A 55355-nucleotide genomic window follows, 5' to 3' on the forward strand; every position below is an offset into this window, starting at 1 on the left:
CGTCGGCCGGCCCGGCTCAGCTGCGCGTCGACCCAGGATCGGGCCCGCACCTGCCACTGCTCGCTGGACCAGTCGGGGGCGCGCTCACCGGCGATCGTCGTCACGCTGGGCACCTTAGGCGGCCGTTCCGCGTCGAGGCGAGGCGTTTTCCGCCCCGCGTCAGACCAGCTCGACGATTGTGGCGTTGGCCATGCCGCCGCCCTCGCACATGGTCTGCAGGCCGTAGCGGATGCCGTTGTCCCGCATGTGCTGGAGCATGGTGGTCATGATCCGGGCGCCGGAGCCACCGAGCGGGTGGCCGAGGGCGATCGCCCCGCCGCGCGGGTTGAGCCGCTCCGGGTCCGCCTCGGTCTCGGCCAGCCAGGCCAGCGGCACCGGGGCGAAAGCCTCGTTCACCTCGTACACCCCGATCTCCTCGATGCCCAGCCCCGCGCGGCGCAGCGCCTTCGCGGTGGCCGGGATGGGCGCTGTGAGCATGGCGACCGGGTCGTCGGCGGCGACCACGGCGGTGTGGATCCGAGCCAACGGGCGCAGGCCGTGTCGGCTGGCCCAGTCGGACGTGGTCACCGCGAGGGCCGCGGCGCCGTCGGAGATCTGGGACGCGGAACCGGCGGTCACCACGCCGTCGGCGCGGAACGGGGTGGCCAGCTCACCCAGCTTCTCCAGGGAGGTCTCCCGGCGGATGCCCTCGTCTGCGGCGAACTTCCCACCGTCGGCGAGCGGCACCGCTGCCAGCTCCGGGTCGAACGCGCCAGCGTCCTGCGCGGCTGCCGCCTTCTCGTGGCTGGCCAGCGCGAACTCGTCCAGTTGGGTGCGCGAGAGGCGCCACCGTTGGGCGATCAGCTCGGCCCCGACCCCCTGGTTGAACGGCAGCGGCGCGTCGTCGGCGAAGCCCTCGACGCCCCGGTAACGGGCGCGAAGCTGGTCACTGAAGGGCATGCCGCCGGCCACGCTGGAACCCATCGGCACCCGGGTCATCGACTCCACGCCGCCGGCGACCACCAGGTCGGCCTGACCGGAGAGCACAGTCGCGGCGGCGAAGTGCAGGGCCTGCTGGCTGGAGCCGCACTGGCGATCCAGTGTGGTGCCGGGCACCGTCTCGGGCCACCCGGCGGCGAGCACGCCGTTGCGGGCGATGTTCCACGACTGCTCACCGACCTGGGACACGCAGCCCCAGAAGACGTCGTCGACCTGGGCCGGGTCGAGCCCGGTGCGCTCGGCGAGGGCGCGCAGCACGTGCGCCGAGAGGTCGACCGGGTGGACGCTGGCGAGGCTGCCCTTGCGCCGCCCGACCGGGGTACGTACCGCGCCGACGATGACCGCGTCACTCATGTTTACTCCCCGGTAACTTGGGCTGCCCCGATCCTACGTCGTCCGGCGCCCACGGCACCGCCCCCAGGCCCTCCCGCGTCGATCATGGAGTAGTGGCGGGTAGAAGTTTCCACTTCGCACGATATGGGGGGCACCACAACTCCATGATCGACCCGCGCGAGGCTACGATCCGGCGGACCGCTGGCATGCTGGGCGGGTGGATGAGATCTCCCCGAACCGGCAGTGGCGGGTCCCGGCAAGCCTGCCGGCGGCAAAACTCGCCGGTGCGGTTCTGCTGATCGCGCTCGGGTTGCTCCTCGCCGACGGCGACGCGGTCCGGCTGGTGCTGGCCATTCTGGCCGCCGCCGTCCTGGTCGGCTGGGCGGTACGCGACCTGGTCGCACCGGTCCGGTTGGCGGTGGATCCGACCGGACTCACCGTCATCCACGGGTTCGCCGGCCGCCGGCTGCTGCCCTGGACGACCATCGAGGCGATCACGGTGGATCGTCGACCGCGGTTGGGGCTGACGTCCGAGGTTCTGGAGATCGACGCTGGCGAGTCGCTGCACCTCTTCGGCCGATTTGAGCTGGACACCACCCCGGAGGAGGTCGCCGCCGCGCTGCGGGCCGCCCGCCCGGTTACGTGAGCAACTGGGCAGTCCGGAAGAGCACCAGCGCGAGCAGAATCAGCAGGATCAGCGCCCCACCGGTGACCTGCACGAGCGTGCGCCGACCACGCGGCGCGTACGCGAGCACCAACGCCATCAACGCGCCGACCACAAGGCCGCCCAGGTGCCCGGGGATCGAGATGCCCGGCACGGCCAGCGTGAACACCAGGTTGATCACCAGGATCGGAATGATCCGGGAGATGTCCCGGCCCAACTTGCGCTCGATGATGATCAGCGCGGCGAACAGACCGAACACGGCCGTCGACGCGCCGACGGTGGCCGCCCGCGGGCTGCTGAACAGGTAGGCGGCCACGTTGCCGCCGAGGCCCGCGATCAGGTAGAGCGCGGCGAACCGCACCCGCCCGAGGTTGGCCTCCAACGACCGGCCGAGCACCCACAGCGCCCACATGTTGAGCAGCAGGTGGAGCACGCCGTAGTGCAGGAACATCGCCGTGACCAGCCGGTACCACTGGCCCTCGGCGATCCCGCCGAGCGTGTAGTCGGAGAGGTAGGCCCGGCCGAGCACCGCACCCCACTCGGTCAGCGGCGTGCTGCCACCCATCAGGCCGCCGAAGCCGGAGCCACCCACAGCCGCGTCCCCACCCCGCGCGGAGGCGATGGACACCAGCAGGAACAGCACGTTCACGGCGATCAGCGCCTTGGTGACATAGCCGTGCCGGCCGGCCGTACCGCCGCCGAAGGCGGTACGCGCCGGCCGGACACTGCGACGTCCCTCGTTGACGCATTCCGGGCACTGGTGCCCGACCGCGGCATCCCGCATGCAGTCCGGGCAGATCGGCCGGTCACAGCGGGAGCACCGGACGTAGGTCTCCCGGCCGGGGTGCCGGTAGCAGACCGGGGTGGTCGGCGGAGACTCGCTCACCGGGCCGACCCTCCGTCCAACACCACACGGTCTGCTGGCACCGGCCGTGCTCCGGAGCGCTCAATCATGCGAGCAAAGGTACCTCGCCAGTCGCTCAGGAAGCGGACCGCTCGATCTCGACCCGCTCGATGACGACGTCCTGGAGCGGACGGTCGCTCGGACCGGTCGGGGTGCTCGCGATCGAATCCACGATCTTCACCGACTGCTCGTCGGCGACCTGGCCGAAGATGGTGTGCCGGTTGTTGAGGTGCGGCGTCTGGGACACCGTGATGAAGAACTGCGAACCGTTGGTGCCCGGTCCGGCGTTCGCCATCGCCAGCAGGTACGGACGGTCGAACCGCAGCTCCGGGTGGAACTCGTCGGCGAACTTGTAGCCCGGTCCGCCCCGGCCGGTGCCGGTCGGGTCGCCCATCTGGACCATGAAACCGCTGATCACCCGGTGCGAGATGGTGCCGTCGTAGTACGGACCACTGCCCGGCTGACCGGTGCGCGGGTCGGTGTACTCACGGTTGCCCTCGGCCAGGTCGACGAAGTTGCGGACGGTCTTCGGCGCGTGGTTGGGGAAGAGCTCCAGCCGGATCGGGCCAGCGTTGGTGTGCAGGGTGGCGTAGATAGCCTCGGCCACGGGTACTCCTCACTCGTTGGTCAGTTCCATGCGGATCCTCCCATGTGCCCGATCTGGCATCGCGGAGGCATCCGAAGGTGGAGGATGACGAAGGAACAACTCCCAGGAGGTAGGACCGTGTTTGGATTCGGGCGGCGTAAGTCCCAGGGGCAGCTGGCAAAGGCCGAGCTGAACCAGAGCATCAGCCACCTGATGCTGGCAGCCAACCACGCCGCGAAGGGCGCCGGCGCGACCGTCGGCCCGCGGGTCCAGGTGGCCCGGGGTTACGTCGCACCGACCGCCGCGAAGGTACGCGACCGCGCGTCGACCGGCTGGGGGACGACTCTCACCACGCTGGCACCGCTGGCGGCGGCTGCTCGTGACGGCGCCGCGCAGGCAGGGCCGCTGACCAGGAAGGCCAAGTCGAAGACCATGCGGATCACCGGTAAGAAGAAGCAGCCGCGTCGTCGCGGCTCGATGATGACCGGCCTGTTGGCGGCGGGTGCCATCGCCGGCGTGGCCGGCGCTGTCGCGCTGCGTCGCCGCCGGGAGCAGCAGGAGTGGGCCGAGTACGACCCGACCCGCAGCACCCTGGAGCCGATGCGCGACGAGGTCGACTCGATCGAGGTACGTACGCCGTCCGCCGCCCGAGGGTCCGACGGGTCCGCCATGTCCGGCGCGGCGATGACCGGCGCGGGCAGCTCGGCGGTGGCCGGCGGCTCCAGCGCCAGCACCACCGCCCCGGCCAAGCAGACCGGTGTCCGCCCGACCGACAAGGTCCCGTCGGTCGCCGAGGGCGCCACCGACGTCTCCGGTCGGCCGACCGACGACCTCACCAAGGCGCTGGGCAAGGACACCGCCCGCACCAACGGCCGCCGCTGACGTCAACAGCAGCGCATCGGGCGCCGGCGAGTGGGTCCACCCACTCGTCGGCGCTTTCGCGTGCGCGGCGCTATCGCAGGATCAGAGCCAGCCGTTGCGGCGGAACCAGCGGTAGAGGGCCAGCGAGACGCCGAGCATGAGGGCCAACACCACCGGATAGCCGTAGGTCATCTTCAGCTCGGGCATGTTGTCGAAGTTCATCCCGTAGATGCCGGCGATGGCGGTCCAGACCGCGGCGATACCGGCCCAGGCAGCGATCTTGCGCATGTCGTTGTTCTGGTCGACCGTGACCTGGGCCAGCCGCGCCTGGAGGATCGAGTTCAGCAGGTCGTCGTAGGAGTTCACCTGCTCCACGGTGCGGCTCAGGTGGTCCTGTACGTCCCGGAAGTACTTGCGGATCTCCTTGGGCACGTCCCGGTTGACCTGGGAGGTCAGCGTCATCAGCGGCCGCTGCAACGGCACCACCGCCCGCTTGAACTCCACCAGCTCCCGCTTCATCTGGTAGATCCGCTGGATCCGCCCGTGGCCGTGCCGGTCGAAGACCTCGGCCTCCAGCATGTCCAGGTCGTCCTCGATCTGGTCGGCCACCTCCAGATAGAGGTCGACCACCCGGTCGGTCACCCCGTACGCCACAGCCCACGGGCCGTGCAGCAGCAACTCCTGCTTGGTCTCCAGGTCGGCGCGGATCGGGGCGAGCCGGCAGGCATCGCCGTGCCGGACGCTGATCACGAAGTTCGGGCCGATGAAGAGCATCACCTGCCCGGTCTCCACCACCTCGGAGTTCTCGGTCAGCTCGGTGTGCTCGCAGTAGCGGGCGGTGCGCAGCACCAGGAAGACGACGTCGCCGAACCGCTCCAGCTTGGGGCGCTGCTCGGCCTTGACCGCGTCCTCGACCGCCAGCTCGTGCAGGCCGTACGTCTCCGCGATGGCGGTCATCTCGGCCAGCTCCGGCTGGTGCAGACCGATCCAGACGAAGCCGTGCTCCTCGCGGCGGGCAGCGGCCAACGCCTCCGCGTAGGTCCAGTCGCCGGGCTGCCGCTTGCCGTCGACGTAGAGCGCGCAGTCGACCACAGCGCTGCGACCGGTGCCCGTGCCCGTCGGGGCCGGCACGGGCGGCGAGCCGTCGGCGTTGAGGATCCGGGTCATCGCCCGGACCGGGGAGGGCCACGCCCGAGGTCGTAACACCCGACCGGTGGTCGACGGTGCCGTCCGGTCCCGCTCTGTCCGATCCGTCATCGCGTCACCTCCCGCGCTCGGCTGCGGCTTGCAGGCTACGCCGATCGCGGTCGAGGACCGGTGTGACGGCGGTCGCGTGGGGGCGGCGCCGGGCGGGCCGGGCCGCATCGGGGGGTGTGCGGGGGACGACACGGCCCACCCGGCACCTGTGGGGGCGGGAGGTTGTGCTGCCGCGTCAACCCGGCGGGGCCGGCCCGGAGGCCGGGCGGTGTGTCTCCGCAGCTGGCGGGGTGACGCTCGCAGCATTGTGGGCCAGCCGGCCGCCCGGAGGGGAGCCCCGGGACGGCCGGCATCGTCGTTCTGTCAGGAACCCGACAGTTACGTCAGCTGCGGACGGCCTCGACGGCCGAGGCGAGCCGCCGGACACCCTCGTCGATCTTGTCGGCGGTCACCGCCGAGAAGGCCAGTCGGAGAGCGTGCCGCCCGCCGTCCAGCACGAAGTCACTGCCCTTGACCACGGCGACCCCACGCTCGGCCGCCGCCGGGGCGAGCCGGTCGACAAGCACGTCCTCCGGGAACTCCACCCAGAGGAAGTAGCCTCCGTCGGGCTCCACGAACCGAGCCTGCGGCAGGTGCCGGCGCAACGACTCGGCGAGCACCTGGGCCCGCTCGCCCAGCGCCGCCCGGACCGTCTCGATCGAGCGGTCGATGTCACCGGAGACGCAGAACTGGTGCACGATCGCCTGGGACACCATCCCGGGGGAGATGTAGAGGCTCGTCGCGTTCTTCGCGATGGAGGCGATCAGGTCGGCCGGGCCGACCAGGTAACCGACCCGCACACCCGGGCAGACCGTCTTGGTGAAGCTCGACGCGTGCACCACCACGTTGCGGGTGTCCAGCGAGAGCATCGACGGCAGCGCCTCACCACGGAAGCGGATGTCCGCGTACGGGTCGTCCTCGAAGATCGTGAACTCGTACTCGGCGGCCAGGTCGAGGAGCTCCCGGCGCTTCTCCAGGGACAGCGTCATGCCGGCCGGGTTCTGGTAGTTGGGGATGACGTGCGCGAGCCGGGGGCGGACCCCGGACTCCAGCAGCTTGCGCAGCTCGGCAGTGTCCAGGCCATCCGGCTGGACGGCGATGCCGTGCAGCTCACTGCCCATCCGCTGGAGGTTCAGCAGCGTCCGGTCGTACGTCGGGCGCTCCACCACCACCGCGTCGCCGGGGCGGACCAGGTGGTCGAAGAGGAATGCGTCGGCCTGAAGCGACCCATTGGTGACCAGCACCTGGTCGGCCTCGACCCCGTGCTTCTCGGCGATCCACTTTCGCAGCGGAAGGTACCCGACGGAGGTGCCGTACGCCGTCACCCCAGCGGGGTCGGCGTCGAAGGCGCGGACGGCGGCGGCCTTGAGCCCCTCGACATCGACGATGTCCAGCGAGGGAGCCCCACGGGCAAAGGAGATCAACTGCTCGGCGGTCATGGATGTTGAGCGTACGGGCGGCGGCGGGGGACGCGCGGTCGGCACGGCGATGTCCGCATCCTGAGCCACCGGGTCGGGTGACCCCACTGGGCCGGTCGGCGGCAGATCAGACCGGAAGGGCGAGCGCGTCGTGCTGCGCGGCCCGGGAAAGTCCCTCCAGCTGCACGCCGAGCGCGTCGAGGAGCTGACTCCAGTCGAAGTAGGAGCGCCAGGCGGTGATCCGACCCTTGCGGGCCCGGACCACGTCGGCCACCTCCCAGCTCACCAGCCGGCCGGTGGGCGCGACGGTGCCGTACGGCGAATGCAGGGTGCCGGTGTGGGTGCCGGTCAGCCGCAGCTCGACGGCGGCGCCACCGCCCGTGCGGACCGCGCCCATCGGGTCGACCCGCAGATCCGGAAAGGCGCCGGTCCAGGTACGCAGCAGCGCGGGCAGCTCGATCGGACGGACCGTCACGCCCGGCATGGCGTAGAACGCCTCCGGGGCGTAGAGATCCGGCAACCGGGCCACGTCCCGACGCAGGAGCATGGCGTACTGCTGCTCGACCAGCCGCTCCGCGTCGCGCATCGGGACCTCCCCCACGGGCCACGGCATCTCCGCGCCCGCAAGGGATGTCTACCCATCGCTCCGGCCCCGCACACCACAGTCGGTCAGGTAGTGGCGACCGCCTGGCTCTCCGACCAGACCCGCATGATGTCCCGCACGGAGATCACGCCGGCCACCTCCCGGCCGTCCAGCACCACCAGGTGCCGGAATCCGCCCCGGGCCATCGCGGCGGCGGCCTCGGCCACCGTCCACTCCGGCCCCGCGTAGACCACGTCCCAGGTCAGGTGGGCGCCGGTGCGTTCCACGTCGCAGTCGAGGCCGGCGCCGATGGCCTTCAACACGTCACGTTCGGTCATGATCCCCACGCCCTCGGAATCCGGGTCGATCACGACCGCCGACCCGACACCGCGGGCCGACATCATCCGGGCCGCCTGGCGGAGCGTGTGCTCCGGACCGACGACGAGGACCTGGCTGGACATCGCATCCCGTACCTGCATCACACATCACCCCTTTGGGACGGTGGCATTCGGTACGGACATGGTGGTCGGTGGATGTTTCCGGGACAAGAGCGGCATCGCACAAGCTGCGGACGCTGGCTACTGTCGGATGGTGTCCACCGAGCCCCTGCGCTGCGCCGGCGCGCTGATCGTCGACCATGACGGCCGCATCTTCTTTCAGCGCCGCTCACCACACCGACGCCTGTTTCCCAACTGTTGGGACATCGTCGGTGGCCACGTGGAGCCGGGCGAGGACATCGACGAGGCACTGCGCCGGGAGATCACCGAGGAGACCGGCTGGGTCCTCTCCCACGTCCTGGGGCAGGTGGGCGAGTACAGCTACGTCGGCGACGACGGCCTGACCCGGACCGAGTACGACTTCCTGGTCCGCGTCGACGGTGACCTCGACCGCCCGATGCTCGAGGCCGGCAAGCACACCGAGTACCGCTGGCTGGCCGAGCACGAGGTGACAGTGCTCGACGAGCACCGCGACGTCAACGACGGGCTGATCCGGCGGATCGCGGAGGAGGGCTTCGCCGTCCTGCGGTCGATCGGTCTGTGAACGCCGTCGAACTCGCGCCCCACCGGATCGCCGGGCTGCTCGCACCGGCAGTGGACCGGACCTTCCGCGCCGGCATCCTGGCCGGCCGCGACGGTGGTGGCGCCGAGTTGTCCCAGCGCTACGGCGGAGTCACCGCCACTGGCTTCCTGGTCGACCTGCGCACCCGGCTGGCCGCACCCGGTGGCACCGTCGACGGGCCCGGCTTCGCGGCGATCACCCGCTACCAGGACCCGGTCGCCTGCCGGCGGACTGTGGACAAGCAGGTGGCCCACGGGATGATCTACCGCGGCACGGACGGCGCCCTGTCCGCCACCGAGCGGGGCGCCGCCTTCCTCGCCGAGCTGTACCAGGTGCACGCCGAGGTCACCGAGGAGTTGTGGGCCGGCCACGACGACCGGGTGGCACGGCTGGTGGCCATGCTCGGCCGACTGCTGTCGTACGCCCTGGTGCTGGCCGACGAGGAGGCGAACCCGGTCGCCTCCTCCTTCGCCGCGCTGGCGCCCCCCTACGAGCCGGACGGCACCCCGTCGGGCGTGCTGCTGCTCAACCGGCTCAGCACCCTGCGACACCACCGGGCCGACGCGCACGCCGCCGCCTGGACCGCCGCCGGGCACACCGCGTCGAGCATCGCCGCCCTGCCAGCCGGTCCCGAGCGGCTCGCCATCGAGTTGGAGACCGACCGGCGGGCCGCCGGCCCGTACGCCGTGCTCAGCGCGGAGGAGCGCCTGATGATGCTCGCCGACCTGGCGGCCTTGCCCGGCTGACCCGGTTGGCCGGAGCGGCGCACCCGGCCGGCGCTATCCTCCACCGGTGACGGGAGCAGGACTAGGGAGGATGTCGCGATGATCGGAATGGTGCTCGCGGCCGGAGCGGGACGACGGCTGCGCCCGTACACCGACACCCTGCCCAAGGCGTTGGTGCCGGTGGACGGCGAGACGACGATCCTGGACATCGCGCTGGGCAACCTCGCCGAGGTCGGGCTCACCGACATCGTGATCGTCGTCGGCTACGCGGCGGACGCGGTCCGCGAGCGGCAGGCCGACCTGGAGAAGCGGTACGGGGTCACGCTCACCCTTGTGCACAACGACAAGGCCGAGGAGTGGAACAACGCCTACTCGCTCTGGCTCGCGCGGGAGTACTTCGCGCGCGGGGTGCTGCTTGTCAACGGGGACACAGTGCACCCGGTGAGCGTGGAGAAGACCCTGCTCGCCGAGCGTGGCCCGGGCATCCTGCTGGCCGTGGACACCCTCAAGCCGCTGGCCGAGGAGGAGATGAAGACCACCTTCGACGCCGCCGGCCAGCTCACCCGGATCACCAAGATCATGGACCCGGGCGAGGCGTACGGGGAGTACATCGGCGCGACGCTGATCGAGCCGCAGGTCGCCGACGCGCTCGCCGACGCGCTGGAGGCGACCTGGCGACGGGACCCGAACCTCTACTACGAGGACGGCTACCAGGAGTTCTCCGACCGGGGCGGGGAGGTGCGGGCGGCGCCGATCGGTGACGTCCCGTGGGTCGAGGTCGACAACCACGCCGACCTGGCCCGCGCGCGGGAGATCGCGTGCCTCTACTAGCTCGGAGCGTCCTCACCCCGCTGCACATCGACGTGCGACGCGGGGCGGTCGCCGACCTGGGCGCGATCCTGGCCGACGGGCGGATCTCCTCCGGGGGCGACGTCGCTGTGGTTGTCGGCCCGGGTCAGGGTGCCCAGATCGCTGAGCTGATCCGACCGTCGCTGCGTTCGGCGGACGTGTTCACCGTCTCCGGCGGGACGCTGGACGCCGCCGACGACCTGGGCGGCAAACTCCGCGCCCGGTCCTACGACGCGGTGGTCGGCATCGGCGGCGGCAAGACCATCGACGTGGCCAAGTACGCGGCGACCCGCCGAGGGCTGCCGATGGTGTCGGTGGCGACCAGCCTCGCCAACGACGGGATCGCCTCCCCGGTGGCCAGCCTGATCACCGACGGGATCAAGGGCTCCTACGGCGTACACATTCCGATCGGTGTGATCGTCGACCTGGACTTCGTGGAGAGCGGCCCGGACCGGCACAACCGGGCCGGCATCGGCGACGTGATCAGCAACATCAGCGCGCTTGCCGACTGGGAGCTGTCCCGACAGGTACGCGGTGAGCCGGTCGACGGGCTGGCCGCCTCGCTCTCGCGGGCCGGCGCCGAAGCGGTGCTCAACCACCCCGGCGACATGAGCGACGACGCCTTCGTGATCGTCCTCGCCGAAGCGTTGATCTCCAGCGGCCTGGCGATGGCTGTCGACGGCACCAGCCGTCCGTGCAGCGGCGGCTGCCACGAGATCATGCACGCTGTCGACTCGCTCTTTCCGGGGACCGCCTCGCACGGCGAGCTGGCCGGGCTGGGTGCGCTGTTCTGCACCTGGCTACGCGGAGATCTCCGCCGCTTCGGGGAGATGTCGGCCTGCCTCGCCCGGCACGGTCTGCCCCGGCTCCCCGCCGAGGTGGCGCTCACCGACGACCAGTTCATCGAGGCGGTGCAGTTCGCGCCGCGTACCCGGCCGGACCGGTACACCATCCTCGAACACCTGGCACTGTCGCCTACCGAGACCCGGGAGCGGCTGGCAGACTACGCCGGTGCAATCCGCGACCAGCTTGGCTGACCCCCGTCCCACCGTCGCCGACTTCCACCGGGTGAACCGGGGCGGCGGCCTGTTCAGCGAGTCGATCAGCCAGTGGCTGGGGGCCGTGTTCGCGCTCGTCGCCCAGCGGCTCGGGCTGCGACCGACAGCGTTGACTATCACCAACCTGGTGCTCGGGCTGGCCACCTCGGTCACCGTGGTGGCGCTCGCCGGCCCGGTCGCCGCCGGGGACGTACCGGCCTGGGTGGTCGGCCTGCTCGCCCTGGTCGGCTGGCAGGTGGCGTACTCCCTGGACTGCGCGGACGGGCAGCTGGCCCGGGTGACCGGCCAGGGCAGCGCGGCCGGCGCGCGCGTCGACGTGCTCTGCGACGTGGCCGCGCAGATCGCCCTGGTGGCAGCGCTGGGCGCCACCGCCGTGGCGCAGGAGCCGGGCACGCCGACCTGGCTCGTGGCGACCTTCGCGGGCACCTGGATGGTCAACCTGGTGACGTCGGTGATGCAGGCCGGCCCGAACGCGGCCAGCATGGTCACCTCGACCTCGCTGCCGGTGCGCCTGGTGAAGCTGGTCCGCGACTACGGCGCGGTGATCTTCGTGGCCGCCGTGGTGCTCGCCGTGGCCCCCGCGCTGGTCCTCTGGGTGATGGTCGCCTTCACCATCGTCAACGGGGGCTTCCTGCTGGCCAGCATCGCCTTCTCCGCCCGCGCCTCCCTCCGCTGACCCCCGCCCCCGCGCGACCTTCAGGCTCGCCGATCATGGAGTAGGGGTCCGGGCCAGGCCCGCGTAGATGTCGATGAGTCGCTTGGTGACCACGTCGGGGTGGAAGGTGCGCTCGTAGCGGGCGCGGGCTCCCAGGGTGAGCCCGGACGCACCGGCGCGGGCGACCGGCAGGGCGGCCGCGAGCGCGGCCGGTTCCGGGGCGACCACCCAACCGGCCTCGCCCAGACCGATCCCCGCCGGCATGGCTGACCCGCCGCCGCCCCCGGCGACAGCGGAGGCGATCTCGGCGGGCCCGGTGCCGGCGGGCTCGTGCGGAGCGTCGGCACCGACCAGGTACGGAATGCCGCCCAACGCCGTCCCGAGCACGGGTCGGCCGTTCGCCAACGCCTCGATGATCACGGTGGGCAGCACGTCGTGCCACATCGCGGCGGCGATCACCACAGCGCTCGCCTCGACCGCGGCCTGCACGCCGGCCCGGTCGAGCTGACCGAGGTAGACCACGTCGGGTCGCTCGGCGGCGGCTGCCTCCACGAGCGGGCGCAGCTCGCCGTCACCGGCCACCCGCAGCGTGCCCAGCGAACCCACCGGGTGCCGACGCCAGGCGTCCAGCAGCAGGTCGACGCCCTTCTCCGGGGAGAGCCGGGCCATGTAGAGGAACCCGTCACCCAGCGGCGCCGGCCGACCGGGATCGGGGACGGAGTTCGGCTTCACCACGATGCGTTCGTCGGGAATGCCGTAGTCGCGGAGGTGATCGGCGATGGCCGAGGTGAGCGCGATGTACCGGTCCACCGAGCGCCAGGTGCCCCGGTGCACGGCCAGGGTGGTCGCCATCAGCGCGCTCTGCACCGCCGAGTCGCGGTAGCAGCGGTGCTTGATCGCGGGCACACCCAACGCCCGACCCTTGCAGTCCTGACAGATCACGCCGTCGCGGAAGTAGATCCCCGACGAGCAGACCTGACGGTAGTTGTGCACCGTCTGCACCACCGGCACGCCGTGCCGGTGCGCGGTCCGCACCACCCAGGGCGAAATCAGGGGGTACGGGTTGTGCAGGTGCAGAACGTCCGGTCGGTGCTCGGTGAGCAGCCGGCTCAGGTCGTGCTGGGCGCGCGGTGCCCAGATCGGCGAGATCGGCAGCAGCGCCTTCGCCGACTTCGACATCGACGGGATCTCGTCCGAACTGCGGATGAAGGGCAGCACTTCGACGCCAGCGGCGGTGAGCTGGGCGATCTCCGAGTCGACGATCGTGTTCTCACCGGAGGGCTGGGCTTCCCGGTACCGGTTGTGTGCCACCACGATTCTCACGGAGCTTGCCTCTCGTTCGCGATTGCGGGACTCGCAAGCTCATTCCTCACGCTCACGGGAAAGAAGGCTACCGTTGTGTCGTGCCCGAACTACCGGAGGTTGAGGCGCTCGCGGGTTACCTGCGTCAGCGCGCGGTGGGGCGGCGCGTCGATCGGCTGGAGATCGCCGCGATCAGCGCCCTAAAGACGTACGAGCCGGCGCCGACCGAGGTCGCCGGCCGGGCGGTTGTCGACGCCAGTCGGCACGGAAAGTTCCTCGACGTCCTCTTCGAGGGCAGCCTGCACCTGGTGGTGCATTTGGCGCGAGCGGGCTGGCTGCACTACCGGGAGGCGTTCCCCGCCACCACCCCGCTGCGTCCGGGCAAGGGCCCGATCGCGGTGCGGGTACGCCTGGACGACGGTTCCGGCTTCGATCTCACCGAGGCCGGCACCCAGAAGAAGCTGGCCGCGTATCTGGTCACCGACCTCGCGACGGTCCCCGGTGTGGCCAAGCTGGGCCCGGACGCGCTCGCCGCGGATCTGCCTCTCTTCGCCGAGCGGCTGCGGAGCAGGCGGGGGCAGGTCAAGGGGGTGCTGACCGACCAGTCGGTGCTGTCCGGGGTGGGCAACGCGTACTCCGACGAGATCCTGCACGCCGCGAAGCTGTCCCCGTTCGCGATCACCGATCGGCTCACCGACGCCCAGATCGCCACTTTGCACGCCGCCACCCGACAGGTCCTCGGCGACGCGGTCGAGCGGTCCCTCGGTCAGCGGGCCGCGGAGCTGAAGGGCGAGAAGCGCTCCGGGCTGAAGGTGCACGCCCGCACCGGGCTGCCCTGCCCGGTCTGCGGTGACACTGTGCGCGAGGTGTCGTTCGCCGACTCCAGCCTCCAGTACTGCCCCACCTGCCAGACCGGCGGCAAGCCGCTCGCTGACCGTCGGTTGTCTCGCCTCGTACGGTGAGTAATGGCACTTCAGGGCTACGGAGCGGAATCTCCCTCAGTGAGCGGAAGCTCCGGTCCGCCCTTCTCGCCACGCGCGCATCCATCGGTATAGTGGCCCGGTCCCCGGCTTCTGAAATGGTGCGGAGCCGGCCAGATCCCGCCAGCACCGTCGGTCGCCAATCTCCTTCGGGGCGACGACCGGTCGGAGCCAGCGTGGGAGACTGGGACGGTGGGCGACCCGGGCCTTCACGCCGAGTGAGCGGCCCGTGTCATGCGGGAGGACATGGGTGAGGTGACGGCAAGCCTCCAGCGCCCGGTAACCAACGAAGGCCGGAGCAGACTCGTGCGGCACGTCGACAGCTTCGAGATCCAGCCGCCGACGCCGCCGTCCCACAACGGCGTCCCTCGGTCGGCTTGGACGAGGGCGCGACGCCGTGTCTCCCGCTGGCACCGCCCCTACATCGCGATCCTGCTGCTGCTCGACTTCGGCGCCGCGGCGTTCGCCAGCTGGATCGCGATCCAGCTCTTCGACCAGGCTGCCTCCGGGTTCTCCGGCACCCAGCAGGACCCGACGTGGTTCCACACCGTCTCCTACCTGCTGCTCCCGCTCGGCTGGGTGGTGATCCTCTGGAGCAACCGGGCCTACGACCGGCGCTACCTGGGGCTCGGCCCGGACGAGTTCAAGCGGGTGATCCGGGCATCGGTGACGGTGGCCGCGAGCGTCTCCTTCCTCGCCTTCTCTACTGTCACCCAGCTCTCCCGGTTCACAGTCGGCACGGCGCTGGTCGGCGCGACGCTGTTGATCCTGTGGGGCCGTTTCGTGGCCCGGTGGGCGCTGCACTACATCCGGCGGCGGGCCGGCCAGGCCGCTCACCGGATGGTGCTGGTCGGCACCCTGCCCGAATGCCTGGAGGTCTACGCGGCGGTCACCCGCAGCCCGGCCGCCGGGCTGATGCCCGTCGCCATCCACATCACCGACGGGTACGCGGCGGCCCGAGGCATGCCGACCCCGGTTCCGGTGTACGCCGGACGCGACGTCCTGGCCCTGGTCCGTGAGGTCGGTGGGGACACGATCGCCGTCTGCGGGTCGGCCAGCGCGGAGCCGGGCGAGTTGCGCCGTCTGGCCTGGCAGTTGGAGGGCTCCGGCGTCGATTTGGTGGTCGCCCCGCAGCTCACCGACATCGCCGGCCCTCGGGTGCACATCCGGCCGATCGAGGGTCTGCCGCTGCTGCACGTCGAGGAGCCGACCCTCTCCGGGCCGGCGCTGCTGGCGAAGAACCTGATGGACCGGGTCGCCGCTGGTCTCGGCCTGCTGCTGCTGGTTCCGCTCTTCCTGGCCATCGCCGTGGCGATCCGGATCTCCGACCCCGGGCCGGTCTTCTTCCGCCAGCCCCGGGTGGGGCACGAGGGGCGCACGTTCCGGGTGTGGAAGTTCCGGACAATGTACGTCAACGCCGAGGACCGGCTGGCCAGCCTTGTCGATCGGAACGAGACCGACGGCATGCTGTTCAAGATGAAGGAGGACCCGCGGGTCTTCCCGGTCGGTCGCTTCCTGCGGGCCACGTCGCTGGACGAGCTGCCGCAGCTGATCAACGTGCTGTGGGGCGAGATGTCGCTGGTCGGGCCCCGCCCGCTACCGGCCGACGACGGCGACTTCCTGGGTGACGTGCGGCGCCGACTGTTGGTCCGCCCCGGCATGACCGGGCTGTGGCAGGTCTCCGGCCGCTCCGATTTGTCCTGGGACGAGTCGGTCCGACTGGACCTCTACTACGTCGACAACTGGTCGCTCGCGTACGACCTGAGCATCCTGTGGCGCACCGTCGGGGTGGTGCTCGCCCGCAAGGGCGCGTACTAGAGGGTTGGCGCGCCGGCTCGCAGGGGCGAGGATCGCTGCGTGGCTGCCAACCTCTCCGCCGTGGTCGGCGTCGTCTCACTCGTCACCGCGCTGACCGCAGCCCTGCTGGCGGTGCTGCGGCTACGAGCCCGCCGTGGCATCGCCACGGCCACCCAGCGGGCCACCTACGAGGTGCTGCACACCGCCGGCCTGGCGGCCGAGCCGCTGCGTGCGGGGTTGAGTGAAGCGGGCGCGGCGAAGGCCGTACGGCATCTGCGGGCGCTGGTGGGCGCGGTCGGGCTGGCGCTCACCGACGCCGACCGGTTGCTGGCCCTCGACGGGCGCGGCACCCACCACGGAGAGCAACTGCTAGCGGCGGCCCAGCGGACGGTGGACAGCGGCCGCTCGACGGTGCTTGGTGAGCAGGAACTGCACTGCGATCGGGTCGACTGCCCGGTCCGCGGGGCGGTGGTCGCGCCGTTGCTGGCGGCGGACGGCCGGGTGGTGGGCGCGCTGGTGGCGGTCGCCGACAGCCCGCCACCTCCGGGGTTGGTGCAGGCCACCCTCGAGACGGCGCACTGGGCTGGTAACCAGCTCGCCCTGGCCGAGCTGGACTCGTCGCGGGAGCGGCTGGCCCGCGCAGAAATCCGCGCGTTGCGGGCGCAGATCAGCCCACACTTCATCTACAACGCGCTGACCGCGATCGGCTCGTTCGTACGCACCGACCCGGAGCGGGCCCGGGAGCTGATCCTGGAGTTCGCTGAGTTCACCCGGTACTCGTTCCGGGCGCACGGGGAGTTCACCACGCTGGCCGAGGAGCTGCGGTCGATCGACCGCTACCTGACCATCGAGCGGGCCCGGTTCGGCGACCGGTTGCAGGTGCGGTTGCAGATCGCACCGGAGGTCCTGCCGGTGACGCTGCCGTTCCTCTGCCTCCAGCCGCTCGTGGAGAACGCGGTTCGCCACGGGTTGTCCCGCAAGCCGGGCACGGGCATGGTGAGCATCGAGGCCCGGGACGCGGGAGCCGAATGCCACATCACGGTGGAGGACGACGGAGTGGGAATGGATCCGACCACGCTGACCGCCGGCATCGCCGAGCTGGCCCGCGGCACCGGCGACCCGGGCGACGACACGGGCCAGCACGTCGGCCTCTCCAACGTCGACGAGCGGTTGCGCTCGGTCTTCGGTGACCGGTTCGGCCTGGTAGTGGAGACCGGGTTGGGCTCGGGCACGAAGGTGAGCATGCGGGTGCCGAAGTTCCACCCGGGCGTGCGGGCAGGGTCGTGAGCGAGCGGACCGGGACGGGTGCGGTGAACGCTTCCGGTTTCTTGCGCGTCCTCGCTGTGGACGACGAGCCGCCCGCCCTCGACGAGCTGGCGTACCACCTGCGGGCCGACCCCCGGGTGGCCCGCCTGCACACGGCCGGGGATGCCACCGAGGCGCTGCGGCTGCTGCGCGACGGCGACGTGGACGTGGTCTTCCTGGACATCCGGATGCCCGGCCTGGACGGCATGGAGCTGGCCCGGGTGTTGCGCCGCTTCGCCCGGCCACCGGCGATCGTGTTCGTCACCGCGTACGACGACGGCGCGGTGGACGCCTTCGACCTGGGCGCCACCGACTACGTGCGGAAACCGGTGCGTGCCGATCGGCTCGCCGAGTCGCTGCGTCGGGTGATCGGCTCGCGGGTGGTGCCGTCGCACCCGGCGGCGCTGGCCCGCGCCGAGGAGGACCCGACCATCCCCATCGAGTTGGCCGGCACCACCCGGATGCTGCCCCGTTCGGCGGTGCGCTGGGTGGAGGCGCAGGGCGACTACGCCCGGTTGCACACAGCGGACGGGTCGCACCTGGTGCGCGTCTCGCTGGCCACGCTGGCGGAGCGCTGGGCCGATGCCGGTTTCGTCCGGGTGCACAGGTCGTACCTGGTGCAGTTGAAGTTGATCGCGGAGTTGCGCCTGGTCAACTCCGGCTACGTGGTGGTGATCGACTCGACCGAGCTGCCGGTGAGCCGGCGGCACACCCGGGAGCTGAAGGACAAGCTGGTCAGGGCCGCGAAGCAGGATTGGAGTCGCTGAGCCGGGAATGGGAGCAGCCCTACCGTACGTTGTACGCTAAGCCGTACGACTTCCGGGAGGCTTGCCGTGACCGAGACCCTGTTCGACGCTGAATCCGAGTTCGACAGCCAACTCGACCGACTGGTGCAGCTCGGCTACCCCGCCCTCGCCGGGCTGACCGAGAACGCCTTCCGCGACCTTGTTGCGCCACTGCGCGCCAGGGCGGTCGAGGGCACCGCCGGCCTGCCCGCACCCACCGACGCCCGGGTGCCGTTCCTGCTGGTCACCACCCGGGACCTCATCGGTGTGCCGGAACGGGTGGAGGTGACCACCCTGGCCGGCAAGAGCAAGCCCGGCGTCGTCGACCAGAACTTTGCCGAGGACGACCTGCCCCGCTTCGACCCGATCAAGGAACTGGAGGTGCCCGCCGGTCCGGCGTACCTGCTCTTCGAGGTCGACCGGGGCGAGGAGTACCGCAACCTGGCACCCGCCACGGCCATGGAGGGGATCACCGCCCAGGGTCGACTGCCGCTGAGCATCGACGAGGGGCTCGCCTTCATCACGCTGCACCCGGCCGCGTTGGCGAGCAACAGGTGCTTCTCGCTGGTCGGCTCCCGGTGCGGCGACAAGCGGGTGCCGGCGCTGTGGATCAGCCAGGGCGCACCCAAGCTGGGCTGGTGCTGGTACGGCAACCCGCACACCTGGCTCGGCTCCGCCTCGGCCCGGCCGGAGCGCGTCGGCCTGGAGTGACCGCGGGCCGACGATGATCGACTCGGGTTCCTGGAAGTCGGGCCATCCCACCGGTCCGGACGGCCCGACTTCCAGCACCTCGGTCGGTTGTCCACAACGAGCCTCCGGAGTTCCCACACGCCAACCGGCATGATCCCCGAGTTATCCACAGCCGTGACCGGTTCTCCACAGGTTATTCACAACGCAAACCACTGATCTCCACGGCCGCTCCCTACAGTCAGGACCCATGAGCGCACGCCGGGTACTGGTGGTCGAGGACGAACGGACCATCGCCGAGTCCATCGCCGCCCGACTACGGGCCGAGGGTTTCGCTGTGGAGATCGCGGCGGACGGGCCCAGCGCTGTCGCCCAGTTCCACGCCGGACAGCCGGATATCGTCGTCCTCGACGTGATGCTGCCGGGCTTCGACGGCCTGGAGGTGTGCCGCCGGATCCAGGCCGACCGGCCGGTGCCGGTGCTGATGCTCACCGCCCGGGACGACGAGACCGACCTGCTCGTGGGGCTGGCGGTCGGCGCCGACGACTACCTCACCAAGCCGTTCTCGATGCGGGAGCTCACCGCCCGGGTGCACGTACTGCTACGTCGGATGGAACGGGCCGCCGCCACTCCCGCGCCGCCCGCCATCCGCCTCGGCGACATCGAGATCAACGAGGCCGAGCGACGGGTCCGCCGGGCCGGGGCGGACGTGCACCTCACCCCGACCGAGTTCGACCTGCTGGTCCACCTCGCGGGGCGGCCCCGCACGGTGCTCCCCCGGGAACGGCTGCTCGCCGACGTCTGGGGATGGGGTGACGGGAGCGGCACCCGCACCGTGGACAGCCACATCAAGGCTCTGCGCCGCAAGTTGGGCGCCGATCTCATCCGCACCGTGCACGGGGTCGGCTACGCCTTGGAGCTGCCGTCATGACAGCGACAGTGCTCACCCGACTGGACCGGGTGCTGGAGTTGCTGCCCCGACCGCTGGACCCGGTGCGCTCGATCAAGCTGAAGCTGGGTGTGCTGCTGGTCGCCTCCGGGGCGGCCGGGCTCGCCTACTTCTCGTACGGCATCGGTTGGCCGCCGCCGATCACCTCGGCCACCGCCATCGCCGTCGCCCTGCTCACCTCGCAGGTGCTCGCCCACGGCATGACCTCGCCGTTGCGGGACATGACGGCAGCCGCCGGCGCGATGGCCCGCGGCGACTACACACGTCGGGTACGCGCCACCTCCCGCGACGAGGTCGGCGAGCTGGCCCAGGCGTTCAACAAGATGGCCGAGGACCTGCACGCCGCCGACCAACGCCGACGCGAGCTGATCGCCAACGTCTCGCACGAGCTGCGTACGCCGATCACCGCGTTGCAGGGCGTGCTGGAGAACATGGTGGACGGGGTCGCCGACCCCGAACCCGCGGCGCTGCGTTCGGCGTTGGCCCAGACCGAACGGCTCGGGCACCTCGTCGCCGACCTGCTCGACCTGTCCCGACTCGACGCCGGGGTGGTGCCGCTGCGGCGCGTACGCATAGACGTGGGGGACTTCCTCGACGAGGCGGTGGAGCACGCCACGGCCAGCGCGTCCGGCGCCGGCCTGGACGTGCGCTTCCAGCTCCGCGACCTGCCGGCACCGCTGACGGTCCACGCGGACCCGTGGCGACTGCACCAGGTCTTCGCGAACCTCCTGGACAACGCGGCCCGACACAGCCCACCCGGCGGCACGGTACGGCTGTGCGCCGAGGAGCACGGCGACCAGCTCCGCTTCGAGGTGAGCGACGAGGGCCAGGGCATTCCGCCGGACGAGCGTTCCCGGGTGTTCGAGCGGTTCACCCGCGGCGACCGGTCGGCCGGCGGCGGGACCGGACTCGGCCTGGCCATCGCCCGGTGGGTCGTCGAACTGCATGGCGGCCGGATCGGTGTCCTCGATCCCGCTGAACCAGACCGGGGTGGCCGGCCCGGCTGCCGCATCCAGGTCACCATCCCGTGTGACGGGCCATACCGAGAAGAGGCAGCATGACCAGCCCCGGCAGCACCCCCCTCCCGGCCACCGGGCCGACCGGGCCGGCGCAGGTCGCCCCGACCGTCAGGCCCGGCCCGGCCGCACCACCGGCGGCCGGTCGGCCCCAGGCTGCTCCGGCCGTACCGCTCCTGCCCCGGCCACCATCGATGATCACGCGGCGTTGGCCGGGGCCATCGGGCGAAGCGGGTCCGACGGTGCTGGTGGCGTCGACGGCGGCAGCAGTCGTCGGCGCCTCGGTGCTCACGATGGTTCGTCCGGGCCTCGGCTGGCTGGTCGCCGCGTTGGCCGGCACTGCCGCCCTCACCACCGCCGCCGTCAGGTCCGGGACGCCCTCCCCGGTCGCGGCCCGCACCGAGCCGACCGAGCCCGGCACCGCATCCGGTGCCGAACCCGCCCGTCCCGGTGCCACGGGGGCACCGGGGCGGGTGGCGCAGGTCGCCTGGGCTGCGGCGACGATCGCGTTGATCGCCGTCGGCACGTTCCGGGCCGCCGGTTGGCTCTTCGCGCTCTGCCTGATCGCAGCGGTCGGGGCCCTGACGCTGGCGGTGACCGGCGGGCGAAGCCCACTCGGAATGCTGGTCGCCGTGACACTGCCACCCGCCGCGACGGTACGGGCGCTCCCGTGGGCGGTACGCGGAGTGCGTACCAACCGCCCGGCGGGGTCGGGGGTCGGGTTCGGACGCATCGTGAGCAGCCTGGCGGTGTCCGCCGTCCTGCTGACGCTGTTCGGGTTGCTCTTCTCCTCCGCCGACGCGGTCTTCGCCAACCTGGTCGGCGGTCTGCTGCCCGACATCGACCCGGCCGGTGTGATCGGCTGGTCGCTGCGGCTGCCCCTGATCGGCGGTGGTCTGCTCGGCGGCGCGTACCTGGTCACCCGCCCACCCGACCTGGAGGGTCTGCGACCGGCGTCGTCACGGCCGGCCCACCGGCTGGAGTGGACCCTCCCGCTGGTGTTGCTCGACGCCCTCTTCGCCGCGTTCGTGCTGGTCCAGCTGACAGTGTTGTTCGGCGGAGCGGGGCACGTGCTGCGGACGGCAGGGCTCACCTACGCCCAGTACGCCCGCGGCGGTTTCTGGCAACTGCTCGCCGTCACCGCACTCACCCTGCTGGTGATCGCGATCGCCGCCCGCCGGGCGCCGAAGGCCACCCGGAGGGACCGCCTGCTGGTCCGCGTACTGCTCGGCACACTCACCGCGCTCAGTCTGGTGATCGTCGCCTCGGCGCTCTACCGGATGCAGGTCTACGCCGACGCGTACGGTGCCACCCGGCTGCGGCTCGTCGTGTCGACTGTCGAACTCTGGCTCGGGCTGCTCTTCGTCCTGGTCGGGGTTGCCGTGGCGCGGTTGCGGGCCGAATGGCTCCCCCGGCTCGTGGTCGGCACCGCGGTGCTGGCGCTGCTCGGGTTGGCCCTTCTCAACCCGGACCGCCTGATCGCCGATCGGAACGTCGACAGGTACCTGGAGACCGGCCGGTTGGACGTCAGCTACCTGTCCGGGCTGTCGGCCGATGCCGTACCGGCCCTGAACCGGCTGCCCGAACCGATGCGCTCCTGCGCGCTGGGGCAGATCGCCGCCGAGCTGCCCCGGGACGGGTTCTGGGCGGCGAACCTCGGCAGGGAACGCGCCCGGCGGGTTCTCGACACGACCCCGGTGAGCGCCAGCCTGACCGACTGCCTCGGGTTGCAACGCTGGTGAGCATGAACGCTTGACAATCGCGTACGGCGGGCGAGACTGCCGGGGTGGCCAAGCAACTCCCCGACGTGGGGTCGAGCGGTGCGGTACCGCCGCCCCGGCGGTCCCGGATCGTGCTGGCCGAGATCACCAGGCAGGACACCCGCGCCGAGCGGACCCGCGCCGAGCTGGCTCAGCAGACCCAGGTCGGCGAGGCGCTGGTCCGCGGCCTGGTCCGGGCTCAACTCGCGCTGGCGCTGCGGCTGTCCCTGGTGGTGGCCATCGGTCTGGGCGGGCTGCCCTGGCTGTTCGCGATCGCACCCTCGCTCGGCCGGACCACAGTCGCCGGCGTCAACCTGCCGTGGCTGCTGCTCGGGGTGGCCTCCTTCCCGTTCCTGATCGGCGTGGGCTGGGCGTACGTGCGGCTGGCCGAGCGCAACGAGCAGGACTTCACCGACCTGGTGCAACGGCCGGAGCGCTGAGTGGGCAACGACTTCGTGGTCCCGGCCATCGTCGCGGTCACCCTGGTCACCGTCGGGATCGGCTTCTACGGGCTGCGGTTGGCCCGGACCACTTCCGACTTCCTGGTGGCGTCCAGGGCGATCAGTCCGACCTGGAACGCCGCAGCCATCGGCGGGGAGTACCTGTCGGCGGCGAGCTTCCTCGGCATCGCGGGGCTGGTCCTCAAGTACGGCGTGGACGTGCTCTGGTACCCGGTCGGGTTCGCCGCCGGCTACCTGGCCCTGCTGCTCTTCGTGGCCGCGCCGCTGCGCCGCTCCGGGGCGTTCACCCTGCCCGACTTCTGCGAGCTGCGGCTGGGGTCGCGTCGACTCCGCATCCTGGCCACCGCCTTCGTGATCTTCATCGGTTGGCTGTACCTGGTGCCGCAGCTCCAGGGCGCCGGGCTGACCCTGGCCACTGTGGCCGGCTCCCCGTACCCCCTCGGAGCTCTGCTGGTGGCGGCAGTGGTCACCGCGAACGTGGCGCTGGGCGGCATGCGCGCGATCACCTTCGTGCAGGCGTTCCAGTACTGGCTCAAGCTGACCGCTCTCGCCGTACCGGTGATCTTCCTGGCCCTGCAGTGGCAGGCCGACGGCCGCCCGGCGGTGACCCCGCCCGACGGGCCGACGTTCCGGGCCGCGACCACCGTCGTGGTCGAGCACCGCGCGACCCTCACCCTGCCCGACGGTGACGTCCGGGAGGTACGCCCCGGCGACGAGCTGACCTTCGCCGCCGGTGATCCGGTGCCGGACGTCTCCGGGGTGGCCACCGATGCCAGCGACTGGTTGCTGCCCAGCGCCGCCGGTGACGACGACCGGGGCCTGTTCGCCACGTACTCGCTGATCCTGGCCACCTTCCTGGGCACCATGGGCCTGCCGCACGTGCTGGTGCGCTTCTACACCAATCCGGACGGCGCGGCGGCCCGTCGGACCACACTGGTCGTGCTGGCGCTGGTCGGCGCGTTCTACCTGCTGCCCACCCTGTACGGGGTCCTCGGCCGGATCTACACCCCGCAACTGCTGCTCAGCGGCCAGACCGACGCGGTGGTGGTGCTGCTACCCGAGGCGGCCCTGGGTGACGGCCTGGCCGGGCGGCTACTCGCCGCGCTGGTCGCCGCGGGCGCCTTCGCGGCGTTCCTCTCCACCTCGTCCGGCCTGCTGACCAGCGTCGCCGGGGTGATCTCGACGGACGTGCTCGGTCGGGGATCGGTACGCGGGTTCCGGCTGGCCACCGTCATCGCCGGTGGCGTGCCAGCGGTGCTGGCGCTGCACGTCTCCGGGCTGGACGTCTCGCAGGTCGTCGGGCTGGCCTTCGCGGTCGCCGCTTCGAGCTTCTGCCCGCTGCTGGTGCTCGGCATCTGGTGGCGCGGGCTGACCGACGTGGGCGCCACCGCCGGCGTGGTGGCCGGCGGCGGCGCGGCGATCGGCGCGGTGCTGGTCACAGTGCTCGGGCCACCGCTGTCCGGCTGGCCGGCCACGCTCATCGCGCAGCCGGCCGCCTGGACGGTGCCACTGGCCTTCACGGTGATGGTCGCCGTGTCGATGGCGACCCGCCGGCGGGCCCCGGCCGACGTCGCCGCCACCATGCTCCGCCTACACACCCCGGAAGCCCTCCGCATGCAGTGATCACCGCTGCGACATGCCCTCAGCAGGTGTCAGTGCCGGCGCAGAGCCGCTGCGCCACCGGGCGGGCGTACCGCAGCGCCTCCTTCGGGGTGGTGTCCATGTCCAACGCCACCTGTGCCACCAGGTCACCCTGCCGTACGACGAGCCAGCGGCTCCGCACGCCCTCGATGTCCGAGCCCACCAGCAGAGACTCGTCACCGGCCCCCAGCCCATCGGCCAGGACCGACATCGAACTGGTCGCCCCCCTGGGTTTGCAGTCGGTGAAAAGTGCCCGGACCGCGTCCATCTCACGGGCGGCATCGCGAATCGAGAAACGGACGACGCGTTGGATCATCCTGTCGGTCGGCGAGTCGAACGACACGGTTCGCTGGGCGAGCCTGCGGCTGGACGTCCCGGACGGCGCTTCGCGACAGTAGATCGACACCGACTCCAGGCTCCAGTCGCCGTCAATGTCGTCCTCTGCCATCGTGAAGCCGACGGGCAGATCCGAGAGCCGCAGCATGGCTGCGGCCGGGATCGCCGGGTTGGTGGAACCGGCTGACGGCCGACCACTGGTACGTGACGGGCTCGATGGCGGTGTGGCGGGAGTTGTGCTGGTCGTCGACGGCCGAGGAGCGGCGGAGGTGGGCGACGGCGTGGGTGTCGGGGTGGGTGATCCGGTCGCCGGCAGCACCGGCGTCGGCGCGCCCTCCCGGCCGCTGGCCAGCGCCACCGCCCCGGCGGCCACCAGGGCCACTGCCACCACTGCGGCGAGCGCCGCAGCGATCCTCGTCTGGCGGGCCCGTCGCAGGCCGCGCTCCCGCACCTGTGTGGTCGGGGCCCAGCTCAGGTGCTCGGTGTCCCGAAACAGGTCGACGAAGGGCTGATCAGGCATTGCTGACCTCCTCGGGGAGGGTGGTGCCGAGCAGAGGTGCGAGAGCCTTGCGCCCTCGGGCGAGCCGGGCCTTGACCGTGCCGACCGGAACAGCGGTCCGCGTCGCGATGTCAGCTACCGAGAGATCCGCGAGGTGGTGCAGGACGATCGCCTCGCGTTGGTCGGTCGGTAACTGACGTAACGCGGCGACCAGCGCGACGTTGTTCTCCGACGGTGGTTCGACCGCGGTCACCGGACCATTCCGCCGATGGGCGGTGATCCCGTTCCGGATCTTCCGCCAACGGTTCTGAAGGAGGCGGTGTCCCACGAGGTGCACCCACGCCTCCGGATCGTCGTACTCGCTGATGCGCCGCCAGCGCTGCCAGGCCCGCACGTACGCCTCCTGCGCGGCGTCCTGCGCCTCATGGAGGTCGCCGCCGAGCGCGTACAGCACTGTGACGACCCGGTGCCTGCTGGCTCGGTAGAACTCCTCGAAGCCGTCATCTCTGTCCAATGTCTCTCCCCGTTTCGCTCCTGCCCCTGTCACCCGCGAACACGGTGCCCGGTTGCACAGCTGGCCGCGCTGGATCGACCTGCTCCGCGATCTTGCACTTTCTGTCGCGACAGAGGACGCATATCCCCCATGTCGACAACAGAGACCGCAAGATCGGCGGGTCTGTTGCCCGGAACCTTCGTCCGCCTCGGGGATGATCGCGGGTCCGCCCGCCGCCGGACGGCGGAACTGGCGATCGACGGATAACGTCGGCGCATGACTGTTGAGCACCCCGCGCTCGCACTGCGTGGCCTGGCCAAGCGGTTCGACGGCACGATCGCGGTGGCCGGCGTCGACCTGGACGTCCCCGCCGGCTCCTTCTATGGCCTGCTCGGCCCGAACGGCGCCGGCAAGACGACCACCCTGTCGATGGCGGTCGGGCTGTTGCGACCGGACGCCGGCTCGGCCTGGGTGCTCGGGCACGACGTCTGGCAGGACCCGGTCACCGCCAAGCGGCTGCTCGGTGTGATGCCCGACGGTGTCCGGTTGTTCGACCGACTGACCGGCGCGGAGTTGCTGGCGTACAACGGGTTGTTGCGGGGGATGGATCCGGTGGTGGTCGACCAGCGGGCTGCCGAGCTGCTGGACGTGCTGGCGCTCGGCGACGCCGGTCGGACGCTGGTGGTGGACTACTCGGCGGGCATGAAGAAAAAGATCGGCCTGGCCTGCGCGCTGCTGCACGGCCCCCGGGTGCTGGTGTTGGACGAGCCGTTCGAGGCGGTCGACCCCGTCTCCGCAGCGCTGATCCGGGACATCCTCACCCGGTACGCGGCCGGCGGCGGCACCGTGGTCTTCTCCAGTCACGTCATGGAAGTCGTCGAGCGGCTCTGCTCGCACGTGGCGATCCTGGCCGGCGGCACCATCAAGCGGGTGGGCGCCATCGACGAGGTCCGCGGCGGTCGCTCGTTGGAGCAGGTCTTCGTCGAGGTGGTCGGCGGGCGCACCGCGACCGGCGAGGAGCTGTCGTGGCTCTCCCAGTGAGCGCGGACGCCACCCCTGCCGCGCCGGTACGCGCTGTCTCCGCCCGCCACTTCGTACGGCTCAAGCTGCGGGTGATGGGCAACAACTTTCGGGGCCAGGGCTGGCGGATCGCCCTGTTCGTCGGCGGCGCGTTGCTCGGGCTCTGGTTCGCCGCCAGCGGGTTCTTCCTCTTCGCCGCTCCGGGCCTGACCGGCAACGGCCGGTACGCGGTGCTGATCGCGGCGGCCGGCGGCGGGCTGCTGGTGCTGGGTTGGCTGTTTCTGCCGCTCGTCTTCTTCGGTGTGGACGAGACACTGGACCCGGCCCGGTTCGCGTTGCTGCCGCTGTCCCGGCGCACGTTGGTGACCGGCCTGTTCGTGGCGGCCCTGATCAGCGTGCCGGTGCTGGCGGTGCTCATCGCGTCGTTCGGGCTGGTGCTGACCGCCTGGTCGTTGGGTGGCTGGTCTGCGGGTCTGGTCGCCGTCGTGGGTGTGCTCGCCGGGTTGCTGCTCTGTGTGGCCGCCAGCCGGGCGGTGACCAGCGCCTTCGCCACCATGTTGCGGTCCCGACGGGTCCGCGACCTGGCGGCCGTGCTGCTGGCGGTGACGGCCGCGCTGCTCGGCCCGTTGCAGATCTTCGGCCTCGCCGCGCTCCGTGAGGCGGACTGGACCCGCTTGACCGGCGTGGCAACCGTGATCGGCTGGACGCCGTTGGGTGCTCCGTGGACCCTCGGCATCGACGTGGCCCAGGGGCGGGTGTGGGCGGCGCCGGTCAAGTTGCTGATCACCGTGGTGGCGCTCGGTGCCCTGCTGGCCTGGTGGTCCCGGTCGATCGAGTCGGCGATGGTGGGTGCGGCGAGCACCGGTAAGGTCCCGGTGCGGCGCGGGGTCACCGGCGGCGCGGTCGCCCAACTGTTCCCCCGGGTCGCGACCTGGGCCGGCCGGGACCGGTTCGGTGCCCTGGTCGCCCGGGAGGCCCGTTACTGGTGGCGGGACGCGCGCCGCCGAGCCAACCTGATCACGATCGCGGTGGTCGGCATCTTCGTACCGGTGATGATCAATCTGGGTGGCGCCGGGTTCGCGGCTGGGGAGGGAATGGCGCAGGACGCCAGTGACAGCTCCCCGGTCCTGGTCACCATCTCCATGCTCTTCGTGGGTGTGCTCGCCTCCGTCACCCTGGCCAACCAGTTCGGCTTCGACGGCAGCGCGTACGCGGCGAACGTGGTGGCCGGGGTGCCCGGCCGGGTCGAGTTGCGGGCCCGCATGACGGCTTTCTCGCTGTACGTGCTGCCGATGTTGGGCGTCGTCGCTGTGGTGTTGTCGTTACTGCTCAGCCGACCGGAGTGGATCGGGCTGACCATCGGCGGCCTGGTCGCCACCTACGGCGCCGGGTTGGCCGTAAACAGCCTGATCTCGGTGCTCGGGGCGTACTCACTGCCGGAGACGAGCAACCCGTTCGCCATGAACAGCGGTGCGGGCCTGGCGAAGGGGCTGCTCACCCTGCTGGCAATGCTCGCCTCGGTGGTCGCCGCGGTGCCGATGGTGGTGGCCGCCGCGCTGCTCGGTGACGCGTGGCTCTGGCTGGCCCTGCCGGTCGGGGCCGCGTACGGGCTGGGCGCGGCGCTGCTGGGCGCGTACCTGGCCGGCGACGTGCTGGACCGACGTCAGCCCGAACTGCTGGCCACTGTCACGCCGCGCCGTTAACCGGCCCGTCGGCTGGCCGCCTGGACGGCATCGGCAAGAAAGCCGCGCCAGGCGGCCGGAGCGAAGGTGAGGGTCGGGCCGGAGCGGTCCTTGCTGTCCCGGACCAGGACGACACCTGGCACGTTGTCCGCCACCTCGACGCAGGCACCGCCCGTGTCGCCGGACCTGGTCGACGTCCGCCAGCGGGGTTGAGGAACGGTCATGGCGTCACCTTCACGTGTCCACGAGCAACGTCCTCGACATAGGTGACCCGTTCACCGTCGGGCAGTTCAGCGAGCAGAAAGCCGCCCGTCAACCCGACGTGGGCTCCGGCGTCGAGCGGCACGACGCGCAGTCTGACGCTCGGCATAACGGCGAGTTCCATCAGCCGACCAAGCTGAGCGTCCAGTACCGCCGGCCCACCGATCGGGCGGCGTAGGGCCGTCTCGTCCAGGACGAAGACGCATTGCGGCGACTCTGCCCGCTGCCACAACTTCCGGGGCAGGAACGGGGCACGGTGGTCGTACCGGAAAAGGAAGGTTGCCGCAGCGACGGCCGTGCCGGGCGCGAACGGATCGGAGCGGTCGGCTGGCCCGCCGAATCGACCACCCGCGTGGGCGAACCGGCCGACGGTGGCTTCGCCGCGACCCGGCCGGGCCGGTTGGCTGACCCCGGCGCAGACCTGGCGCGCGAACGGTGGCCGCTGGTGAAGCCCGCAGCCCGGCCAGCGGATCGGACCTCAGACCACGCAAGCCACCGGACGGCGCATCGCACCAGGGATCGGTGTGTCACCGCGAGCGTGATGCCTCAGGGGCATCAATATGACTCAGAGGCATCACGGTCATTCGGGAATCGCCTTCCGCCGAGCGGATCGCGCCGCAGCCGGGCGACTCCACCGCCCGGGCCGGCCGGAGAGCCAAGGTGAGCCGGCCACACCTGCCGATGCGGCCGCTGTGGCGGTGTCGGGGCTGCGGCGCGCTCTGGCCGTGGCAGCCGGCGCGGCTGGCACTGCTCGCCGAGTACCGAAACGACCGGGTGGGGCTGCTGGTCTACCTGGGCGCCCTGATGGCGGAGGCCGGCGCGCAGCTCACTCGGCTCGGCGGACGACCCGCCGACCTGCACGAGCGCTTCCTTGGTTGGGCGAGGGTCCGGGGCGGCACAATGTTTCACGTGAATCATGAGCCGGGTGCCGAGATCCACCACACCGATCCGTTCGCGGTTCCGACCGGGCAACGGTCGCCGGTACGCCGGCTGCGTGGTCGCCTCGCCGCACCGGTGACCCTCTGGACGGCGCCCGGTCCTGCCGGGCTGACCGTCTCGTCCACCCTGGTGGCCGAGGGGGAGCCAGACCGGCTGCTCGGGCTGATCGACCCGGAGTCCGACCTCTGGGCGGCCGTCGAGGAGTCGGGTCGATTCGCTGTCACGCCGCTCGGCCCGCCGCACCGGCAACTCGCCGACCGGTTCGCCGGCCTCTTCCCCGCCCCGGGCGGGCTCTTCGCCACCGGCGCGTGGAACGAGACGCCGTACGGGCCGGTTCCGGCGGATGCCGCCGGCTGGGCCGGGTGCCGGCTGGACACCGCCCGGGAGTACGGCTGGGGCCTGCTGGTCGAGGCCACGATCGAGGCGGTCGACCTGGCCGAGGAGGCCACTCCGCTCCTGCACTACCGAGGTCGCTACCACGAGCTGCCGAGCTGAACGGACGCCTCGCCAGGGGCGACCGATCACCGCAGTGACCTGAGTCACTTGGCGCAGCCAGTCAACCGCTCGGCGCACTCGCCGACCGGCGTCGATCTCAGCCTTCCCTGGCGGGGAGTGCGCTCTTTACGGTGCGCGAAACTCCTCTGACGCCTGTGAAGGTGGTGATCCACAGATGTCCACGGACACACCCGCTCCGGCCGCTTCCCAGTCGGACAAGTACCTGGCCGTACAACGGTCGGACGAGTTCGCCGGGCTGCGGCGTGCGCTGCGCGGCTTCGTCTTCCCGATGACCGTCGCGTTCTTCCTGTGGTATGCGCTCTACGTCATTCTCTCCGCGTACGCCCGGGACTTCATGGGCACGAAGCTGTTCGGCAGCAACATCAACGTCGCACTGGTCTTCGGCCTGCTCCAGTTCGTCTCCACGTTCCTGATCGCCTGGCTCTACTCCCGGTACGCGGACCGGAAGATCGACCCCATCGCGGACCGGATCCGCGCCGAGATCGGGGAGGTGACCCGTGAAGACGGTTCACGCGGTTGAGACGTTCCTCGCGGCTGAGGCGGGCGATCACACCGCCCGGAACCTGACCATCACGCTCTTCCTGGTCTTCGTGGCGGTGACCCTGGGCATCACCATCTGGGCCAGCCGGCAGACCAAGACGGCGACTGACTTCTACGCTGGCGGCCGGTCCTTCTCCGGCTTCCAGAACGGCATGGCGATCGGCGGCGACTACATGTCGGCCGCCTCGTTCCTCGGCATCGCCGGCATCATCGCGCTGTACGGCTACGACGGCTTCCTCTACTCGATCGGCTTCCTGGTCGCCTGGCTGGTGGCCCTGCTGCTGGTCGCGGAGCTGCTGCGGAACTCGGGCCGGTACACGATGGCGGACGTGCTGGCCTTCCGGATGCGTCAGCGTCCGGTGCGTACGGCAGCGGCGGTCTCCACCATCACGGTGTCGATCTTCTACCTGCTCGCCCAGATGGTTGGCGCAGGCGCGCTGGTCGCGCTGCTGCTCGGCATCCGGCCGGGGACGACCTTCCTCGGCATGGACGCGGACACCGCCAAGGTGGCCACCATCATCATGGTCGGCACGCTGATGATCATCTACGTCACAGTGGGTGGCATGAAGGGCACCACCTACGTGCAGATCGTCAAGGCGTTCCTGCTCATGGGCGGCGCGCTGTTGATGACCATCCTGGTGCTGGCGAAGTTCAACTTCAACCTGTCGGAGCTGCTCGGCCAGGCGGCCGCCGCATCCGGCAAGGGCAGCGCGTTCCTCGAACCCGGGCTCCGGTACGGCGTCGAGGTCGCCGGCAACTCGACGCAGACGTTCTACAACAAGGTCGACCTGCTGTCCCTGGGCATCGCCCTGGTGCTCGGCACCGCCGGTCTGCCGCACATCCTGATCCGCTTCTACACGGTGCCGACCGCGAAGGCGGCCCGGAAGAGCGTGCTCTGGGCGATCGGCATCATCGGCACCTTCTACCTGCTCACCCTGGCCCTCGGCTTCGGTGCGGCGGCGCTGGTCGGCAGCCAGGCGATCACGGCACAGGACAAGGCGGGCAACACCGCCGCGCCGCAGCTGGCCGAAGCGCTCGGCATCGACTTCTTCGGCGGCGAACTGGGCGGGGCAGCTCTGCTGGCGATCATCGCGGCGGTCGCCTTCGCCACCATCCTCGCTGTGGTCGCCGGGTTGACGCTGGCCTCGTCGTCCAGCCTGGCGCACGACTTCTACGCGAACGTGTTGAAGAAGGGTGAGGCGTCGGAGCGGCAGGAGGTGCGGGTCGCCCGGATCTCCGCCCTGGGGATCGGCGCGGTGTCGATCGCCCTGTCGATCTACGCGCAGAACCTCAACGTGGCGTTCCTGGTGGCGCTGGCCTTCGCGGTCGCCGCCTCGGGCAACCTGCCGGCGATCCTCTACAGCCTCTTCTGGCGGCGGTTCAACACCTCCGGCGCGGTGTGGGCGATCTACGGCGGGCTGATCTCGGCCGTGCTGCTGGTGTTCTTCTCGCCGGTGGTCTCCGGTGCGGCGACGTCGATGTTCCCGGACCACGACTGGCAGTGGTTCCCGCTGTCCAACCCGGGCATCCTCTCCATTCCGTTCGGTTTCCTCTGCGGGTGGATCGGCACCGTCATCTCCAAGGAGCACGACGAGGACAAGTACGCGGAGCTGGAGGTGCGGGCCCTCACCGGCTCTGGCGCCCACTGATCGCGGCACCTGTTTAGGGGTTCCCTGTTGACGTACGACGTCAACAGGGGACCCCTTCCGCGAATTCGGCGGTCGGTAGGCTGAGCCGTATGAAGGTTGCTGAGCGCTTTGGTTCCGATCACCGCGTCCTCGTCACCGGCGGAGCTGGCTTCGTCCCGTCGCACCTGGTGGACGCCCTGATCGCCCGAGGCTGCACTGTGGTGGCGCTGGACAACTTCGTGACCGGCTCCAAGGAGAACGTCGCCCACCTGCTGGATCGGCCTACCTTCACCCTCGTCGAAGCGGACATCTCCGACGGCCTGCCGACCCACCACCCGGCGCTGGCCGAGCGGTTCGACGCGATCCTGCACATGGCCTCTCCGGCCAGCCCCACCGACTTCGCCCAGTTGCCTGTGGAGATCCTCCGGGTCGGCTCGGTTGGCACCCTGCACCTGCTGGAGCGCGCGGCCGCCGACGGCGCCCGGTTCCTGATGGCCTCGACCTCCGAGGCGTACGGAGACCCGAAGGAGCACCCGCAGCGGGAGACGTACTGGGGCAACGTCAACCCGATCGGGGTCCGCAGCGTCTACGACGAGGCCAAGCGCTTCTCCGAGGCCGCGACGATGGCGTACCACCGCTACCGCGGGCTCGACGCGGCGATCGTCCGGATCTTCAACACGTACGGCCCGCGGATGCGCCCGGACGACGGCCGCGCCATCCCCACCTTCATCTCCCAGGCGCTGCGCGGCGAGCCGATCACCGTGCACGGCACTGGCAACCAGACCCGGTCCATCTGCTTCGTCGAGGATCTGGTGCGCGGCATCCTGCTGCTGCTCGACTCGACCGAGACGGGCCCGGTCAACTGCGGCACCGAGCACGAGCTGACCATGCGGCAACTCGCCGAGTTGATCGTGTCGCTCTCCGACAGCACCTCGAAGGTGACCTATGTCACCCGCAGCTCGGATGACCCGGAGATGCGCCGACCGGATCTCACGCTCGCTCGTGAACTGCTCGGATACGAGCCGTCGGTAGCGCCCGAAGATGGCCTGCGACGCACGATCGAGTACTTCCGGTCGCGGCTAGGGTAACCAGATCTTCGCGTACCGCCTGCCGCTGAGTGTCGCCTGAAGGCGGCAGTGGCTCCCGCTACGTACCCTGAGTTACATGTCCGCGACCTCGTCAGCCGGCGTCCCGCATCCGTACCTGCACCGCAGCGCCGGGCGCGCGTCGGTGCCCGGCCCCGATCGGGGCGCCTCCGGGCGCGCCCGTCCGACCGAGGCGCGCTTCTACCCGTCGTACGACGAGGAGCAGCCTCGCTCCGGCGGCCCGGCGGGGCCCTCCGGGCCCGGCGGCCCGGGTGGCACCGGCGGGTCGGGGCGGCGCGGCCCGCGACCGCGCTGGGGACGGATCGCCCTGGTGGCCGGGGCCGCGGTGCTGGTGCTGGCGTTGCTCGGCAGCGTCGGCGCCTGGTTGTACGCCCGCAACCTCAACAGTGACCTGGCTCGCACCGACCCCTTCGCGGAGATCACCGGTGGTCGGCCCGCCAAGACCGTCGATGGCGCGCTGAACATCCTGCTGGTCGGCAGCGACTCACGGGACCCGGACGCGCCGGTCGACAGCAAGAGTCAGTGGCGCGCCGACACGATCATCGTCATGCACATTCCGGCCGACCACCAGGAGGCCTACCTGGTCTCCATCCCCCGGGACCTGTACGTGCCGATCCCGAAAAGCGCCGGCGCGGACTGCGGCTCCGGCTCGCGCGCGAAGATCAACGCAGCGTTCGCGTTCGGTGGGCTGCCGCTGGCGGTACGCACCGTGGAGTGCTTCACCGACGTTCGGATCGACCACGTGATGGCGATCGACTTCGGCGGTTTCAAGGAGGTAACCGACGCTCTCGGCGGGGTGGACCTGAAGGTGGAGCGCACCATCACCTCGATCCACAAGCCGTACCGGACCTTCACCAAGGGCACCAACCACATGGACGGTGCGGAGGCACTGGACTGGATCCGGCAGCGGAAGCAGTTCCCGGACGGGGACTTCGCCCGGATGCGGCACCAGCAGGAGTTCCTTCGGGCGCTGATGGACAAGGCGGCCAGCACCGGCACGCTGGCGAACCCGAAGAAGCTAAACGATTTCCTCAAGTCGGTGACCGCAGCCGTAACCGTCGACCAGACTTTCTCGGTTACAGACATGGCGCTGCAGTTCCGTAACCTGCGCGGCCAGAACCTCACCTTCGTGACCAGCCCGAACTCCGGCAGCGACACGATCAACGGTGAGTCGGTGGTGGTGTCGGACCGGGAGAAGGCGCTCGCGATGTACCAGGCCATGTCCGCGGACACGATGGCCGACTGGGTCAAGGCGAACCCGCCGAAGAGCAACGACGGCGGCTGACCGCGGCCCGGCTGGCACCAGCCGTTCGGGTCATCGAGCAACGACGATCGACTGAGTCTGGAAAAATCGACGTCCGGATTGACCCGGGATGAACTCGCCAAGTCGATTTGATGTACGTACAGTGGTGCCGCCCCCTCCTGATCACGAGCTGGAGCACGCATGCCGGTTCAGGCCAGTCGTCGCCCTTCTACCTCCGGGTCCGCCGCCCCCAGCGGTCGAGTCGCTGCGGCCATACCCGCGCAGGCACGCCCCTCGGGGGGCGGGCCAGGCTCGCGTCCGCCCGGCAACGGCGGTGGCGGCGGTGGCGGCGACCGCCCGGGTGGCGGTGGTTCGAAGAAGCGGACCAAGCGCAAGGATCCGCTCTGGGCCAGGCTGACAGTTGTCTTCGGTGCCGTGCTGATGCTGAGCAGCGGGGTGGCCATCGTCGGCAGCAAGGCGTTGATCGGGCAGGCGACCGGCGGCATCGCGAAGGGCAACCTGCTGGGTGATGCCGGCAAGTCCGACGCCGAGGGCGGTGCGAGCCTGGACGGCCCGATCGACATGCTGCTGCTCGGCGTGGACGCGCGGGAGCGCTGGGCCGCCGACGACGTCCGCTCGGACAGCATCATCATCCTGCACATTCCGGCCACGCATGACCAGGCGTACCTGATCTCGATCCCCCGGGACACCGAGGCGCAGATCCCCGCGTTCAAGAAGAACGGCTACGGCGGCGGCTCCGGAAAGATCAACGCCGCGTTCCAGGCCGGTGCCGCCAACGGCGGCGGCTGGGAGGGTGGCGCCCAGCTGATGGCCCAGACGATCAAGCGGCTCACCGGGATCAGCTTCGACGGCGCGGCGATCATCAACTTCGGCGGCTTCAAGAACGTCATCGACACCCTGGGCACTGTGCGGATCTGTGTCAGCCAGGAGGTCAAGTCGCTGCACATGTCGTACGTCGACGGCAAGCCGATGTGGAACGCCGACGCCAAGAAGACCGGCAAGCAGCGGACCCCTGTGGTGCACAAGAAGGGCTGCCAGGAGATGGAGGGTTGGGCCGCGCTCGACTACTCCCGGCAGCGCAAGTCCCTCAAGAACGGCGACTACGACCGGCAGGCCAACCAGCAGCAGCTGATCAAGGCGATGGCGAAGAAGGCCACCGAGGGCGGGATGTTGTCCAACCCGGCCAAGATGAACAACCTGATCAAGGCGGCGGGCAAGGCGTTCGTGCTGGACACGGGCGGCGTGCCGATCGAGGACTTCATCTTCACCATGCGCGGGGTCACCGGCAACGAGCTGACCATGCTCAAGACCAACAACGGCACCTTCCACGCCAACAACAACAACACCGAGGGCTTGAGCGAAGAGACGATGGCGATGTTCCAGGCGGTCAAGCAGGACAAACTCGCCGAGTTCGTCTTCACCCACCCTGAGGTGATCTCCACCCGCAAGTGAGGCCGGGAGTCGCGGAAAGCCAGCGACCGTCCCCTCACCGCCCGTAGCCTGACGTGAGCAGGTTTCACGTATCGGCTGCGGGGAGGCGGACACGTCCAGGTGGGGACGGAACGCAGCGGACCGGGCCGGAGCGGCCGCGTCCGCCCGGTCGCCCAGCGCCCGTTGGCCGCGGATCCTGCTCGGCATCGGCCTGGCACTCGTCCTGCTGGCGGGGCTCGCCGTGGCCGGGCTCAAGACGCTCAGCCACCGCTACGACCGCACGGTGACCAAGGAGCAACTGCTCGACGCCGACGCCCGCACCGAGCGCACCGACCTGGACGGGCCGCTCAACTACCTCCTGGTCGGCTCCGACCGGCGCCCGGGCGACAGCGGCCCCGACCAACGCTCGGACACTATCCTCATCGTGCACGTCCCCGCCGGGCAGCGGGAGGCGTACCTGGTCTCCATCCCGCGTGACCTGCTGGTCGCCATCCCGCCCGCGAACGGCTTCGGCGGCGGTCAAGACAAGATCAATGCCGCGTACGAGCACGGCGGCGGCGGGCAGGGCGGCGCCCAACTGCTCTCCGCCACCCTGCACCGGCTCACCGGAATCCGGTTCGATGGCGCCGCGCTGATCGACTTCTCCGGCTTCCGGAAGGTCATCGACCTGCTCGGCGGAGTGGAGATGTGCGTGGACACCGAGGTCCGCTCGATCCACACCAAGCGGGTCTTCCCCACCGGCTGCCACCAGATGGACGGCGCGCAGGCGCTGGACTACGTCCGACAGCGCTACGACCTGCCCGGCGGTGACTACGACCGCCAGCACCACCAGCAGCAGCTGCTCAGGGCAATGTTGGACAGCGCCGGCAAGGCGGACCTGCGGAGCAACCCCGTCAAACTGGACCAGGTGCTCCGGGCGGTCGGCGGCTCGTTGACCGTCGACACCAACGGCGTACCCCTGGAGGACCTGCTCCTCGCGCTGCGCGCGCTGCCGCCCGACGGGATGCGCGGCGTCCAGGTGCCCTCCTCGCCGCAGACCATCGACGAGGTCTCGTACGTGGTGCTGGACAACGGCGGCAACGGGCTCTTCGAGGCGCTCCGCGGTACTCGGGTGCCGGCCTGGGCGCAGGCCAACCCTCGCTGGGTGACCCGGTTGTGACGGTGCCGACGGCCCGGTCGGTGCCGAACCGGGCCATGAGGATCTAGTGTTGCTTCCTGTGTTCGGACCCCAGGTTCCCACAGTGCCCGTGACCGAGATCGCCGACGAGACCTACCTGCTGGATGTGCGGGAGGACGACGAGTGGGCGGCCGGCCACGCGCCCACCGCTCACCACCTGCCGATGATGGAGCTTCCGGCCCGGCTGGCCGAGGTGCCCACCGACCGGGAGGTGGCTGTCGTCTGCCGTTCCGGCGGGCGTTCCGCCCAGGTCGTCGCCTACCTGATCAACAACGGCTGGGAGCAGGTGCGCAACGCCGACGGCGGGATGCGTCAGTGGGCTGCGGTCGGCCGACCGGTGGTCGACGCGAACGGGCAGCCCGGCCAGGTCATCTGAGGCCGGCGCAATGGGCGGGCCACTGGTCTTCGCGCACCGCGGCGCCTCGTTCGACCTACCCGAGCACACCCTCGCCGCGTACCTGCGCGCCCTCGACGAGGGCGCCGACGGTCTGGAGTGCGACGTCCGGCTGACCCGGGACGGGCACCTGGTCTGCGTGCACGACCGTCGACTCGACCGCACCAGCAACGGTCGCGGTCTGGTCAGCGCGCGTACGCTCGCCGAACTGGACGCCCTGGACTTCGGCTCGTGGCACCCGGGCAGCGCCCCGGACGGCGACCTGCCACCGGATGAGTCACACACCCGGCTGCTGACCCTGGCCCGCCTCCTGGACGCGGTGCTCGCCGCCGGGCGGCCGGTCCGACTGCTGGTGGAGACGAAGCACCCGTCCCGCTACGGCTCGAACGTGGAACGGCGACTGGTCAACCTGCTGCGCCGGTACGGGCTGGCCGACCCCGCGCCGGACGACAGGGTGCAGGTCACCGTCATGTCGTTCTCCCCGCTGGCGGTCCGTCGGGTGCGCGAGCTGGCACCGACGCTGCCCACCGTGCTGTTGCTGGAGGTGCTGCCGCGCTGGCTGCGGTTGGGTCGGCTGCCGTTCGGCACCCGAATCGCCGGGCCGGGCATCGGCCTGGTCCGGGCCCGCCCGCAGTTGCTGCCCGCACTGCGCGCGGCCGGCAACCAGGTGTACGTCTGGACGGTCAACGAGCCGACCGACCTGGAGCTGGTGCTGGCCGCCGGGGTGGACGGGATCATCACCGACCGGCCCGCGTACGCCCTCGCCCGGCTGGACCGCTGACCCATCGACCGGGCGGGGGTGCCCAAAACCGGGTCGGCGGGGCAGACTCGGCACATGCCGGAGCGTATCGATTTCCCCGCTCTCCTCGCCGGCCACACCGTCGTGATCGAGATGATCAATTCTGGGGACGCGGGCCTGCCGGTCCTCACCCAACTGCTCCGGGTGGCCCAGCCGGCGCTCGGCGCGACCGGGATGGCGTTCGTCGAGTTCGGTCCTACCGGCGGTCGCGTCATCGCCGCGACCGGCGCGGCGGAGTGGGCCCTCGGCCGACCGCTGGCTGTTGACGACCCGGACACCGTCTGCCTGCTCTCCGGACCACGGGTACGCCAGGCGCGGGTGAGTGACCTCAACGGCAAGCTGGCCGGCGAACTGGCCGGCAGCGGCCTGCGCCGGATGGTCGTCTCCCGGGCCGAGATCGGCGGGCACACAGTCGGCAGCCTGCACGCGCTCTATCCGGGCGACGACGAGCCGGGCGCCGAGCAGCAGGGGGTGATCGCCTATCTCGCCTCCTGCGTCGGGCACATGTACGGCGACCAGAGTGGCCTGCCGGTGCACGGCGACGGCCCGGTGGTGGCGGCCCTCGCCGACGGGCTGGCCGTCGTCGACCGGGACGGGCACGTCCGGCTCTGGAACCCGGCCGCCGCCCAGGTCACCGGCCGGACGGTCGAGCAGGCGCTGAGCCGCCCACTGCCGTTCCCGTTGCCGCCCTCCGGGCAGGTTCGGGACCATCGGATGCCGGACGGCCGCTGGCTGCGAATCACCTCCGGCGACCTGCCCGGCCCGGGAACGTTACGGGTGGTCACCTTCCGCGACATCACCGACCAGCAGCGCCGCGACCACGACCGCGAGCTGTTCGTAGCGGTGACCAGCCACGAGCTGCGTACGCCGGTCACCGTCATCAAGGGGTACGCGGACACCCTCACCGACCACTGGGAGTCGCTGACCGACGTCGACCGACGGCAGGCGGCCCGGGTGATCGGGCAACGTGCCAACGAGCTGGCCCGGCTGGTCGACCGTCTGCTCAGCTCGGCGGCCGAGGTGGGGCCGGGCGACGACCCTCCCACCCCGTTCGACCTCGGCGAGGCGCTGCGCTCCGCCGTCGTCGACCTGCCGGCGGAGCTGCGCCGCCGGCTGGTGCTCCGCCTCCCGAGCGATCTGCCCAAGGCGCTCGGTCATCGGCCCAGCCTGGCCACCGTGCTGACCGAGTTGACGACCAACGCCGGCAAGTACTCGGCACCTGGTTCTCCCATCGAGATCACCGCCTCGGGCGACGGTCACCTGGTGGCATTCCGAGTCAGCGACCAGGGCATCGGCATCCGACCCGAGCACGTGGAACGGGCGTTCGACCGGTTCTGGCAGGGCGAGTCCGGCGACCGTCGCGGCTACCCGGGGGCCGGGCTCGGCCTCTATCTCGTCCGCCGGATCGTTGAACAGCAGAATGGATGGGTATCCCTACGTCCGAGGACCGGCGGCGGTACGGTCGCAGAGGTGCGGCTACCACGCGGTTGACCAGGGGTGGCGCGACGTGGAGGCGACGGTGGCAGCGGCAACGAGGGATCGAGCCTGGTGCGTGGTGGTACCCCACCACCCGGGCGGAGCACGGCTGGCCCGACACCGCCTCGCCGCCGAGCTGACGGATGTCGTACCCCCGACGCTCCTCGCGGACCTGATCGCGGTGCTCGCGGAGCTGGTGGGCAACGCGGTGCGACACGCCAGACCGCTGCCCGGCGGCGTGATCCGGGTTGCCTGGCAGTTACGGCCCTCGGCCGAGGGCGCGCTGATCCAGCTTCGGGTCACCGACGGCGGCAGCGCGAGCACCGGGCCACGGCTCCGAACGGCAAGCCCGGACGCGGCGGACGGGCGCGGGCTGCACATCGTGGCCGGCCTGGCCACCCGTTGGGGCGTCGAGCAGGATGGCATGGGCCAGCGTGTCTGGGCGGAGTTCGAGCCGGTTCCGACACCTCGACCCGACCTGGTGCCGGCGGGCTGAGAACGGCTCGGGCGGGTCCCGGTCACGGCGAGCCGCCCGGGGCTCTAGGCTGTGACGCCGTGAGTAAGCGTCGAAAGAGCCAGCGCGCCGCCGCCGACACCACCCCCCGTCGCGACAAGGTGCGGGACGTCTTCGTGCCGCGTCCGTTCGACGGGTTGGTCGACGAGTCCGAGTGGATCGCGCTGCGCGAGTTGGTGCCCGCCGCCTCCGCCCCGCTGCGGCTGGCGCCCGCTCTGGTCGAGGAATTCGGCGACCGGACGGCGACGCTCGCCACGGTGCTGCCCATGGCCGCCCCGGCGATCACCAAGCCGGACGGCCGGGTGCTGATCGGTCTCCAGCGCCACCAGCAGTCCGGTGACGTGTCGCGGGATCTGGCCGACGCGTTGCTCAGCGCGCTGCGTACCGAGCCGGGTGGCCAGGTGGCGGTGCCGCCACTGCCCGGCCCCGGGCCCCGGCTGCAGGACATCCTCGTGGACGGTCCGCTGGACATCACCATGCACGAGGGTTTCGACTTTTGGCTCGACCCCGGCGCCGCCGACGATCCGACCGTCCAGGCGTCGCTGGAGCGGGCGAACGCGGCCATCTACCCGACGGTCCGGCTGACCTCGGCGAAGGCCGCCTACTGGTGTCAGGTCCCGGAGAAGGCCCACGTGCGCTGGGTGCTGCCGGACGACGAGGACGCCGCCCTGGACGCGCTGGCCCGACTCGGCGCGGCCGGCACGCTGACGCTCGGCGAGCAGACCAAGTTCGCCGGCATGTTCCGCGCGCACGGTCGACTCGTGCCGGTCTGGGACCTGCCGGAGGAGACCCCGGCCGCCGAGTGGGAGGAGCCGGTGGCGCAGTTCGCCAAGCGGTACGCCGAGGCGCTCACCGTCACCGACCCACTCGACGCCGCCGGCCGCCGTGCCCGTCAGGGGCTGCTCGGCCGCCAGCTCACCCTGCGCTGAGCGGGCACCATCGCTCCGCACCCGCCGTGCGGCGGGTGCGGTCGTCCCGCTCAGCCGGGCGGTGGGTTTGATCGTCGCGAGCTCAGCCGGCGACGGGTAGCGGGTCGCGGGTGATCGGGCAGGACATGCAGCGCGGTCCGCCCCGACCGGAGCCCAACTCGGAGCCGGCGATCGGGATCACCTCGATGCCGGCCCGCTCCAGTTGGGCGTTGGTCTCCGTGTTGCGCTCGTAGCCGACGCAGAGCCGGGGGGCCAGCGCGAGGGTGTTGTTGCCGTCATCCCACTGCTCACGTTCCGCGGTGACCGGATCCAGCCCGGTGTCGATGACCCGGAGCAGGTCGAGGTCCATCGCGTCGGCGGCGGCCCGCAGGAACGGCGCCGGCCCGTCCACCCGCGGGTCCTCGCCGTCCCCGCCGGCGATCACCGTGTACGCCGACAGCGTGCTCGCGATGTTGGGGTACATCAGGACGGCGTCCACGTCGACCATCGTGCACACCGTGTCCAGGTGCATGGTGGCGCGCTTCTGGGCGATCGGCACCACAAGGATGGTGTGGGCCAGGCCGGCGGCGAAGACCTGCCGACCGAGGCGTTCCGCGCCGGCCGGGGTCGTCCGCTCGCCCACCCCGACCGCCAGCACCCCGGGCGCGAGCAGCAGCACGTCCCCGCCCTCCAGGTGCTCGAGGCTGGGACGGTAGACGAATTCGGTGCCGGCGAACCTGGGGTGGTGGCGGTAGATGGCGTCGGTCAGGGTGGTCTCGCGACGGCGGGCCGGCATGGCCAGGCTGGTGACACCGACCCGGTCGCCGATCCACAGCGACGAGTCGCGGGTGAAGAGCAGGTTGGGCAAGGGGTCGATGACGAAGTCGTGTCGGTCCATCAGTGTGTAGACCAGTCCACCCGGCCGCTCGGAGCTGATCCGCAACTCCTCGTGGGCCAGCCCGGCGGTGAGCACGTCGGCCAGCGCTGCCGGGTCCAGGTAGGAGAGGTGGTCGGCGACGCGGGCGCGTAGCGTGTCGCCGAGCCGCCGGGAACGCAGCACCTGCTCGGTGAGTTCGGCCCGGGCGTCCGCGACGGCCAGCGTCTCGGCCAGCAGGGTGGCCAGGTAGAGCACCTCGACGCCGCGCTCGCGCAGGGCGGCGGCGAACGCGTCGTGCTCCTCCTGGGCGCGCCCCACCCAGGGGATCGCGTCGAACAGGAGCGAGTCGTTGTTGCGGGGGGTGAGCCGGGCCAGTTCGGGGCCGGGCCGGTGCAGCAGTACGGTGCCGAGCCGCCCGACTTCACTGTCGACGTAGTGGGTCACTCCCGCAGCGTAGGGCAGGGTTTAGCGGCATCCGAGAAAAGAACTGTGGATGAATATGGCATTCATCCACAGTCACTCCGGCGCTCCGGCTTGCAGAACACCGGTAGTGGCAACGTAGGGTAGTGAGGACATAACTTCGAGGGACCTTTTGCCGGAGGTCGCGATGACTGTCTTTCCCGCACGACGAGCCGTACCGTCCGCTCGGGCACTGCCGCCCGTCGCGGTGCCACACCCCCGCGTCGAGGCGCCGGGGGTTCTCGAACCGGTCCGTCCGACACCGCTCGAATGGGCCCGCCGCCGTCGGGCCGAGCGGGGTGCACGCCGCCTGGAGGCGGCCGGGGCACGGGCGTTGGGCCAACTCGACCACCTCGGGCCTGCCTGGCACGTGATCGAGTGGCCGCGCACCGACGTGACAGACGTCCTCGACCGCGGTCAGGACGAGCGAGCCGGGTTCCTCGCCATCGGGCCGAGTGGTCTGTTTGCCGTGACCATCGCCGACCACGGCCGTGCCCGGGTGCTCGTCGCCGGAGACGTGGTGCAGATCAACGGCAAGCGACCTCCGTACGTGGCCGAGTCCCGCCGGGACGCCAAGCGGGCCAGCAAGGCGCTCTCCGAGGCGGTGGGGCTGCCCGTTCCGGTGACGCCGGTGCTGACCTTCGTCGGCTCGGGCGTGATCAGCGTCTACGGCCTCCCGAAGGACTGCCTGATGGCCACCCACCGGGAACTGGACCGGCTGCTCGTGGCCGGCGGCAGCCGGATCAGCCCCGCCACCGCCGAGAAGCTTTCCCGGGTCGCACAGCACCCGGGCACCTGGCTGAACGGCACGTACCGTCCAACCGCCGACTACCGGTGGTACGACGAGGGCCGAACGGCCGCTGACAAGCCGGCCCACCGCCGGTAACGTCACCGGCGACGCCACGCGGCTCCGGTCCCCCCGTTCACCTCACCGGTCTCCGCGCCGTCACCGGTCGCCTCGGTTCACGCTGCGCGCCCCGGTGACCCGGTGCGCTCGGTGATTCCGTCGGCGACCCGCTAGCGTGGACAGTCGATCGGTGCACATAGGAGGCGCGGTGGCCCACGTCGAACTTTCGCTCTCGGAAGCGTTCGTGCCGGCGGCGCGGGCCTCGACAGAGCCGGAGTCCGACAACGTCGGCCAATGGTCGTCGACAGTCTCCCGGGCCGACGAGCCGTGCCTGCTGATCGACGCCGACACCCGGGTGGTGGCGATCTCCACGGCCGGTTGCGAGCTGCTCTGTCTCGGTGAGCCGGCCGGGCTGATCGGGCGACCGTTGCTCGATGGCGGGCTGCGCCTGCTCGACTTCACCGCCAACCGGGGCGAGCTGACCGAAGCCGAGATCGACAAGATTCCGCCCCTGCTGGCGCTCTCCTCCGGCCGACTCGCCCGTGGGCTACTCAGGGTGCAGGCCGCCTCGGCGAACAGCTCCGACGCGACAGTTGACGCGATCTCCACCCCGGTGCTCACCGACGGCACCGTCGCCGGCTCACTCACCTTCTTCTCCGAGGTCTGACCTGCGGCGCAGTGTGGCCTTCGCCGCACGCGGCGTTGCCCGGATGGGTCCGCACGAAGGCCGTAGGGTGCCCTCATGCTCGATATCGCTCTGCTGCCGGGGGAATACGCTGTGTGCCGGCTGGCCGCTGGCACCACAGTGCCGTACGCGCTGTCGAGCGGGCTGCGCGGCGCGGACGTGGTGACGGTGAGCTGGACCTCCGACGGGATCTCTGTGATCTGCCCGACCGAGCGGGCCCCGGCACAGGCCGTGGTGGAAACGACCTGGCGCTGCCTACGGGTCACCGCCCCCGTGGCGCTGGCCGGCACCGGCAGCCTGGCCGCGCTGGTCGACCCGCTCGCCGAGGCACGGGTCAACGCCGTCACGTTCTCCACGTTCGACACCGACTATCTGCTGGTGCCGACCGTCCGGCTGACCGAGGGCACGGCCGCGCTCCAGCGCGCCGGGCACCGCGTCACCGGCTGACCTTCTCCCGTTCGGCCGCTCACCCTACGATGGGCTCGGCCACCCCGGCCGCGACGAATTCTCCGATGTCCCGAGGATCGGCCCGTGCCGTTCACCCCACCCCCGCCCGCGTGCCCCTCGCCGCGGTCGACGATCCACCCCTCACCGGCGACCCCTGGCCGGGCAGCCGATCGCGTTCCGGCGCGGGGCCTCGCCCGAGTCCTGCCGATGGCGCTCGCCGTCGCGGTGCTGGCCGGCTGTGGCGCCCCACCCGGGCTGGGGGAGCCGACCAGCGTGCCCACACACACCGCAGCCCCGACACCGTCCGGCCCGAGCACCGCACCGTCCACCCCGCCGACCACAGCGCCGTCTCTCGGTACGGTCACGCCCACCCCGGACGCCGGGTTGGTCGCGACGGCCTGCCGCAACGGGCCGACCGGCCAGCGGGTGCTGCAACTGCTGCGCGGCAGGGCCGGAGTGCTGCCGGCGAACGTCCGGGTCCAGGTCCGCACCGGGCCGCTCTGCGCCGGTGACTGGCAGTTCACAGTGCTGACGGTGACCGGGCACGAGGAACTCCAGGTGGTCACCCGGGGCGAGCCCGGTTCCCCGGTGCTGGTCACCGCCGGCACTGACGTCTGCACCATCGAGGTACGCGCCACCAGCCCGGCCGGGATCCGCGCCCTCGCCTGCGACGCCGGCCCGGCCAACGGGCCGGGTGCGTAGGCTGATCGGCATGCCGGGAACACCGCCGACACGTTTCGTCTTCCTCGGGCCGGAGGGCACCTTCGCCGAGCAGGCCCTGCGCTCCATACCCGCCGCCGAGCGCGGCACCCGTACGCCCGCTCGCAGCGTCGGAGAGGCGCTGGACAGCGTCCGCACCGGCGACGCCGACGCCGCGCTGGTGCCGCTGGAGAACTCGATCGGCGGCGCGGTGGGCGTCACGTTGGACGAGATGGCCGAGGGCGAGCCGCTGGTGATCACCCGGGAGGTGATCCTGTCGGTGGAGTTCGTGCTCGCCGCGCGGCCCGACACCCCGCTGACCGCGATCCGCACCGTGGCGGCCCATCCACAGGCGTCCACCCAGTGCCGGGGCTGGTTGCGCGACCACCTGCCAGACGCCGTGGTGGTCGACGTGCTCTCCAACGGAGCGGCGGCCGCGGGTGCCGGCACTGGCGAGTACGACGCGGCGATCTGCGCACCGATCGGAGCCTCTCGGCACCGACTCACCACACTCGCCGACAAGATCGCCGACCACCCCGACGCGGTGACCCGGTTCGCGCTGGTGTCCCGCCCCGGGCCGCCACCACCGCCGACCGGTGACGACCTCACCTCGCTCGCGGTCTACATCGCCCACGACCGGGTCGGCGCGCTGCTGTCCGTACTGATGGAGTTGGCCGTCCGTGGGGTCAACCTGACCCGGATCGAATCCCGGCCGACCGGCGAGGCGTTGGGCCGCTACGTCTTCTTCCTGGACTGCACCGGCCACGTGGCCGACGTACGCCTGGGCGAGGCGTTGCAGGGGCTCCGCAGGGTCTGTGCCGACGTCCGCTTCCTGGGCTCCTATCCCCGGCACCGGTGGGCCGAGGCGGGCGAACGCCCGGTGCCCGCGCCGGCGGGCCTCTCCGACGTCGACTACGCCGACGCGGCGGCCTGGCTGACCCGCCTGCGTACCGGCGAGTTGACCTGACCGGCGCGGAGCGCCCCCACGTGAAGGGGAGCGCCCGCGCCGCTGCGGTCGGAACGACAAATCGGGTGCGGCCAGCCGCTCCCGGTCAGCTCAGCAGACCGCCGAGCAGACCGCCCTCCTGCTGCTGCTGGCCACTGCCCATGACCGGCGGCTCCTCGGACGGCTGCACCACCACGAAGCCCTGACCGGCGAAGCTCATGGTGAACGACTCACCGGTGCGTCGGCCCAGCAAAGTGCCGAGGCCCATCTGCTCGGCCCGGTGGTAGCCGGTCTGGAGGTTGGCCGACCAGCAGACGGCGGCCTGCGGGTCGACGTACGTCGGGGCGTCCACGTTCAGCACCACCGGGGTGCCCTTGGTGGTGATGGCGATCCGCCCGTAGCCGCTGAACACACAGTTGAACAGGCCGGACGACGAGGCCATCCCGGCGCCGCCGACCATCCTGATGTCGTACTGGAGGGTCGAGTCGAAGGCGAGCACGCTGCTGCCGTTGATGGAGAGGGCGTCGCCCGGCTCCAGGTCGATGATGTGCACGTCCTTGGCCAACTCGGCGAGGAAGACGTCACCCTGCCCGGTGACCTTCATCAGCGGGACGCCCTCGCCGGTGAGCTTCTGCTTGAGGAACTTGCCAAGGCCGCCTGAACCCAACGCCTGGAACTGCACATTCCCCTGGTAGGCGACCATCGACCCGACCCGGGCCATCGCCTCGCCGTTGAGCTCGATCTTCAACATCTTGGAGTTCTGCAACCGCATGCCGGGCTGCGCGGACTCCTTCTCCAGATTCTCCGCGGAGAACAGCTCGCTGCGCATGAAAGGGCCTCCTGAATAGGGTCGCGTTCGCTGCACCGACGGTAGGCGACCTCGGCAAGCACCGGCCATCGGACAGGCGGCGCGGCGCGGCGGATCGTGCGGCGGCGCGGGCGGGTCGAGCGCGGAGGCTCAGCCCCAGCCCAGCGCGTGCAGGCGCGCGTCGTCGATGCCGAAGTGGTGGGCGATCTCGTGCACCACTGTCACCGCCACCTCGTCGATGACGTCCTCGTCGTTGTCGCAGATCCGCAGGATCGGATGGCGGTAGATGAAGATCCGGTCGGGCAGCACGCCGGAGTAGTCCCAACCGCGCTCGGTGAGCGCATGCCCCTCGTAGAGGCCGAGCAGGTCGACCTCGCCCGGTGGCGGGTCGTCCTCGACCAGGATCACCACGTTGTTCATCAGGCCGAGTAGTTCTTCGGGCACCTCGTCGAGGGCTTCGCCGACCAACTCCTCGAAGCGCTCACGGCTCATCTCCACCGGCACCTCGCCCATTGTGCCCGACGCGGGGGCACGCGGCCCGGTCCTGCCGTACGGCCGTGGCCGTCATCCGCACATGCACGGAAGAAGCGACCACCCGGGACCGGGTGGAGGCTCCTTCCGTGGACGTACGGTGTGGGCCGGCTGGCTCAGGCAGCCAGGCGGGCGTTGAGGGTGATCTCGGCACCCGGCGAGAGCAGGCGGGAGATCGGGCAGTTGGCCTTGGCGGCCTCGGCGAGCTTCTGGAACTCCGCGTCGTCGATCCCCGGGACCTGGCCGACCGTCTCCAGGTCGATCCGGGTCACGGTCATGCCGGCGTCGGTCTTGTCCAGGTGCACCTTGGCGGTGGTCTCGACCGAGGTGGCCGTCGAGCCCGCGTCGGCAAGCGCCTTGGAGAACGCCATCGAGAAGCAGCCGGCGTGCGCGGCGGCGATCAGCTCATCGGGGTTGGTGCCCTCACCCTCCTCGAAGCGCGACTTGAAGGAGTAGTTGCCGGACAGGCCGCCCTTACCGGTGCGGATGGTGCCCGCGCCCTCGGTGAGATTGCCCTGCCATTGTGCTGAAGCGGTACGGATAGGCATGGGGCAAACGCTAGCGGAAAGGCGACCGCCGAGCGACAGACCGGCGCGCTCGCCAGCCCTGCGATCCCTGTCACCACCAGCTTGCTGTGCCATGATGCGACCCAGGTCCGTGACCGGCGGAAGGGTGGCCGATGTCCGAGGAGCTTCCAATCCCGCGGCAGGGCGACCGATCCGAGGCCCCGGCGGTGATCGAGTGGGGTGCCGACGAGCCGGCCCCGCGACGCCGCTTCACGTGGTCCCTGGCCGACTTCGCGCAGGATCCTCGGCTGCCCCTCCTGCTCGCCGGTCTGGGCGCGGTGGCCGCGATCGCCTCGCTGGTCGGTGAGTGGCTGGTGATGAACCTGCCGAACGGCGGGCCCGAGGGAAACACGACGATCAAGGTGCCCGCCGGGGTGTCCGAGGTCGGTGGCTTCGGGGTCGGCTACCTGGTCGGGCTTCTCGCTCTCGTCTGCACCGTGGCGCTGACGTTGCGCGGCACTGCGGCCGTGCGGCCGAACGCCCGGCTGGCCGGTCTCACACTGGCCGGCGGCCTGCTGGCGCTGCTGGTGGCTGCCACGGCCAGCCTCGACAACCCCGGTCAGCGAAACTTCTTCTACTCGCCCCAGGACGGCTTCCAGGTCGAGTACGGCCGTGGGTTGGTGATGGCGTTCGTGGCCTGTGTGCTGTTCGCGGCCGCCTTGCGGTTGACTCCCGCCGCACCCCCCGGCGGGTTCGGGCCGCCGCACGACGACCACCCCGCCGACCCGCCGGCACCGCGGCCCTGGCGCCGCCGCCGAGACCCCGACCCGATCGAGGACGGCCTCCCCGCCCCAGCCGACCTGACGGTCACCCCCGCCGCACCCTTCGCCCGCCCCGACCCCCAGCCCTAACCCCACCCCACCCCCGCGCCGATCTTGCATTTTCTGTCCCGGCATAGGGCCCATAAGTACGCGAAACGGCAACCGAAAGTGCAAGATCGCGCGGTGAGGTGTGGGTGGTGCGCGCGGGACACCTCACCGGCGCTGAGGGTTGGCGTCCGATTCGCCTGGAAGCCATGGATGCGACCCGTTCCGCGAGGTACGGTTGCTGCCCGCCGTCACTCCGGGACTCGGTTTCCCTGACCCTGGCGGTGCGACGGCGGCGGGCGAAGGAGGAACGATGACCCGCCCGGGACTGCCCAAGTTGATCGCGACCGACCTCGACGGGACGCTGGTCCGCAGCGATAACACCGTCTCCACGTACACCCATGGGGTGCTCGACCGGGTGCGCGCCGCCGGAATTCCGGTGGTCGGCGCGACTGGACGCGGCCCTCGGTTGACCGAGTTGACCCGCAACGACATCCGGGCCGCCGACTTCCTGGTGATGGCCGGCGGCGGACGAGTGGTCGACCAGAGCGACCCGAGCGGCCCGGTGGTGCTCCGCGACGAGCGGCTGCCCGCCGAGGTGCTGGCCCGGCTCCTCGCCGACCTGGAGGCAGAGGTCGGCCCGCTGACCGTGATGGTCGAGGCGTCCGACGAGCACGACGCCCCGCTGTGGGGCGACTACCACGAGAGCTGGCCCTACCAGGACCGCTTCGAGGCGCGCACTCGCGACGAGTGCCTCGCCTGCGACGTGATCAAGGCGTTCGCCCGGACCGCCGACCACCACGTGGACGAGCTGCTGGCGGTGGCCCGCCGGATCGTCTCGCCGCAGGTCGCCACTCTCACCCAGGCCGGGCTCGGCTTCATCGAGATCTGCCCGCCGGGCGTTGACAAGGCGACCGGGCTGACAGTGGTGGCGCAGACCCTCGGGGTCGACCCGGCCGACGTGCTGGTCTTCGGTGACATGCCCAACGACCTGCCGATGTTCGAGTGGGCCGGTTGGTCGCGGGTGGCAGTGGCCAATGCCCACCCCGCGCTGCGCGCCGCCGCCGACGAGGTGACCTTGCGCAACGACGACGACGGGGTGGCGGTGTATCTCGACCGGCTACTGTCCCGGTAATGGGAGACACACCCCGCCTCATCGCCACCGACATCGACGGCACGCTGATCCGCGACGACCACACAGTCAGCCCACGCACCGCCGACCTGCTCGCCCGGATCGCGGCGCGAGGCACGCCGGTCGTCCTGGTCACCGGCCGTCCGGTCCGCTGGCTCAAGATGGTGTACGACCAGCTCGCCCGGCCGCTGCCGGCGGTCTGCGCCAACGGCGCCGTGGTCTACGACCCGTTCGAGGACGCTGTGGTGCGTGCTGACCCGCTCGCACCGCACCACCTGGCCGAGGTGGCCCGGAGGCTACGCGCCGAGGTGCCCGGGATCAGCTTCGCAGTGGAGATCCTGGACAGCCGGGAGATGCGGCACGAGGCGCACTACCCGCTGCGCTGGGACGCCGACGCCAACGGCATCCGGCCGATCGAGACGCCGGAGGAGTTGCTGTCGGTCCCGGCGGTGAAGCTCCTCGCCCGAGCCGGCGAACAGGACCCGGACGCCTTCGCCGAGCTGATCGGCACGGCGGTGGCGGGGTTGGCCGAGGCCACGCACTCGTCGTCCTCAGGGCTGGTGGAGATCTCGGCGGCCGGGGTGACCAAGGCGGCGGGACTGGCCTGGTACTGCGACCAGCTCGGAGTGGCCGCGGCGGACGTGCTGGCCTTCGGCGACATGCCCAACGACGTGCCGATGTTGACCTGGGCCGGGCGTGGTGTGGCGGTGGCCAACGCGCACCGCGCCGTCCTGGCGGTCGCCGACGACGTGACGACGGCGAACACCGAGGACGGCGTGGCGGCGTACCTGGAGAAGATCTTCGGGGTGGACTGAGGTCAGAGGTACTGACCGGTGTTGTGGCCCTCGCCGCCGCCCGGCTGGCCGATGCCCGGCATCCCGGGGACCACCCCACCGGGGCCGCTGGGCAGCGCCTGCCGGCCGCCGCGCATCTGCTCCAGCTGCACCCGGGCGGCCATCTGCTGGGCCACCAGGGCCGCCTGGATGCCGTGGAACAGGCCCTCCAGCCAGCCGACGAGCTGGGCGTGCGCGATCCGCAGCTCGCCCTCGCTGGGGGCCTTGTCCTCGGCGAAGGGCAGCGAGATGCGCTCCAGCTCGTCGCGCAGCTCGGGGGCGAGGCCCTCCTTGAGCTCGACGATCGACCGCTCGTGGATCTCCCGCATCCGGTTGCGGCTGGCGTCGTCGAGAGGCGCGGCCTTCACCTCCTCCAGCAACTGCTTGATCATGCTGCCGATCCGCATCACCTTGGCCGGCTGTTCGACCAGGCGGGTCGGGTCCTCGCCCTGGCCCTCGTCGGTCTGCATCGTGCCGATCGGCCGGCCGTCCGGACCAACCACCACCACGGTGCCGGAGTGGCCGGAGTCGTCGGGGCCGGGCTCGTCGTTCTGTCCAGCGGAGCGCGCTTCGGTCATGGGGTCCATCTTTACCCAGCGGGCGGGAGCCATGCCGCCCGGGACCGACTACCGGGGCCGAACCACCCGGGCGGGGCGCGCTACCGTCGCGCCATGCCTGTCGACCCGCGCGCCGTGTTGACCCGGCCCGCACCGGAGCCCGACCGGACAGTGGCGTACGGCGACCACCCGGATCAGGTGGCCGATCTGCGCCTCCCGGCGGGAACCGGGCCGGCCCGGCCGTTGGTCGTCGTCCTGCACGGCGGCTTCTGGCGGGCCGAGTACGACCGGCGGCACACCGGCCCGCTGGCCGCGGCCCTCGCCGCTGACGGCTACCCGGTGGCCCAGCTGGAATACCGCCGCACCGGGCAGCCCGGGGGTGGCTGGCCGGGCACCCTGACCGACGTACTCACCGCGGTGGCCGAGCTGCCGGTGCTGGCGGCCGAGGCGCTGCCCGGCCGGGTGAGCCTGGCCCCGCCGATCCTGGTCGGGCACTCCGCCGGCGGCCACCTGGCGCTGTACGTGGCGGCCACCGCCCCGGCAACGGTGGGCGGGGTGCTCGCCCTGGCCCCGGTGGCCGACCTTGGCGAGGCGTACCGGCGGGATCTGGACTCGGGCGCTGTCGCCGCGCTGCTCGGCGGCGGCCCGGCGCAGTTCCCGGACCGGTACGCGAGCACGGATCCACGAATGTTGGTACCGATACGAACACGGACAGTAGTTGTTCATGGCTCTGACGATCACCAGGTTCCGGTGGAGATGAGCCGGGATTTCGTCACGGAGGCGCGTGTCACAGGTTCCGATATTTCCCTTGTTGAACTGCCCGGATGCGAGCATTTCGGGCTGATCGACCCGGAGGCCGACGCCTGGCCTCAGGTCCTCGCCGTGTTGCGGTCCCTGCACGATGATCACTAGCCATTGACGCAGCGTCGCGGACCAGGTAGAACGCCGGTGGGGCGGTGTTCGGCCCTGTAACGCTTCCTTGGAAGGAACTCGGTGTCGCAGATGAATCGCAGGCGGGCGCTCCAACTGTTGGCCGCGCTCGGTACCACCGGGTTCGTCACCGCGTGTGGCTCAGACGGTGACGCCGAGCCGACCGCCGACCGGGGCCCGATCAAGATCGGTTTGATCACGCCGCAGGCTGGTGGTTTCAAGAGCATCGGCGACGACATCACCAATGGCTTCCAGCTCTTCCTCGACATGCACGACCAGCGGCTGGGCGGCCACCCGGTGGAGCTGTTGACCGCCGACGAGGGCGACACCGCGAAGACGGGCAAGGCTGCCGTCGAGGGCCTGCTCAAGCAGGGCGTGCTCGCGCTCACCGGCGTGGTCAACTCGGCGGTGATGGTCGGCATCCGGGACACCGTGGAGCAGGCCCGGGTCCCGCTGATCGGCTCCAACGCCTCACCGAGCAGCCTCCAGAGCGTCTTCTACATCTGGCGGACCTCGTACGTGCTCGACGAGGCCGGCAAGGCGCTGGGCCGCTACCTCCGCGACCAGCTGCCGGCGAACGGCCGCGTGGCGATCATCATGCCGGAGAACGTCGGCAGCCCGGACGTGGTCCGTGGCTTCCGGCAGGACTTCGGCACTACCGATCCGCGGATCGGCGACCCGGTGACCTACACCAGCGCCACCTCCAACCCCGGCAAGACGACGTACGCCTCGGACATCAGCAAGGCGCTGGCCAAGAAGCCCACAGCGGTCTTCTGCTTCTTCGCCGGAGCGGCCGCTGTGGAGTTCATCAAGCAGCTGCGCGAGAAGTTCGCCGGGCCGATCTACGCACCCGGCTTCCTCACCGAGGGCGCCGTGCTGGAGAACCTGAAGGACAACGCGCTGGGCATCCAGACCGCGCTGAACTACTCGGCCGACCTGAACAACACGTCGAACCGGGTCTTCGCCTCGGCGTACCGCAAGAAGTACCAGGTCACCCCCACCACGTACGCGATGGCGTCGTACGACGCGGCGCAGGTGCTCGACCAGGCCATCCAGCTGACCGGTGGGAAGCCCACGCCGCAGCAGGTCAACCTGGCCCTGGGCAAGATCGGCCAGATCGACAGCCCGCGCGGCATCTGGCAGTTCAACCAGCCGCGTACCCCGCAGCAGAAGTGGTACCTACGCGAGGTGCAGCGCGACGGTCAGGTCATGTCGAACGTGCTGATCAACGAGCTGGCCACGCTGGGCTGAACGCCCACCCGGAACACGATTCGGGGCCGGTCTCCCAGTGGGAGGCCGGCCCCGAGACGCTCGCGGGTCAGTGCCGCAGCTCGGCGATGCAGCACTTCACACTGCCGCCGCCCTTCTTCAGCTCGGCCAGCTCGACCGGGACCGGGGTGTATCCGGCCGCCTTGAGCTTGCCGGCCAGGCGGGTGGCCTCACTGTTGAGCACCACGTTCGCGCCGTCGCTGACCAGGTTGAGCCCGAAGGCCATCGCATCCTCGTCGTCGGCGATCACCGCGTCCGGGAAGAGCTGGGTGAGCACCCGCTGGCTGGCTGCGGAGAAGGCGCCCGGGAAGTAGACGACGTTCGTGTCGTCGATGGCCGCCAGCGCCACGTCCAGGTGGTAGAAGCGGGGGTCGATCAGGCGCAGCGACACCACCGGACGACCCAGCGCCTCCTGCGCCTCCGCGTGTGCGGGGATCTCGGTACGGAAGCCGTGCCCGGCCAGGATGAGCCCGCCGTGCGCCTCCGGCACGTACGCGAAGTCGCCCTCACCCTCGTTGGTCTCGCCGGGTGCGATGAACCGCCAGCCCTGCGCCTCGTAGAACGCGTGGTGCGCGGCGGCCTCGGCGGCCCGCTGTTCGTGCTTGAACCGTGCGCCGTAGACGCTGCCGTCCACCACGAAGCCGCCGTTGGCGGCGTAGACCATGTCGGGCAGGCCCTGCTCGGCGGTGAGCAGGTGCACCTCGTGGCCGAGGCCGACAAGCGTCTCGCGCAGCCGGTCCCACTGCTTGACGGCCAGGTCCCGGTCGACCGGGGTGGTCACGTCCATCCACGGGTTGATCGCGTACTCGACCGCGAAGTACTCCGGCGAGCACATGAGATATGTCCGCTTTCGCGGGAAACGCTGCTGGTTCACGGTCACCAAGAGTAGGTACCGTAGAACTTTGAAAACAGCCACAAGCGTTGCTTCCCAGAGGCGGAACGTTGCAGATAGACGCGGTAGACCAGCGGATCATTGCGTTACTCGTCGCGGACGCCCGCGCGTCGTACGCCGACATCGGTGCCCGGGTGTCACTCTCCGCCCCGGCGGTCAAACGACGCGTCGACCGACTGCGTGCCACCGGCGTGATCAGGGGATTCACGGCCGTCGTTGATCCGGCCGCCGTCGGCTGGACCACGGAGGCCTTCGTCGAGCTGTTCTGCGCCGGCCGGACCACCCCCGCGCAGATCGGCGTGGCCGCCCGCCGACACCCCGAGGTGGTCGGCGCGTACACCGTCTCCGGGGAGGCGGACGCGCTCGTGCACCTACGCGCCGCCGACATCGCCCACCTGGAAGCGGCACTGGAGCGGCTGCGTGCCGAGTCCTTCGTGACCTCCACCCGCAGCACCATCGTGCTCTCCCGGCTGGTCGAATCGCCCGGCGTCGGCCC

At 71.0% G+C, this 55355-nt stretch carries 61 protein-coding genes (2 of these 61 cut by a window edge); 42 read left to right on the forward strand and 19 right to left on the reverse strand.

From position 1 onward, the window contains the following. Both AB0C19_RS02730 and AB0C19_RS02735 read right to left on the reverse strand, forming a co-directional pair. Positions 1–104, reverse strand: partial view of an aminoglycoside phosphotransferase family protein gene (locus AB0C19_RS02730; protein WP_357178415.1) — the 5' portion only. The gene continues 910 nt to the left of window position 1, outside the view; 104 of the gene's 1014 nt are visible here — the first part of the coding sequence; its start codon is at positions 102–104; its stop codon lies off the left edge, out of view. Positions 105–159: 55 nt separating this feature from the next. After that, positions 160–1332 (reverse strand): acetyl-CoA C-acyltransferase, encoded by a 1173-nt coding sequence (locus tag AB0C19_RS02735; protein ID WP_357178418.1) that lies wholly within the window; start codon positions 1330–1332, stop codon positions 160–162. A 196-nt stretch (positions 1333–1528) separates the two neighbouring features. Between AB0C19_RS02735 and AB0C19_RS02740 the strand changes: the two genes are divergently transcribed. After that, positions 1529–1957 (forward strand): PH domain-containing protein, encoded by a 429-nt coding sequence (locus AB0C19_RS02740; protein WP_357178421.1) that lies wholly within the window; start codon positions 1529–1531, stop codon positions 1955–1957. Here the strand turns inward: AB0C19_RS02740 and AB0C19_RS02745 are convergent. Both AB0C19_RS02745 and AB0C19_RS02750 read right to left on the reverse strand, forming a co-directional pair. Continuing rightward, on the reverse strand, positions 1950–2861 hold the full coding sequence (locus tag AB0C19_RS02745) for a rhomboid family intramembrane serine protease (protein WP_357178424.1): 912 nt from the start codon (positions 2859–2861) through the stop codon (positions 1950–1952). The genes AB0C19_RS02740 and AB0C19_RS02745 overlap by 8 nt on opposite strands. Positions 2862–2955: 94 nt before the next feature. Next, entirely contained in the window at positions 2956–3486 is a 531-nt protein-coding gene (locus AB0C19_RS02750) for a peptidylprolyl isomerase (protein ID WP_238687540.1), read from the reverse strand. An 84-nt stretch (positions 3487–3570) separates the two neighbouring features. Between AB0C19_RS02750 and AB0C19_RS02755 the strand changes: the two genes are divergently transcribed. After that, positions 3571–4347, forward strand: coding sequence for a hypothetical protein (locus AB0C19_RS02755; RefSeq protein ID WP_238687541.1), 777 nt, complete (start codon positions 3571–3573; stop codon positions 4345–4347). A gap of 81 nt (positions 4348–4428) precedes the next feature. Here AB0C19_RS02755 and corA read toward each other — a convergent pair whose 3' ends face one another. The 4 genes from corA to AB0C19_RS02775 form a co-directional block, all read right to left on the reverse strand. After that, entirely contained in the window at positions 4429–5583 is a 1155-nt protein-coding gene (corA, locus tag AB0C19_RS02760) for a magnesium/cobalt transporter CorA (protein WP_203119035.1), read from the reverse strand. A 323-nt stretch (positions 5584–5906) separates the two neighbouring features. Further along, positions 5907–7001, reverse strand: a complete 1095-nt coding sequence (locus tag AB0C19_RS02765; RefSeq protein WP_357178429.1) for a PLP-dependent aminotransferase family protein — start codon at positions 6999–7001, stop codon at positions 5907–5909. 106 nt (positions 7002–7107) lie between these two features. Beyond that, entirely contained in the window at positions 7108–7566 is a 459-nt protein-coding gene (locus AB0C19_RS02770; protein ID WP_124770741.1) for an ester cyclase, read from the reverse strand. 83 nt (positions 7567–7649) lie between these two features. Beyond that, positions 7650–8042, reverse strand: coding sequence for a CBS domain-containing protein (locus tag AB0C19_RS02775; RefSeq protein WP_030487774.1), 393 nt, complete (start codon positions 8040–8042; stop codon positions 7650–7652). Between the two features lie 109 nt (positions 8043–8151). On the opposite strand from AB0C19_RS02775, the gene AB0C19_RS02780 reads away from it, so the two are divergent. The 5 genes from AB0C19_RS02780 (at position 8152) to AB0C19_RS02800 (ending at position 11930) form a co-directional block, all read left to right on the forward strand. Next, positions 8152–8604 (forward strand): NUDIX domain-containing protein, encoded by a 453-nt coding sequence (locus tag AB0C19_RS02780; RefSeq protein WP_357178436.1) that lies wholly within the window; start codon positions 8152–8154, stop codon positions 8602–8604. After that, on the forward strand, positions 8601–9368 hold the full coding sequence (locus AB0C19_RS02785; RefSeq protein WP_357178439.1) for a hypothetical protein: 768 nt from the start codon (positions 8601–8603) through the stop codon (positions 9366–9368). Before AB0C19_RS02780 ends, AB0C19_RS02785 begins: the two co-directional genes overlap by 4 nt. 78 nt (positions 9369–9446) lie before the next feature. Beyond that, the gene (locus AB0C19_RS02790; protein ID WP_124854040.1) at positions 9447–10178 is read left to right on the forward strand and encodes a phosphocholine cytidylyltransferase family protein; all 732 of its coding nucleotides are present in this window, start codon (positions 9447–9449) and stop codon (positions 10176–10178) included. Beyond that, a complete protein-coding gene (locus AB0C19_RS02795; protein WP_179781433.1) occupies positions 10166–11233 on the forward strand; it encodes an iron-containing alcohol dehydrogenase family protein in 1068 nt (355 codons plus the stop codon). Before AB0C19_RS02790 ends, AB0C19_RS02795 begins: the two co-directional genes overlap by 13 nt. After that, on the forward strand, positions 11208–11930 hold the full coding sequence (locus AB0C19_RS02800; protein WP_357178443.1) for a CDP-alcohol phosphatidyltransferase family protein: 723 nt from the start codon (positions 11208–11210) through the stop codon (positions 11928–11930). The genes AB0C19_RS02795 and AB0C19_RS02800 overlap by 26 nt, the downstream gene beginning before the upstream one ends. A gap of 33 nt (positions 11931–11963) precedes the next feature. Here AB0C19_RS02800 and AB0C19_RS02805 read toward each other — a convergent pair whose 3' ends face one another. Continuing rightward, complete coding sequence (locus AB0C19_RS02805) at positions 11964–13232, reverse strand: glycosyltransferase (protein ID WP_357178446.1); 1269 nt, start codon at positions 13230–13232, stop codon at positions 11964–11966. An 80-nt stretch (positions 13233–13312) separates the two neighbouring features. Here AB0C19_RS02805 and AB0C19_RS02810 point away from each other — a divergent pair, with 80 nt between their 5' ends. From AB0C19_RS02810 to AB0C19_RS02855, 10 genes are all read left to right on the forward strand, one after another. Further along, positions 13313–14173, forward strand: a complete 861-nt coding sequence (locus tag AB0C19_RS02810) for a DNA-formamidopyrimidine glycosylase family protein (RefSeq protein WP_357178449.1) — start codon at positions 13313–13315, stop codon at positions 14171–14173. A 264-nt stretch (positions 14174–14437) separates the two neighbouring features. Continuing rightward, positions 14438–16009: a sugar transferase gene (locus tag AB0C19_RS02815; protein ID WP_357179465.1), complete on the forward strand. Its 1572-nt coding sequence runs from the start codon at positions 14438–14440 to the stop codon at positions 16007–16009. 39 nt (positions 16010–16048) lie between these two features. Continuing rightward, the gene (locus AB0C19_RS02820; RefSeq protein ID WP_357178452.1) at positions 16049–17275 is read left to right on the forward strand and encodes a histidine kinase; all 1227 of its coding nucleotides are present in this window, start codon (positions 16049–16051) and stop codon (positions 17273–17275) included. A gap of 23 nt (positions 17276–17298) precedes the next feature. Further along, positions 17299–18060 carry a LytTR family DNA-binding domain-containing protein gene (locus AB0C19_RS02825; RefSeq protein WP_238670054.1) on the forward strand — a complete coding sequence of 254 codons (762 nt, stop codon included), beginning with the start codon at positions 17299–17301 and terminating at the stop codon, positions 18058–18060. A 66-nt stretch (positions 18061–18126) separates the two neighbouring features. Further along, a complete protein-coding gene (locus AB0C19_RS02830; RefSeq protein ID WP_357178456.1) occupies positions 18127–18789 on the forward strand; it encodes a DUF5701 family protein in 663 nt (220 codons plus the stop codon). Positions 18790–19015: 226 nt separating this feature from the next. Continuing rightward, positions 19016–19696 (forward strand): response regulator transcription factor, encoded by a 681-nt coding sequence (locus AB0C19_RS02835; protein ID WP_357178459.1) that lies wholly within the window; start codon positions 19016–19018, stop codon positions 19694–19696. Then, a complete protein-coding gene (locus AB0C19_RS02840) occupies positions 19693–20775 on the forward strand; it encodes a HAMP domain-containing sensor histidine kinase (RefSeq protein WP_357178462.1) in 1083 nt (360 codons plus the stop codon). Before AB0C19_RS02835 ends, AB0C19_RS02840 begins: the two co-directional genes overlap by 4 nt. After that, positions 20772–22472 (forward strand): DUF4173 domain-containing protein, encoded by a 1701-nt coding sequence (locus AB0C19_RS02845; protein WP_357178465.1) that lies wholly within the window; start codon positions 20772–20774, stop codon positions 22470–22472. Before AB0C19_RS02840 ends, AB0C19_RS02845 begins: the two co-directional genes overlap by 4 nt. Before the next feature lie 44 nt (positions 22473–22516). Then, on the forward strand, positions 22517–22930 hold the full coding sequence (locus AB0C19_RS02850; RefSeq protein WP_238687560.1) for a hypothetical protein: 414 nt from the start codon (positions 22517–22519) through the stop codon (positions 22928–22930). Continuing rightward, a complete protein-coding gene (locus AB0C19_RS02855; RefSeq protein WP_357178469.1) occupies positions 22931–24574 on the forward strand; it encodes a cation acetate symporter in 1644 nt (547 codons plus the stop codon). A 19-nt stretch (positions 24575–24593) separates the two neighbouring features. On the opposite strand, the gene AB0C19_RS02860 is transcribed toward AB0C19_RS02855, so the two are convergent. Both AB0C19_RS02860 and AB0C19_RS02865 read right to left on the reverse strand, forming a co-directional pair. Further along, positions 24594–25448, reverse strand: a complete 855-nt coding sequence (locus tag AB0C19_RS02860; RefSeq protein WP_357178472.1) for a hypothetical protein — start codon at positions 25446–25448, stop codon at positions 24594–24596. Continuing rightward, positions 25441–25941: a SigE family RNA polymerase sigma factor gene (locus AB0C19_RS02865; RefSeq protein ID WP_357178475.1), complete on the reverse strand. Its 501-nt coding sequence runs from the start codon at positions 25939–25941 to the stop codon at positions 25441–25443. The genes AB0C19_RS02860 and AB0C19_RS02865 overlap by 8 nt, the downstream gene beginning before the upstream one ends. A 255-nt stretch (positions 25942–26196) precedes the next feature. On the opposite strand from AB0C19_RS02865, the gene AB0C19_RS02870 reads away from it, so the two are divergent. Together AB0C19_RS02870 and AB0C19_RS02875 are read left to right on the forward strand one after the other, a co-directional pair. Further along, positions 26197–26961 carry an ABC transporter ATP-binding protein gene (locus tag AB0C19_RS02870; protein ID WP_357178479.1) on the forward strand — a complete coding sequence of 255 codons (765 nt, stop codon included), beginning with the start codon at positions 26197–26199 and terminating at the stop codon, positions 26959–26961. After that, complete coding sequence (locus AB0C19_RS02875; protein ID WP_357179469.1) at positions 26958–28643, forward strand: ABC transporter permease; 1686 nt, start codon at positions 26958–26960, stop codon at positions 28641–28643. Before AB0C19_RS02870 ends, AB0C19_RS02875 begins: the two co-directional genes overlap by 4 nt. Here AB0C19_RS02875 and AB0C19_RS02880 read toward each other — a convergent pair. Both AB0C19_RS02880 and AB0C19_RS02885 read right to left on the reverse strand, forming a co-directional pair. Then, on the reverse strand, positions 28640–28846 hold the full coding sequence (locus AB0C19_RS02880; protein ID WP_357178482.1) for a DUF397 domain-containing protein: 207 nt from the start codon (positions 28844–28846) through the stop codon (positions 28640–28642). The genes AB0C19_RS02875 and AB0C19_RS02880 overlap by 4 nt on opposite strands. Further along, positions 28843–29115 (reverse strand): Scr1 family TA system antitoxin-like transcriptional regulator, encoded by a 273-nt coding sequence (locus AB0C19_RS02885; RefSeq protein WP_357178485.1) that lies wholly within the window; start codon positions 29113–29115, stop codon positions 28843–28845. The genes AB0C19_RS02880 and AB0C19_RS02885 overlap by 4 nt, the downstream gene beginning before the upstream one ends. A gap of 449 nt (positions 29116–29564) precedes the next feature. Between AB0C19_RS02885 and AB0C19_RS02890 the strand changes: the two genes are divergently transcribed. From AB0C19_RS02890 to AB0C19_RS02945, 12 genes are all read left to right on the forward strand, one after another. Continuing rightward, positions 29565–30317 (forward strand): flavin reductase family protein, encoded by a 753-nt coding sequence (locus AB0C19_RS02890; RefSeq protein ID WP_357179472.1) that lies wholly within the window; start codon positions 29565–29567, stop codon positions 30315–30317. Between the two features lie 175 nt (positions 30318–30492). Next, the gene (locus tag AB0C19_RS02895; protein WP_088950720.1) at positions 30493–30858 is read left to right on the forward strand and encodes a DUF485 domain-containing protein; all 366 of its coding nucleotides are present in this window, start codon (positions 30493–30495) and stop codon (positions 30856–30858) included. Further along, entirely contained in the window at positions 30836–32527 is a 1692-nt protein-coding gene (locus AB0C19_RS02900) for a cation acetate symporter (RefSeq protein WP_112679586.1), read from the forward strand. Before AB0C19_RS02895 ends, AB0C19_RS02900 begins: the two co-directional genes overlap by 23 nt. A gap of 89 nt (positions 32528–32616) precedes the next feature. Continuing rightward, positions 32617–33594 carry an NAD-dependent epimerase/dehydratase family protein gene (locus tag AB0C19_RS02905; protein ID WP_210782732.1) on the forward strand — a complete coding sequence of 326 codons (978 nt, stop codon included), beginning with the start codon at positions 32617–32619 and terminating at the stop codon, positions 33592–33594. 76 nt (positions 33595–33670) lie between these two features. Then, positions 33671–34897 (forward strand): LCP family protein, encoded by a 1227-nt coding sequence (locus tag AB0C19_RS02910; RefSeq protein WP_357178489.1) that lies wholly within the window; start codon positions 33671–33673, stop codon positions 34895–34897. A 399-nt stretch (positions 34898–35296) separates the two neighbouring features. After that, complete coding sequence (locus AB0C19_RS02915; protein WP_357179475.1) at positions 35297–36328, forward strand: LCP family protein; 1032 nt, start codon at positions 35297–35299, stop codon at positions 36326–36328. 220 nt (positions 36329–36548) lie between these two features. Then, positions 36549–37466: an LCP family protein gene (locus AB0C19_RS02920; RefSeq protein WP_357178492.1), complete on the forward strand. Its 918-nt coding sequence runs from the start codon at positions 36549–36551 to the stop codon at positions 37464–37466. Positions 37467–37524: 58 nt separating this feature from the next. Next, entirely contained in the window at positions 37525–37860 is a 336-nt protein-coding gene (locus AB0C19_RS02925) for a rhodanese-like domain-containing protein (protein ID WP_030487745.1), read from the forward strand. Between the two features lie 10 nt (positions 37861–37870). Beyond that, positions 37871–38659, forward strand: a complete 789-nt coding sequence (locus AB0C19_RS02930) for a glycerophosphodiester phosphodiesterase family protein (RefSeq protein ID WP_357178496.1) — start codon at positions 37871–37873, stop codon at positions 38657–38659. Positions 38660–38713: 54 nt separating this feature from the next. Further along, positions 38714–40168 (forward strand): PAS domain-containing sensor histidine kinase, encoded by a 1455-nt coding sequence (locus tag AB0C19_RS02935; RefSeq protein WP_357178499.1) that lies wholly within the window; start codon positions 38714–38716, stop codon positions 40166–40168. Positions 40169–40229: 61 nt separating this feature from the next. Beyond that, a complete protein-coding gene (locus AB0C19_RS02940) occupies positions 40230–40649 on the forward strand; it encodes an ATP-binding protein (protein WP_357178502.1) in 420 nt (139 codons plus the stop codon). A gap of 59 nt (positions 40650–40708) precedes the next feature. Further along, complete coding sequence (locus AB0C19_RS02945) at positions 40709–41596, forward strand: DUF5926 family protein (protein ID WP_357178505.1); 888 nt, start codon at positions 40709–40711, stop codon at positions 41594–41596. An 82-nt stretch (positions 41597–41678) separates the two neighbouring features. On the opposite strand, the gene AB0C19_RS02950 is transcribed toward AB0C19_RS02945, so the two are convergent. Next, complete coding sequence (locus tag AB0C19_RS02950) at positions 41679–42896, reverse strand: arginine deiminase (protein WP_091396783.1); 1218 nt, start codon at positions 42894–42896, stop codon at positions 41679–41681. Between the two features lie 163 nt (positions 42897–43059). On the opposite strand from AB0C19_RS02950, the gene AB0C19_RS02955 reads away from it, so the two are divergent. The 5 genes from AB0C19_RS02955 to pheA all read left to right on the forward strand — a co-directional run bounded on the left by AB0C19_RS02955 (position 43060) and on the right by pheA (position 46556). Beyond that, positions 43060–43797 (forward strand): hypothetical protein, encoded by a 738-nt coding sequence (locus AB0C19_RS02955; RefSeq protein WP_112583868.1) that lies wholly within the window; start codon positions 43060–43062, stop codon positions 43795–43797. Between the two features lie 169 nt (positions 43798–43966). After that, complete coding sequence (locus tag AB0C19_RS02960) at positions 43967–44425, forward strand: hypothetical protein (RefSeq protein ID WP_112583869.1); 459 nt, start codon at positions 43967–43969, stop codon at positions 44423–44425. A 75-nt stretch (positions 44426–44500) separates the two neighbouring features. Then, the gene (locus AB0C19_RS02965) at positions 44501–44890 is read left to right on the forward strand and encodes an ACT domain-containing protein (RefSeq protein WP_357178510.1); all 390 of its coding nucleotides are present in this window, start codon (positions 44501–44503) and stop codon (positions 44888–44890) included. 207 nt (positions 44891–45097) lie between these two features. Then, positions 45098–45592 (forward strand): hypothetical protein, encoded by a 495-nt coding sequence (locus tag AB0C19_RS02970; protein ID WP_357178513.1) that lies wholly within the window; start codon positions 45098–45100, stop codon positions 45590–45592. A gap of 10 nt (positions 45593–45602) precedes the next feature. Further along, a complete protein-coding gene (gene pheA, locus AB0C19_RS02975) occupies positions 45603–46556 on the forward strand; it encodes a prephenate dehydratase (RefSeq protein WP_357178516.1) in 954 nt (317 codons plus the stop codon). Between the two features lie 85 nt (positions 46557–46641). Here the strand turns inward: pheA and AB0C19_RS02980 are convergent, their stop codons facing one another. The 3 genes from AB0C19_RS02980 to AB0C19_RS02990 form a co-directional block, all read right to left on the reverse strand. Beyond that, positions 46642–47364, reverse strand: coding sequence for an AIM24 family protein (locus AB0C19_RS02980; RefSeq protein WP_357178519.1), 723 nt, complete (start codon positions 47362–47364; stop codon positions 46642–46644). A gap of 129 nt (positions 47365–47493) precedes the next feature. Further along, on the reverse strand, positions 47494–47841 hold the full coding sequence (locus AB0C19_RS02985) for a metallopeptidase family protein (RefSeq protein ID WP_030487733.1): 348 nt from the start codon (positions 47839–47841) through the stop codon (positions 47494–47496). A 149-nt stretch (positions 47842–47990) separates the two neighbouring features. Beyond that, positions 47991–48422, reverse strand: a complete 432-nt coding sequence (locus AB0C19_RS02990; protein WP_357178522.1) for an OsmC family protein — start codon at positions 48420–48422, stop codon at positions 47991–47993. A 131-nt stretch (positions 48423–48553) separates the two neighbouring features. On the opposite strand from AB0C19_RS02990, the gene AB0C19_RS02995 reads away from it, so the two are divergent. The 3 genes from AB0C19_RS02995 to AB0C19_RS03005 all read left to right on the forward strand — a co-directional run bounded on the left by AB0C19_RS02995 (position 48554) and on the right by AB0C19_RS03005 (position 51193). Beyond that, positions 48554–49291, forward strand: coding sequence for a hypothetical protein (locus AB0C19_RS02995; RefSeq protein WP_357178525.1), 738 nt, complete (start codon positions 48554–48556; stop codon positions 49289–49291). A 268-nt stretch (positions 49292–49559) separates the two neighbouring features. Further along, positions 49560–50381, forward strand: a complete 822-nt coding sequence (locus tag AB0C19_RS03000) for an HAD hydrolase family protein (protein WP_357178528.1) — start codon at positions 49560–49562, stop codon at positions 50379–50381. Continuing rightward, on the forward strand, positions 50381–51193 hold the full coding sequence (locus AB0C19_RS03005; RefSeq protein ID WP_238687580.1) for an HAD family hydrolase: 813 nt from the start codon (positions 50381–50383) through the stop codon (positions 51191–51193). Before AB0C19_RS03000 ends, AB0C19_RS03005 begins: the two co-directional genes overlap by 1 nt. Before the next feature lie 2 nt (positions 51194–51195). Here the strand turns inward: AB0C19_RS03005 and AB0C19_RS03010 are convergent, their stop codons facing one another. After that, positions 51196–51798: a bacterial proteasome activator family protein gene (locus tag AB0C19_RS03010; protein ID WP_091396749.1), complete on the reverse strand. Its 603-nt coding sequence runs from the start codon at positions 51796–51798 to the stop codon at positions 51196–51198. 84 nt (positions 51799–51882) lie between these two features. Between AB0C19_RS03010 and AB0C19_RS03015 the strand changes: the two genes are divergently transcribed. Next, positions 51883–52680 carry an alpha/beta fold hydrolase gene (locus AB0C19_RS03015; protein ID WP_357178533.1) on the forward strand — a complete coding sequence of 266 codons (798 nt, stop codon included), beginning with the start codon at positions 51883–51885 and terminating at the stop codon, positions 52678–52680. 81 nt (positions 52681–52761) lie between these two features. Beyond that, entirely contained in the window at positions 52762–53949 is a 1188-nt protein-coding gene (locus AB0C19_RS03020; protein WP_357178536.1) for an ABC transporter substrate-binding protein, read from the forward strand. 67 nt (positions 53950–54016) lie between these two features. Here the strand turns inward: AB0C19_RS03020 and ddaH are convergent, their stop codons facing one another. Next, the gene (gene ddaH / locus AB0C19_RS03025; RefSeq protein WP_357178539.1) at positions 54017–54850 is read right to left on the reverse strand and encodes a dimethylargininase; all 834 of its coding nucleotides are present in this window, start codon (positions 54848–54850) and stop codon (positions 54017–54019) included. Between the two features lie 59 nt (positions 54851–54909). Here ddaH and AB0C19_RS03030 point away from each other — a divergent pair, with 59 nt between their 5' ends. Beyond that, positions 54910–55355, forward strand: partial view of an Lrp/AsnC family transcriptional regulator gene (locus AB0C19_RS03030; protein WP_030331732.1) — the 5' portion only. The gene runs 19 nt beyond the window's last position; 446 of the gene's 465 nt are visible here — the first part of the coding sequence; the start codon lies at positions 54910–54912; its stop codon lies off the right edge, out of view.

It is taken from the genome of Micromonospora sp. NPDC048842, assembly GCF_040649935.1.
Classification (GTDB): Bacteria; Actinomycetota; Actinomycetes; order Mycobacteriales; family Micromonosporaceae; genus Micromonospora; species Micromonospora hortensis.

Bases quoted from the DNA above. Each gene is read 5' to 3' on its own strand.
- AB0C19_RS02870 (WP_357178479.1), top strand. From the start codon at position 26,197: ATGACTGTTGAGCACCCCGCGCTCGCACTGCGTGGCCTGGCCAAGCGG.
- AB0C19_RS02775 (WP_030487774.1), bottom strand. From the start codon at position 8,042: ATGCAGGTACGGGATGCGATGTCCAGCCAGGTCCTCGTCGTCGGTCCG.
- pheA (WP_357178516.1), top strand. From the start codon at position 45,603: ATGCCGGGAACACCGCCGACACGTTTCGTCTTCCTCGGGCCGGAGGGC.
- AB0C19_RS02755 (WP_238687541.1), top strand. From the start codon at position 3,571: ATGACGAAGGAACAACTCCCAGGAGGTAGGACCGTGTTTGGATTCGGG.
- AB0C19_RS02880 (WP_357178482.1), bottom strand. From the start codon at position 28,846: ATGACCGTTCCTCAACCCCGCTGGCGGACGTCGACCAGGTCCGGCGAC.
- AB0C19_RS02890 (WP_357179472.1), top strand. From the start codon at position 29,565: ATGCGGCCGCTGTGGCGGTGTCGGGGCTGCGGCGCGCTCTGGCCGTGG.
- AB0C19_RS02905 (WP_210782732.1), top strand. From the start codon at position 32,617: ATGAAGGTTGCTGAGCGCTTTGGTTCCGATCACCGCGTCCTCGTCACC.
- AB0C19_RS02935 (WP_357178499.1), top strand. From the start codon at position 38,714: ATGCCGGAGCGTATCGATTTCCCCGCTCTCCTCGCCGGCCACACCGTC.
- AB0C19_RS02770 (WP_124770741.1), bottom strand. From the start codon at position 7,566: ATGCGCGACGCGGAGCGGCTGGTCGAGCAGCAGTACGCCATGCTCCTG.
- AB0C19_RS02790 (WP_124854040.1), top strand. From the start codon at position 9,447: ATGATCGGAATGGTGCTCGCGGCCGGAGCGGGACGACGGCTGCGCCCG.
- AB0C19_RS03015 (WP_357178533.1), top strand. From the start codon at position 51,883: ATGCCTGTCGACCCGCGCGCCGTGTTGACCCGGCCCGCACCGGAGCCC.
- AB0C19_RS02955 (WP_112583868.1), top strand. From the start codon at position 43,060: ATGACTGTCTTTCCCGCACGACGAGCCGTACCGTCCGCTCGGGCACTG.
- AB0C19_RS02930 (WP_357178496.1), top strand. From the start codon at position 37,871: ATGGGCGGGCCACTGGTCTTCGCGCACCGCGGCGCCTCGTTCGACCTA.
- AB0C19_RS02980 (WP_357178519.1), bottom strand. From the start codon at position 47,364: ATGCGCAGCGAGCTGTTCTCCGCGGAGAATCTGGAGAAGGAGTCCGCG.
- AB0C19_RS02910 (WP_357178489.1), top strand. From the start codon at position 33,671: ATGTCCGCGACCTCGTCAGCCGGCGTCCCGCATCCGTACCTGCACCGC.
- AB0C19_RS02765 (WP_357178429.1), bottom strand. From the start codon at position 7,001: ATGACCGCCGAGCAGTTGATCTCCTTTGCCCGTGGGGCTCCCTCGCTG.
- AB0C19_RS03000 (WP_357178528.1), top strand. From the start codon at position 49,560: ATGACCCGCCCGGGACTGCCCAAGTTGATCGCGACCGACCTCGACGGG.
- AB0C19_RS02990 (WP_357178522.1), bottom strand. From the start codon at position 48,422: ATGCCTATCCGTACCGCTTCAGCACAATGGCAGGGCAATCTCACCGAG.
- AB0C19_RS02860 (WP_357178472.1), bottom strand. From the start codon at position 25,448: ATGCCTGATCAGCCCTTCGTCGACCTGTTTCGGGACACCGAGCACCTG.
- AB0C19_RS02735 (WP_357178418.1), bottom strand. From the start codon at position 1,332: ATGAGTGACGCGGTCATCGTCGGCGCGGTACGTACCCCGGTCGGGCGG.
- AB0C19_RS03010 (WP_091396749.1), bottom strand. From the start codon at position 51,798: ATGGACCCCATGACCGAAGCGCGCTCCGCTGGACAGAACGACGAGCCC.
- corA (WP_203119035.1), bottom strand. From the start codon at position 5,583: ATGACGGATCGGACAGAGCGGGACCGGACGGCACCGTCGACCACCGGT.
- AB0C19_RS02970 (WP_357178513.1), top strand. From the start codon at position 45,098: ATGGCGCTCGCCGTCGCGGTGCTGGCCGGCTGTGGCGCCCCACCCGGG.
- AB0C19_RS02995 (WP_357178525.1), top strand. From the start codon at position 48,554: ATGTCCGAGGAGCTTCCAATCCCGCGGCAGGGCGACCGATCCGAGGCC.
- AB0C19_RS02915 (WP_357179475.1), top strand. From the start codon at position 35,297: ATGCTGAGCAGCGGGGTGGCCATCGTCGGCAGCAAGGCGTTGATCGGG.
- AB0C19_RS02895 (WP_088950720.1), top strand. From the start codon at position 30,493: ATGTCCACGGACACACCCGCTCCGGCCGCTTCCCAGTCGGACAAGTAC.
- AB0C19_RS02840 (WP_357178462.1), top strand. From the start codon at position 19,693: ATGACAGCGACAGTGCTCACCCGACTGGACCGGGTGCTGGAGTTGCTG.
- AB0C19_RS02780 (WP_357178436.1), top strand. From the start codon at position 8,152: ATGGTGTCCACCGAGCCCCTGCGCTGCGCCGGCGCGCTGATCGTCGAC.
- AB0C19_RS02835 (WP_357178459.1), top strand. From the start codon at position 19,016: ATGAGCGCACGCCGGGTACTGGTGGTCGAGGACGAACGGACCATCGCC.
- AB0C19_RS02965 (WP_357178510.1), top strand. From the start codon at position 44,501: ATGCTCGATATCGCTCTGCTGCCGGGGGAATACGCTGTGTGCCGGCTG.
- AB0C19_RS03005 (WP_238687580.1), top strand. From the start codon at position 50,381: ATGGGAGACACACCCCGCCTCATCGCCACCGACATCGACGGCACGCTG.
- AB0C19_RS02845 (WP_357178465.1), top strand. From the start codon at position 20,772: ATGACCAGCCCCGGCAGCACCCCCCTCCCGGCCACCGGGCCGACCGGG.
- AB0C19_RS02815 (WP_357179465.1), top strand. From the start codon at position 14,438: ATGGGTGAGGTGACGGCAAGCCTCCAGCGCCCGGTAACCAACGAAGGC.